The following is a 56,326-nucleotide window of genomic DNA, read 5'->3' as shown; positions in this document are numbered from 1 at the left end:
CTCGTCGAGAAGGTCTGAGCGCATGGCCGACTTCAGCCACTTCACGGCACTGCGCGTCGAGGAACGTGAGGACCGCGTCCACGCGCGCATGGACCGCCCGGGCGTGCGCAACGCGATCGACCAGACCATGGTCGACGAGTTCCACGAGCTCTGCGCCCATCTCGAACGCGAGCCGAAGATCCTGATCATCTCGGGCACGCAGGTGGAGTCGAAGCGCGAGCCGGGGAGGTTCTCCGGCATCTTCGCCTCCGGCGCGGACATCGGACAGCTGCGCGAGCGCCGCCGCGACGACGCCCTGCGCGGCGTGAACTCGCAGGCCTTCGACCGCATCCACCGGCTGCCCATGCCCGTGATCGCGGCGATCGACGGCTTCGCCCTCGGCGGCGGCGCGGAACTGGCCTACGCGGCCGACTTCCGCATCGCCACCCCGGCGCTGAAGATGGGCCAGCCCGAGACGAGCCTGGGGATCACCGCTGCTGCGGGCGCCCAGTGGCGGCTCAAGGAGCTGGTGGGTGAGCCGGTGGCCCTCGAGCTGCTGCTCGCCGGACGGATCCTGGACGCGCAGGAGGCCCTCGAGCTCAAGCTCGTCACCGAGCTGCACGAGCCGGACGCCCTCCTCGACGCCGCCGACGCCCTCGCCGACCGCATCGCGCAGCAGGACCCGCTGGCGGTGCGGCTGTCCAAGCGCGTCTTCCACCTCCCTCGCGAGGCCCACCCCCACGTGGACGAGATCGCGCAGGCCATCCTGTTCGAGTCCGAGGCCAAGTTCGAGCGCATGCAGGCGTTCCTGGACCGCAAGAAGAAGTGAGGACTGACATGACCGATCAGAAGAACACCCCTGATACCGAGCCGTCCTCCGTGCCCGCCGTCGTCGGCGTCCTCGGCGGCGGCCGGATGGGCGGCGGCATCGCCCACGCGTTCCTCGTCTCCGGCTCGTCCGAGGTGGTCGTCGTCGAGCGCGACCCGCAGTCGGCCCAGGCCGCCGAGGAGCGCATCGAGGCCGACCTGGCCGCCTCCCTCGAGCGCGGCAAGATCGACGGCGACCTGGACGTGTGGGCGCAGCGCCTGACCGTCTCCGTGGACCGCGCCGACTTCGCCCGCTGCGACCTCGTGGTCGAGGCCGTGTTCGAGGACATGCAGGTGAAGATCGAGGCGCTCACCGACGTCGAGGCCCACCTGCGCGAGGACGCCTGGCTGGCCAGCAACACCTCCTCCCTGTCCATCGACGAGATCGCCACGCACCTGCAGCGCCCCGAGCGGTTCTGCGGCCTGCACTACTTCAACCCGGTGCCGGCGTCGAAGCTCGTGGAGGTCGTGATCGGCGAGCAGACCGGTGCGGAGCTCCAGGCCCTGTCCACCCAGTGGGTCCGCGGGCTCGGCAAGACCCCCGTCGTCGTCAAGGACGCCCCGGGCTTCGCCTCGTCGCGCCTGGGCGTGGCGATCGCGCTCGAGGCCATCCGCATGGTCGAGGAGGGCGTGGCCTCCCCCGAGGACATCGACGCCGCCATGGTGCTGGGCTACAAGTTCCCGGTCGGCCCACTGGCCCTGACCGACATCGTGGGCCTGGACGTGCGCCTGGGCATCGCGGAGTACCTCGAGTCCCAGCTGGGTGAGCGTTTCGCCCCGCCGCAGCTCATGCGGGACATGGTGGCCCGCGGCGAGCTCGGCCGGAAGTCCGGCAAGGGCTTCTTCGACTACCGCTGATCCCCCGGGGCGAGCGCTTTCGAACGTGAGATAGGACCTATCTCCCGTTCGAAAGCGCCCATTCCCCCGATATCACGTTCGAAAGTGCGGGGCCGGCGCGGCTAACGTGACGGGCATGGACGAGCCCACGCTGCTGCGCGTCGCCCGCGACCGCGCCCTCGAGCTGCCGGGCAGCGCCGCGTCGCACCCCTTCGGCCCGGACACCGAGGTCGTGAAGGTGCAGGGGAAGCTGTTCGTGGTGTTCATCGACCACGACGGGCGCCGCCTCGTGAACGTGAAGGCCCGCCCGGAGGACGGCGCCCAGCTGCGCGCGGCCCTTCCCGCGGCGATCACGCCCGGCTATCACATGGACAAGCGGCACTGGCTCAGCCTGGCCGCGCACCCGGACCTCGACGAGCAGCTCGTCCGGGACCTCGTCACGGAGTCGTACCTGCTGGTCGTCGCGAAGCTCCCCCGCACCCGGCGCCCCGTGGACCCCGAGACCTTCGGCCGGGCCTGATGTCGGCCGACCGCCCCTTCCGCTTCACCCACCGCTGGGCCGTCCCCGCGGACGCCCGGTCCGTGCTGGCCCTGCTCGCCGACCCGGCCGGCTACCCACGCTGGTGGCCGGCCGTCCCGCGCGTCCGTCACCTGGGCCCCGATCGCGCCGCCGTCCGGCTGCGCGGGTTCGTGCCGGTGCGTCTGACGATGGAGCGTCTCATCGACGACCGCGCCCGCGGCCTTCTGGTCGCGCACCTGAGCGGGGACCTGACGGGCACCGTGCGGGTCACCGTGCACGACGACGGCGCCCCGGCCGGACGCGCGCCGCACTGCATCGTGGTGTGGGAGCAGGAGGTGGTGCTGACCTCGTCGTGGATGCGCGCCGTGGCCCGCGTGCCGGGCGCCCGCGCCGCGATGGGCCTCAGCCACGCGGTCGCGATGCGCTCCGCGCGTCGGGCGCTCGGGGCGAAGGCCATGCCGACCGCTGACCCCGCTCCAACAACTCGTCCATGACGGCCCGGCGCCCCGGCCGGCTCAGAGCTCGGCCTGGGCCTCGTTCCACTCGCGGGACAGCGGCGGGCGGGAGAGGCCGTCGAGCAGGCCGTCGGCGGGGTCGACGCCGAGCTCCACGATCCTGTTGTCCGCGTCCACGTGGACGACCTTGGGCTGGAAGTTGCGAGCCTCGTCGTCGTCCATCTGCCCGTAGGCGATGAGGATGACGATGTCCCCCGGATGCACGAGGTGGGCGGCGGCGCCGTTGATGCCGAGCACGCCGGAGCCCCGCTCGCCCGCGATGGTGTAGGTCTCCAGTCGCGCGCCGTTCGTGACGTCCACGATGGACACGAGCTCGCCGGGCAGGATGTCCGCGGCGTCCAGCAGGTCCTGGTCCACGGTCACGGAGCCCACGTAGTGCAGGTCCGCCTGGGTCACGGTGGCCCGGTGGATCTTGGCGTGGAACATGGTGCGCAGCATGCGGCAGAACTCTCCGGATGAGGGGGGGCGGGGCGGGTCCGAGGGGACCGGTGCTCGATTCTACGCCGGTCCGGAGACGAGGGGCAGGGGGGGTCGACGCCGGCCCGAGGGCCCGAGGCTCCCGCCCCTCTCGTCGAGGCCCGCAGACACGCCGCCACCGCCAGGACGTAGCGGCGCGTCTGCGGGCCTGGGCGGGTCAGATCCACGACGGCGGCACTCGGCCCGGCGGCGTCCGCGCGGCCACCAGGCCGCGCAGCTGACGCACGAACAGCTCCCAGTGCCCCGGCCGGAACACGTCGGCGGTCACCCGGATCACCTCCCACCCCTCCGCGCGCAGGGCCGCGTCCCGCTCGCGGTCCTCACGCCACTGCCGGCGATCCGTGCGGTGCTGATCGCCGTCGTACTCGACGGCCACCTTGGCCTCCGCCCACACCAGATCCACGCGGAGCCGCTGTCCCGTGGCGAGGCGGATGCACGGGTTCACTGCGGGCTCGGGGACGCCGTCCAGGACGAGCCGCGCCCGCAGTCGGCTCTCCTGCGGCGAGTCGGCCCCGGGGCGGACGAGCTCCAGCGCCTCCCGGGCCGCGCGGATCCCGCGCACCCGTCCGCGTTCCTCGACGGCGGCGCGCAGCTCGGCCACGTCCGTCACCCCGGGAGGCAGCCGACGGCGTCGGGCCTCCGTCGGGGCGGTCCGCACCATGCTGTCCCCCAGCGCGACGAGATGCTCGAGCGGCCCGGCGTGCGCGGCGAGGTCCACGAAGGTCCACCCCGGTGCGGTCACACGCACCCCGTCCACGATCCGCACCGGTGCGTCGACGTGGAGGCGGTGTGAGCGGATCCCGGCCCGGCTCGACGCGGTGCCGTGGCCGCGCGGGGTCGCGATGTGCACGGACCGGTCGGCGGCGAGCGGCCCGGTCAGCCACAGGCCGAGCACCCGGGCGGCCGTCACGTGGCTGAACACGCCCTCGGGGTGCAGATCCTGCAGCGCCCGCACATGGTCCAGGGGGTCCGGTTCGACGCCGCGCCGGCCCCAGAGCCCCCACCCGAGGGAGACCACGTCCCCGCGCCGCAGCCGGGCCGCGCTCACCCCCGCCTCGCGCGCGGCCGGGGTCGAGAACACGGTCGGAGCGCGGAGGCGGCCGTCCAGTCCGCAGCGCATCGGAGGCAGGGGCGCGGGCGAGCGGGGCATGGGCCGAGCGTGCCCGATCCGGGCGGGCCGCCGTCGTCGTCCGCCGGGATCTGTGGACGACGCCCCACCGAGGCCCGCAGACACGCCGCTACGTCCTGGCGGTAGCGGCGTGTCTGCGGGCTTCGGCGCCACGGCTTGCCCCGCCAAGCCCTCCCCACGACGACGACGTCACCCGCCCGGCTCCCCCTCCCGCGTGATCCACGTCTCGGCTAGGGTGAGGACCAATAACCGACCGATCGGTCGGGACTCGTCCGTGCCCCCGACACCAGGAGACCTCGTGACCGTCACCGCCCCCTCCCTCCCGGAGATCCTCCCCAGCTACGTCGCCGGCAGCTGGTGGACGCCGTCGCACCCGTCCAAGGTCACCGACGTGACGGACGCGAACACCGGCGCGCGCCTCACCGGCGTCTCCACCGACGGCCTCGACACGGCCGCCGCCATCGAGCACGCGCGCACCGTCGGCCAGCAGGCCCTGGGCGAGCTGACCATCCACGAGCGCGCCCTCAAGCTCAAGGAGCTCGCGCTCTACCTGAACTCCCGCGTCCAGGAGCTCTACGACGTCTCCTTCGCCACCGGCGCCACGCAGCGCGACCACGCCTTCGACGTCGACGGCGGCATCGGCACCCTCTTCACGTTCTCCGGGAAGGGCCGCCGCGAGCTGCCGAACTCCAACGTGATCATCGACGGCGACGTGGAGCCCCTCTCCCGCGACGGCTCCTTCATCGGCGAGCACATCTACCAGCGCATCCCAGGCGTGGCCGTGCAGATCAACGCCTTCAACTTCCCCGTGTGGGGCATGTTGGAGAAGTTCGCCCCGGCCTTCGTCGCCGGCGTGCCCACCGTGGTCAAGCCGGCCACCCCCACCGGCTACGTCACGCAGAAGTGCGTCGAGCTGATGCTCGAGTCCGGCGTGCTGCCCGAGGGCTCGATCCAGCTGATCTCCGGTTCCGCCCGCGACCTGCTGGACCACCTGGACTACCGCGACCACGTCGCGTTCACCGGCTCCGCCGCCACTGCGGCCACCCTGAAGAAGCACCCGAACGTGCAGGAGGGCGGCGTCCGCTTCACCGCGGAGACCGACTCCCTCAACGCCGCCGTCCTCGGCCCCGACGCCGCCCCCGGCACCCCCGAGTTCGAGGCGTTCGTGAAGGTCGTCTTCCAGGAGATGACGGTCAAGGCCGGCCAGAAGTGCACCGCCATCCGCCGGGTGATCGTCCCGCAGGAGCACGTGGACGCCGTCGTCGAGGCCCTCTCCGCCCGGCTGGGCAAGGTCGTCCTGGGCGACCCGCGCGTCGAGGGCACCACCATGGGCGCCCTGGCCTCGAAGGAGCAGCAGAGCGAGGTCCGCGGCGCGGTGCAGCGCCTGGTCGACGCCGGCGGTCAGGTCCGCCTCGGCGGCCCCGAGGGCTCGACCGGCGACGCCGACGCCGAGTCCGGCGCGTTCTTCGCCCCCACGGTGCTCACCTTCGAGGACGCACGCACCCCCGAGGTGCACAGCGTCGAGGCGTTCGGTCCGGTCACCTCGGTGATCGGCTACACGGACGTGGCCGACGCCGTGGCCCTGGCCGCCCTGGGTTCGGGATCGCTCGTGGCCACGGTCGCCACGAACGACGGTGAGATCGCCCGCGCGTTCGCCGCCGGGATCGGCGCCCACCACGGCCGCGTGCACGTCCTGAACCGCCAGACCGCCACGACCACCACCGGTCACGGGGCCCCCGTGCCGGGGCTGATCCACGGCGGCCCCGGCCGCGCCGGCGGCGGCGAGGAGCTCGGCGGGGTCCGCGCCGTGAAGCACTACATGCAGCGCACGGCGATCCAGGGCTCCCCGGACATGCTCACGGCCATCACCGGCGTGTGGCATCAGGGCGCCGCGGCCCACACGGTGACCCGCGAGGACGTGGAGGCCGGCACCGCCGTGCACCCGTTCTACAAGTCCCTGGCCGAGCTGACGGTGGGCGACCAGTTCGCCTCCGGCCTGCGCACCGTCACCCTGGAGGACATCACCGCCTTCGCGGAGGAGACCGGGGACAGGTTCTACGCCCACACGGACGAGGAGGCCGCCATGGCCAACCCGTTCTTCCCGCGCCGGGTGGCCCACGGCTACCTGCTGGTCTCGTGGGCCGCGGGGCTGTTCGTGGCCCCGGATCCGGGCCCGGTGCTGGCCAACTACGGCCTGGAGAACCTGCGCTTCATCACGCCCGTCACCTACGACGACGCCATCCGCGTGACCCTGACCGCCAAGCGCATCACCCCGCGCGTGAGCGACGAGTACGGCGAGGTGGCCTGGGACTGCCGGATCCACAACCAGAAGGACGAGCTCTGCGCCCAGTACGACGTGCTGACGCTCGTGGCCAAGACCTGGCCGATGGCCCCGTCCGAGGCATCCCAGGGCTGAGCCTCCCCGCCCCGACGGGCCGTCCCGTGCGCCGGCTGCGCACCGGGCGGCCCGTCGTCGTCCCCGGGAACAGGGAGCGCGCCTGGGGCGTTCACCTGGGCGTCCCATTCGGACCGCGAGAGAAGAAGGTCGACACACATGTCCGAGTTCACCCGTTTCGACCAGGTCACCGTGCTGGGCACCGGTGTGCTGGGTTCGCAGATCATCCTGCAGGCGGCGTACCACGGCAAGAAGGTGATGGCCTACGACGCCGTCCCCGCCGCCCTCGAGGGGATCGAGCGCCGCTGGGCGTGGATCCGCCAGGGCTACGAAGCAGACCTCGGGGAGGGCTACGACCCGCAGCGCTTCGACGAGGCCCTCGCCCGGATCACGCCGACCTCGGACCTCGGCGAGGCCCTGGCGGATGCGGACATCGTGATCGAGGCCGTCCCGGAGAACCTGGAGCTCAAGCGCAAGGTGTGGGCCCAGGTGGGCGAGCTCGCCCCCGCCACGACCCTGTTCGCCACGAACACCTCCTCCCTGCTGCCCTCGGACTTCGCCGACGCCAGCGGCCATCCGGAGCGCTTCCTGGCCCTGCACTACGCCAACCGCATCTGGGCGCAGAACACCGCCGAGGTCATGGGCACCGCCGCGACCTCGCCGGAGGCCGTCGCGGGAGCCCTGCAGTTCGCCGAGGAGACCGGCATGGTCCCCGTGCACGTGCGCAAGGAGATCCCGGGCTACTTCCTCAACTCCCTGCTCATCCCGTGGTTGCAGGCCGGCTCCAAGCTGTACATGCACGGAGTGGGCAACCCGGCGGACATCGACCGCACCTGGCGGGTGGCCACCGGCAACGAGCGCGGCCCGTTCCAGACCTACGACATCGTGGGCTTCCACGTGGCCGCCAACGTCTCCCGCAACACGGGCGTCGACTGGCAGCGCGGCTTCGCTGAGCTGCTCGAGAAGAGCATCGCCGAGGGCCACAGCGGTGTGGCTGACGGCCAGGGCTTCTACCGCTACGGACCGGACGGGGAGAACCTCGGCCCGGTGGAGGACTGGAACCTGGGCGACAAGGACACCCCGCTCGGCTGACCTCCTCGGCTGACGGATCAGGGGCCGTCCGGTGCGCACCCCGCATCGGGCGACCCCGACGCATGCCCCCGCCGCTTCCTTGTGGCATCCGTCACAGCGCACGTAGAGTCGAACCATGATGCCCTCCCGGCTCCCCCTGCTCGGCGTCCTCGCCGTGGGCGCGCTCGCCCTCGCCGGGTGCGCGGGCGGCGGCGCAGAGCCCTCCTCCCCCGCCCCCTCGTCTGCGTCGTCCACGACGACGGCGGCCTCGTCAGCGTCCACGTCGCCCGCGGCCAGCAGCTCCACGGCCCCCACGTCACCCGCGGCCAGCGCCACCACGGCGAGCACGGGCGGCGCCTCCGCCTCGGGCAGCCTGTCCCTCGAGATGCCCCCCGCGCTGGACGGGCAGCGGACCCTGGCGGTGCAGGCCGCCGTGCAGCGGGCCGCGGGGCCGGGGTCCGAGGTGGGGCTGAGCGCCGCCTCTCCGCTGGAGCGGCAGACGGAGCTGCGCCAGCGGGCCGACGGCCTGGAGCAGGCGGTCGACGCCGGCGCGAGCCCGGCGCCCACCCGCAACGCGGAACAGCAGGCCTGCCTGGACGCCACCCGCTCCGCCCTGGAGCGGGACGCCGAGGCCGGGGCCGCGGACCTGGGGCTCACGGCCCAGCCGGAGACGGCCGCCACCACCGGCGGCGGGCCCACCACGACGCCGGCGCCCTCCTTCACGGCGTCCCCCGACGCCGAGGTCACTCCGCTCGGCGTGCGCGTCACTGTGTACCCCACGGAGGAGGCCGCCCGCGCCGCCCTGGAGGACGCCCGAGCGGCGGCGCAGGCCTGCACCGGGGTGGACCTGGCCGGGCTCGACGTGGAGAGCGTGACGCGGACCGAGCACGAGGGCGGCACCGCGTACACGGCGCTCCCGGCCCCCGGGGGGTCCGTCTACTCGCATCTGACGGCCGTGCAGGACGGCGCCCGCACCGTGGCCGTGGCCCAGGCCGACGCGGATGGCGGGGTGCCCGCAGACGCCGAGGTCCGTGCGGCCTCGATCGTGGCCGAGGTGCTCGCCGCGCTCGACGGCGAGGGCTGAGGACAGCGGCCCGTCAGCCCCGCAGACCCCCGAGCACCACGCCCGTGACGGCGTCGATCATCTGGCCCGGTCCCTGCTGCCCGGGGACGCCGCGATCCGGCCGGTACCAGTCGACGATCGAGTTGATCATGCCGAGCGCCAGACGGGCGAGGTTGCGGGGGGTCACATCGGAGCGCACCGCACCCGCGGCCTGGGCTGCCTCGAGCAGGTCGCCCAGACGCCGGGTGATCTCGCGCCGGCGCTCGACGGCGGCCACCTCGACCGCCGAGTTCCCGCGCAGGCGCAGCAGCAGGGTCACCTCGGGCTGCTTCTCCGCCAGCACCCCGAGCGTGCCGCGGATGGCCGCCTCGACCTGCGCGCCGGCGTCGGCCCCGCTGGCCACCACATCGTCCAGGCACGCCTCGAGGGCGTCGAGCGCCTCCGTCACCGCGTGGTCGAGGATCGCCTCCTTGGACTCCACGTGGTGGTAGATCGCGGACTTGGAGATGCCCAGGTGGGTGGCGAGCATGCCCATGGACGTCGCCTCGTAGCCGTGCCGGTTGAAGAGCTCGACGCACTCGGCCAGCAGCGTCTGCCGGTCATAGCCGGGCCGGCCGCGGCGCGGGGTGGGGCTGCTCTGGGGCACGGGGCTCCTTCGGGGGCGGGCGGACGCCGACGACGGCGCACCGGTCCACTCTACCGGGCACGCCGACGTCGGGATCGGCCGCGGGGACGGGATCAGGCCGGGTCGCGCAGGTCGTAGATCCGCTTGAGCTTGCCGGAGGAGCGGGCCAGGGTCTCCGGCTCCACCACGTTGATCACGCACGAGGAGCCGATCTTCGTCTTGATCTCCATGCGCAGGTGCGCGGCGCAGGCCTGGGCCTCCTCGAGGGTCGCATGATCGCGGCGCTCGATGTTCACGGCCATCTGGTCCATGCGGTCCGGGCGGGTGATCTCGAGGGTGAAGTGCGGCGACAGGGCCGGCTCCTTGAGGGCCAGCTCCTCGATCTGCGACGGGAACAGGTTCACGCCGCGCAGGATGATCATGTCGTCCGAGCGGCCGGTGATGCGGCCCATGCGGCGGTGGCCCGGGTGCGTGGTGCCCGGCAGCAGGCGGGTGAGGTCGTGGGTGCGGTACCGGATGATCGGCAGCGCCTGCTTGGTGAGCGAGGTGAAGACGAGCTCGCCGGGGCGGCCGGTCTCGAGGACCTCGTCCGTGAGCGGGTCGATGATCTCGGGGCGGAAGTGGTCCTCCCAGATGTGGGAGCCGTCCTTGGTGGCCGCAGACTCGCCGGCCACGCCCGGGCCCATGACCTCGGAGAGGCCGTAGATGTCCAGGGCATCGAGGTCGAAGGTCTGCTCGATCTCGCGGCGCATCTCCTCGGTCCACGGCTCGGCGCCGAGGATCGCGACCTCGAGGGAGGACTCGCGGGGATCCAGGCCGAGCTTCTTGAAGCCGTCCGCGATGGTCAGCAGGTAGGTGGGCGTGGCGAGGATGGCGCGCGGCTGGAAGTCGGTGATCAGCTGCACCTGCTTCTCCGTCTGCCCGCCGGACATCGGGATCACGGCCGCCCCGATGCGCTCGGCGCCGTAGTGGGCGCCGAGGCCGCCGGTGAACAGGCCGTAGCCGTACGCGTTGTGCACGCGGTCACCGGGGCGGATGCCGCCGGCGCGGAAGCAGCGGGCGACGAGGGTGGCCCACGTGGCCAGGTCGTCGTCGGTGTAGCCGACCACGGTGGGCTGGCCGGTGGTGCCGGAGGAGGCGTGGATGCGGCGCAGCTCGGGGCCCGTGGCGGCGAATGCGCCGAACGGGTAGCTCTTCCGCAGGAACTCCTTGTCCGTGTACGGGAACTTGGCGAGGTCCCCGAGCTCCGTGAAGTCCGAGGGGTGGACGCCGTGCGCGTCGAAGTGCTCCCGATACGCGGGCACGTTCTCGTAGGCGTGGTGCAGGGTCCAGCGGAGGCGCTCGAACTGGAGCGCCTCGATCTGGTCCCGGCTCATCGTCTCCTCGGGGTCCGGCGCCCCGCGCTCGGCGGGGGCGGGCAGAGGTGCCGGCGTGTACGGGTTGGGGATCGAGGCATCGAGCATGGCGTCCTCCTGGGGATGCGGGGTCGGGCGGCGGTCGACGACGGCGGCGCACCGGCGGGTGCGCCCGTCGGTCAGCGTCCGGGGGCGGGGATGGTCCGGGAGCGGCCGCGGAAGGCGGCCACCGGGGTGCCGTCGTCGGTGGTGACGGTGATGTCGTAGACGGCCGAGCGGCCGGCGGCGGCGACCAGGCGGCCCTCCGCGACGAGGGTCTGCCCGGCGCGGGTGGCCGCGAGGAAGTTGACGTCCGCGCCGGAGGCCACGGTGAGGGTGGAGCCGTCCGAGGCGGGGTCGTTGCAGGTCAGCGCGAAGCACGTGTCCGCGAACGCGAAGACGGCGCCGCCGTGGGCCAGGCCGAAGCCGTTGTGCTGGTCCTCGGTGAGCGTCATCCGGATGCGCGCGTGGTCCTTCTCGGCGGCCTCGAGGGTGACGCCGAGCCACCGCGCCACGCGGTCCTCGGCGAGCATGGGGTGGTGGGCGGTCTCGGTCATGGGCGGGCCTCCCTGCGGGCACGTGCGCGCCGGCGCGGCGGCGCAGAGAATTACTGAACGATCATTAGGTAACTCTCTGGATGTGACCCACGTCAAGTCCGGTCCGGTGTGTGACGCGCACTGCCCCGCCCTGCCGCTGCCGGGGCGAGGCGCACCGGGATCCCGTGCGCGGGCCCTGCCCATCGTGTCCGCGGCTCCTGTCTAGGGTGACCGCATGGTGACCTTCGCGCCGGACCGCGCCTCCTTCATGCTCAGCCCCTCGGACATCACCGCCGCCGCGACGTGCACGTACGGGTGGCTGCGCGGGACGGTGGACCCCGCGCTCGGGCGCGCCCCGCGGATCGACGTGGCGGACGCGTTCCTGGAGCGGGTCTCCCGCCTCGGGGACGAGCACGAGTCCCGCGTGCTCGCGCGCCTCGAGGCGGAGCACGGCGCAGACCAGGTGGTCCGGCTCGCCCGCCCGGAGCGCTACACGCCCGAGGGCGTGCGGGCCGCCGGGGAGCGCACCGCGGCGGCGTTGGCCGCGCGTCCCGCCGTTGTGTTCCAGGGGATGCTGCACGACGGCGCGTTCGGCGGCCTGGCCGACTTCCTCGTGCTCCGCACGGACGAGGAGCACCCCGAGGGTGCGTACGAGGTGGTGGACACGAAGCTGGCCCGGCATGCGCGGGTGACGGCGCTGCTGCAGATCGCCGCGTACGCGGACCTGCTGGACGGCATGGGCGTGCCGCGGGCGCGGCAGGGCAGCCTGTGGCTCGGGGGCGGTTCCCGGCACGTCGCGGACCTGGACGAGGTGATCCCGGTGTACCGGCACCAGCGCTCCCGGCTGGAGGCGCTGCTGCAGGATCACGTGGCCGCCGGGGAGCCCGCCCGCTGGGGTGACGACCGCCTGAGCGTCTGCGGCGCATGCGAGGCGTGCGAGGAGGCCGTCGCCGAGCACCGGGACGTGCTGCTCACGGCGGGGGCCACGCGGTTGCAGCGCACCCGGCTGCGCGAGGCCGGCATCACGACCATCGAGCAGCTCGCGGCGTCCGTCGCACCGACGGAGGGCCTGGCCCGCCGCACGTGGGAGGCGCTGCGGGAACAGGCGGCGATCCAGCTGGAGCCGGCCGGGGCGGGCGGGTTGCCGCCGCATCGGATCGTGGACCCGCGCGCCGTGGCGGGGCTTCCCGTGCCGGATGCAGGAGACGTCTTCTTCGACTTCGAGGGGGACCCGCTGTGGGTCTCCGCGGACGGGAGCATGGAGGGCCTCGAGTACCTGTGGGGATGGGTCGAGGCGCCGGGCGGGGACACCGCGCGCACCGCCTCGGCCGACTTCCGGTTCACGGGTCTGTGGGCGAACACCCGTGCCGCGGAGCGGGCGGCGCTCGAGGAGTTCGTGGCGTTCGTGGAGGCGCGGCGCGCGGCCCACCCGGGGATGCGGATCTACCACTACGCCGCGTACGAGGTCACCGCGCTGAAGCGCCTGACCGTGCGCCACGGCGTGGGCGAGCGCGAGCTGGACGACTGGCTGCGCGCGGGGCTGTTCGTCGACCTCTACTCCACGGTCCGCGCCGCCCTGCGGGCCGGTGTGCCGAGCTACTCCATCAAGAAACTGGAGCCCCTCTACATGGGGGCGGAGCACCGGGCGGAGGACGGCGTCACGACGGCGGCGGACTCGGTGACGGAGTACCACGCATACGTCGAGGCGCGGGAAGCGAAGCGAGACGACGAGGCGGTGAAGATCCGGAAGGACATCGAGGAATACAACCGTTACGACTGCGTCTCCACCGCCCGGCTGCGCGACTGGCTGCTGGAGCAGGTGGGGCGCACCGCCGAGCACGGTGCCACGGCACCCCGGCCCGACGACGATGAGCACCTCGTCGAGCCCGCCCCCGCCTTGGAGGGCGAGGACGCGCGCCTGGAGGCGGACCTCCTGGGCCTCCTGCCCACCGCGGAGGACGCGGACGCCGTCCTGGACGACGAGCAGCGCGGCGTGGCCCTGCTCGCCGCCGGGCTGGGCTTCTACCAGCGCGAGGACAAACCCGTGTGGTGGGCCTTCTTCGACCGTGGCATCTCCCCGCCGGATGAGTGGCAGGACGCCCGCGCCAACGTCGTGGCGGACCGCGTGGACGTGGCCGAGGACTGGCACCGACCCAAGGGCGCTCGGACCTTCCAGCGGGTGCTGCGGATGACCGGCACCCTGGAGCCGGGGAGCTCGCTGCAGCCCGGAGCCGAGGCCATCACGGTGTACGAGGACGTCCCGGCGGACCGCCGCGACCTCCTCCAGCCCAACGCGGTGCGCTGGGTCGGTGCCAAGGCCGTCGTGGAGGACGTCGAGGACCGCCCGGACGGCAGCTCCGTGGTGCTGCTGCGGGAGAAGATCCCCACGCAGGACGTGGAGCAGCATTCGGAGCTGCCCATGGCGGCGTTCGCCCACACGGTGGTGAACACGGACAAGCTCAAGGAGCGCCTGCGCGAGCGCGCCCGGACCGCGGTGCAGGCCGGCGGTCTGCCGGGATCGGGAGGCGACGCCGCCGCCCCGTCCACGGCCGCCTTCGACATCCTGGCGCGCCGCCCCCCGGCGACCGCCGGCCGCCCCCTGGCGGCCATCTCCACCGAGCTGCGCGAGGGAGACTCCGCGCCCGCTCCCGCCCGCCAGGGCTGGGAGGCGCTCGTGGAGGCGCTCGAGTCCGCGCGGGGCTCCTACGTCGCCGTCCAGGGCCCTCCCGGGACGGGCAAGACCCACGTGGGGAGCCACGCCGTGAAGGCACTGCTCGAACGCGGGTGGAGCGTGGGCGTCACGGCCCAGTCCCACGCCGTGGTGGAGAACTTCCTGGGCAAGCTCGTGTCCATCGGGGTGCCGAAGAAACAGGTGCTCAAGGCGGAGAAGCGCGGCAAGGACGCGCCCGAGCGCCCCTGGGCCACGGTGTCGGACGCCAAGCCGTACATCGGCCTCCCCGGCCACGTCGTCGGCGGCACCGCCTGGACCTTCGCGCACGAGGACGTGCAGGAGTTCGACCTCCTGGTGATCGACGAGGCCGGGCAGTTCTCCCTGGCGCACACCCTCGCCGCGGCGGCCATGGCCCGCACTGTGCTCCTGCTCGGCGACCCCCAGCAGCTGCCGCAGGTCACCAAGGGGACCCACCCCCAGCCGATTGGCGAGGCCGCGCTGAGCTGGCTGGCCGCCGACGAGCCGGTGCTGCGCGCAGACCGCGGCTTCTTCCTGGACACCTCCTGGCGTATGCACTCCGCGCTGACGGAGGCCGTCTCCACGCTCTCCTACGCCGGCGAGCTCGGCGCGCGGGAGGAGGTCACGGACGCCCGCCACCTCGACGGCGTCGAGCCGGGGCTGCACCCCGTGCCGGTGCCGCACGCGGGCAACGCGGTGTCCTCGCCGGAGGAGGCGGAGGCCGTCGTCGCGATCATCCGGGACCTGCTGGGACGCACGTGGCGCGAGCGCCCCGACGCCCCCGGGCGCCCGCTCGAGGCGTCGGACGTCATCGTGGTGGCGCCCTACAACGCGCAGGTGGCGACCGTCGAGGAGTCGCTGGAGGCCGCGGGCCTGGAGGGGACCACCGTCGGCACGGTGGACCGCTTCCAGGGGCGCGAGGCCGCCGTCGCGATCCTGACGATGGCGGCGTCCTCACCGCAGGAGGTGCCGCGCGGGCTGGACTTCCTGCTGAACCGGAACCGGCTCAACGTGTCGATCTCGCGCGGGCAGTGGGCCGCCTACCTCGTCCACTCCCCCGCCCTCGCGGACGCGCTGCCCACCCGCCCCGAGGACCTGCCGATGATCGGTGCGTTCCTGCGGCTCGTGCACCGCTGAGTCAGCCGGCGGCGCCCTGGCGCAGCAGGAACCGCTGCAGCTTGCCGGAGGGGGTCTTGGGCAGCCGATCCACGAAGTGCACCCGGCGCGGGTAGGCGTGCTTGGAGTACTCGTCGCGGACCTTCGCCTGCAGCTCGGCCGCCAGGGTGTCCGGGTCCGCGACGGCTCCGGCGGGCACCACGAACGCCACGACCTCCTCGCCCCGCACCCCCTCCGGGTCCGGCAGGCCGACGACGGCGACCTCCTGCACCCGCGGGTGGTCGATGAGCACGGACTCCACGTCGAACGGGCCGATCCGGTACCCGGCGGCGAGGATCACGTCGTCGTCCCGCGAGGAGAAGAAGAACCAGCCGTCGTCGTCCTGCCGGGCGGTGTCCCCGGTCAGGTACCAGCGGCCGTCCGGGGTGAAGCGCTCCGCGGTCTTCTCCGGCTCCCCGAGGTAGCCGGGGAACCAGAACAGGGGCGAGGCCGCGTCGATCGCGATCTGCCCGTCCCGGATCTCCGCGGCGATCCCCGGCAGGGGCACACCCATCGAACCCGGGCGGGGCGGCGCGGCCAGCTCGGGGTGCGCGGGGGTGCAGATGACCATGCCCAGCTCGGTCTGGCCGTAGTGGTCGCGGATCTCCGTGCCGAGGGCCGACCGGCCCCATTCGAGCACGGACGGCGGCAGCGGCTCCCCCGCCGTGGACACGCGCCGCAGCCGCAGCGGGGCGTCCTCGGTGACCTCCCCGGCCTTGGCCAGCGCGCGGAACATCGTGGGGGCGCCGGCGAGGTTCGTGACGCCCTGCGAGCGGATCACCTCGACCATGGTCGCCGGGGAGAAGGCGCCGCGATACTGCACCGAGGTCGCCCCGAGCACCAGCGTGCCGACGATCCCGTAGTACAGCCCGTACGCCCAGCCGTGGTCGGCCGCGTTCCAGAACAGGTCCTCGGGGCGCAGGTCCACCGCGCACGTGAGGTAGACGGCGAACGCGGCGGCCGCGCGCAGCGGCACGGGCACCCCCTTGGGGCGGCCGGTGGTGCCGGAGGTGAACAGCAGGGCGATCGGCCCGTCCCCGCCGACGGCGACGTCCTCGGCCAGCGGGGCGGAGTCCGCGAGTGCGTCCCACTCGGGCCCGGTGCGGATGATCTCGATGCCCGGGATGTCCGTGAGCTTCTCGGCCTGACGGGGTTCGGCGACGACGAGCCGCGCCGCCGCGCCCTCGATGCGCATCCGTGCGGCGCCCGCGGCGAACGCGGTGAACAGCGGCACGTGCACGGCACCGAGCCGCCACAGGGCCAGCAGGGTGATGACGAGCTCCTCCCGTTTGGACATCATCACGGGAACGCGGTCGCCGCGCGTGACGCCGCGGGCGGCGAGGCCGGTGGCGAGGCGGCGGGAGCGGTCGGCCAGCTCGCCGAAGGTGAGGTCGACGGCGGACATGTCCTCCGCCACGAACCGGAACGCCACGGCGTCGGCCGGCCATCGGTCGCAGAGCAGGTGGGCGGCGCAGGCGTCCGGGGTCTCGACGTCGGCGACCCACCCGGCCATCAGCCGGTCGATCGTCCCGGCCTCGCTGGCCTGCCCGGTCCGTTCCGTCATCTCGGTCTCCTCATCCCTCTCGGCACGCCGACGCCGGGCGACGGCGACGTCAGCCACGGTAGGTCCGCCGCGCCCCGGGCCACCGGGCGCGTCCGCATGTTGCACTCGCCACCCCGTCGCGGCTGAGGGCAGGATGGCGCCATGACCGAGCTCGATCCCGCCACCCCTCGCCCCTCCGGGACGCGCGCGGACGCCCCGCCCCGGACCGACGTCGCGCTGCGCCCGGTGGCCGCCGACGACGCCGACTTCCTGTGGACCTGGATCCACGGCGCCGAGGACCCCGAGTGGAAGCGGTGGGACGCCCCGTACTTCCACGCCGCGGACACGGCCGCCCCGCCGAGCCGCGCGGACTTCGACGCCGACCACGCGCGCCGGCGCGTCGGCGACCCTGACGTCCGGGTCGTCACGGTGGACGGCGCCCCCGTCGGTCTCGTGACCCGCACGGAGCAGCATCCGGCGGGCTCGGGCTGGTGGGAGCTCGGCATCCTACTGTTCGACCCGACCACGTGGGGCCGCGGCGTCGGGCGGGCGGCGCTCACGCTGTGGTCGGACGCGTCGTTCGCGGAGACGGACGCGCACCTGCTGAGCCTGGTCACGTGGTCCGGCAACGCGCGGATGATCGCGTCGGCGGTCCGCGTCGGGTACACCGAGGTCGCCCGCATCCCCGAGGCCCGCCCCTGGGAGGGCCGGCGATGGGACTCGGTGCAGCTCGCGGTGCTGCGGCGAGACTGGTGGCCGGCGTCGACGGACGGCTGAGGACGGACCCGGTCGTCGCCTTCGTCGGGCGTCCGCGGCGCCTGCCAGAATGGGGGCCATGACCTCGCAGCCCGCGCCCGCGTCCACCGCCCACCGCCGTTCCCTCGCCGAGGCCGGCATCGCCCTCGGCCCCCTGGACGGTCGCTACCGTGCGGCGGTGGAGCCGCTCGTGGAGCACCTGTCCGAGGCGGCGCTGAACCGCAACCGCATCCACGTGGAGGTCGAGTGGTTCATCCACCTGGCCGAGCACCGCGTGCTGCCGGGTCTGGAGCCGCTCACGGCCGAGCAGCAGGCGGGCCTGCGGGCGATCGTCACGGACTTCGACGCGGAGTCCGTGTCCGAGTTGGCGGCCACGGAGAAGGTCACGGTGCACGACGTGAAGGCCGTCGAGTACTTCATCGCCGACCGCCTCGAGGGGCTGGGCCTGGGCCGGCTGAAGCCGCTCGTGCACTTCGCGTGCACCTCCGAGGACATCAACAACCTCGCCTACGCGGTGGGTGTGCGCGACGCCGTCGAGCAGGTCTGGCTGCCGGCCGCCCGCGCCGCCGTGGCCACCGTCGCCGCGATGGCCGCCGAGGCCGCCGAGACCCCCATGCTCTCCCGCACGCACGGGCAGCCGGCCACGCCCACCACGCTGGGCAAGGAGATGGCCGTGTTCGTGCACCGTCTGAGCCGTCAGACCCGGCGCATCGCCGGCCAGGAGTACCTGGGCAAGATCAACGGCGCCACCGGCACCTACGCCGCCCACCTCGCCGCCGCCCCGGACGCGGACTGGCCGGCCCTCTCCCGGTCCTTCGTGGAGCACCTCGGCCTCACCTGGAACCCGCTGACCACCCAGATCGAGTCCCACGACTGGCAGGCGGAGCTGTACGCCGACGTCGCGCGCTTCAACCGGATCCTCCACGGCTTCTGCGTGGACGTGTGGAGCTACATCTCCATCGGCTACTTCACGCAGATCCCCGTGGCCGGCGCCACCGGCTCCTCCACGATGCCGCACAAGGTGAACCCGATCCGCTTCGAGAACGCCGAGGCCAACCTCGAGCTCTCCTGCGCCCTGCTCGACTCGCTGGGCGCCACCCTCGTGGAGTCCCGTTGGCAGCGTGACCTCACGGACTCGACGTCGCAGCGCAACATCGGCGTGGCCCTGGGCCACTCGGTGCTCGCCCTGACCAACGTCACCAAGGGCATGGGCCAGCTCCAGGTGGCCGAGCCCGCGCTGGCCGAGGACCTCGACACGAACTGGGAGGTGCTCGGCGAGGCCGTCCAGACCGTGATGCGCGCCGAGGCGATCGCCGGCGTCGAGGGCATGGACAACCCCTACGAGCGCCTCAAGGAGCTGACCCGCGGCCACCGCGTGGACGGGGCGCGCATGCGCGAGTTCGTGCAGGGCCTCGGCCTGTCGGAGGCGGCCCAGGCGCGCCTGCTGGAGCTGACCCCGGCCGGGTACACCGGCGTGGCGGCGAAGCTGGCCAAGGAGTTCGGACCGGCGCAGGGCTGACCCGGGCCGCCTGACGGGGGACGATGGGCGGGTGCTGCTTCCGCCTCTCCCCGTGTGGCTGCTGTCCGCCACCCCCAAGGACCCCGCCGAACTCGAACGGGACGTGCCCGAGCCGATCGACGCGCACGGCGAGCTCGCCGACGCGATCACCGCGGCGATCACCGCCGTGGACCTCGTGGGCGTGTTCTTCTTCGCGATCTCGGGCGCGGTGCTCGCCGTGCGCAAGGGCTACGACATCGTCGGCTCCCTGCTGCTGGCCCTCATGGTGGGCACGGGCGGCGGCGTCGTCCGTGACCTCGTGGTCGGCCGAGACGTGCCCGCGGCCTTCGACAACCCCTGGTACCTGATCCTGCCGGCGGTCGCGTCCCTGGCGGTGTTCCTCCGGATCTTCGACGGCGAGCGCGGCCACCACGCCGTCATGGCCTTCGACGCCATCGGCCTGGCCGTGTACTGCGTGGTGGGCACACGCATCGCCCTGCTCGCCGGCCTGAGCCCGGTCGCCGCCGCGGTGCTGGGCCTGGTGACCGCCGTCGGCGGCGGCATCCTGCGCGACGTCGTCGCCGGGGAACCGCCCGCCGTGTTCGGCGGGCGCGGCTGGTACGCGCTGCCGGCCATCCTCGGCGCGGGCACGACGGCGGCCCTCGGCCAGGCGGAGGTCCTGAACCCGCTGACCTCGGCGGCGGTGATGGTGCTCGTGCTCGTGCTGCGCGTGGTGTCGCTGCGCAGGGAGTGGCTCGCCCCGGGGGCCGAGATCTCGGGGGAGACCCAGCGCCAGCGCCTGGATCCGCACGACGAGCCGCCCGTGCCGGACATCCGCGACCGCAAGGGCCGGGACGGGCCGCCCGCCGACCCCGGCGAGGACGGCCCCCCGGCGAACGAGGAGACGCCCGGCGCCGACGAGGACGGCCCGCCCCCGGGGACACCCGGGTGAACAAACGAGCCACCGCGCGGGCCGCACGGGACAATGGCCGGTGACCCCCCCGGACCCGACGGAAGGAGCCGCCGTGGACGTGCAGCAGTTCTTCGCCACCCTCACCGACGTCCCGTGGCTGCTCACGACCCTGGACCTGATCGGGATCTTCTTCTTCGCCACCTCGGGGGCGCTGCTGGCGGCGCGCAAGCAGTTCGACCTGGTGGGCTCGATGGCGCTGTCCCTCCTGGCGGGCCTGGGCGGCGGTTTCACGCGGGACATCCTGCTGGACCGCGGTCTGCCCGCGTCCCTGGAGAACCCGGTCTACCTGGCCCCGCCCGTGCTGGTGTCCCTGCTCGTGTACGTCAAGCTGATCCACCCGAATCGGCTGAACCTGACCATCACCCTGTTCGACGCCGCCGGGCTCGCCCTGTTCACGGTGTCCGGCGTGCTGCTGGCGCACTCGATGGGCGTGCACCCGGTGTCCACGGTGGTGATCGCGATGGTCACGGCGCTCGGCGGCGGCGTGCTGCGGGACATCGTCGCCAACGAGGTGCCCTCCATCTTCGACCCCCGCGGCGTCTACGTGCTCCCCACGTTCCTGGGCGCGGTGCTGGCGACCGTGGTGGCGATGAACGGCGCGCTCAACGGGTTCACCGGCTTCCTCATCGCGTTCCTGATCTTCGCGGTGCGGATGATCGCCTACCGCTACCAGTGGCGGTTCTTCGGCGCGGAGATCTCCCAGGACAAGGAGTCCCTCGAACGTCTGCGGCGCCTGGCCACGCAGGCGCAGGAGGCGGCCGCGCGCCGGGTGGAGCGCACCCTCGAGCGCCGGCTGCGCTCCCCCGGCGCCCCCGCCTTCCCCGACGACGACACGCACGGGTCCTACGGACCGCGGCAGGAGTACGAGGACCAGGTGCGCGTGGACGACTACGACCCGCAGACCCAGACAATCACCGTCGTCGACCCCGCCTCACACCAGCAGGTGCGCCTGGACCGCGGCACCGGCGTCATGGACGTCACCGACCTGCGCACCGGGCGCACGCGCAGCTTCGACGACCCCGAGCACGATTGGATCGCGGACGACCCGGAGGACCCGAGGGGCTGAGGGATGCGGTGGGCCCGACGCCGGGCCGCGCACGCGCACCCCGCGGACAGGTCTATGCTGAGAGTCCATGACCGGCACGCATGAGACCGCCCGCCCCGCCAGCACCACTACGGAGGCCGCGGCCTCCGGCCCCCTCCACCGCGTCGGATTCGACCGCGCGAAGTACATCGAGCTCCAGTCCCAGCACATCCAGGAACGCCGCCGCCAGATCGGCGGGAAGCTGTACCTGGAGATGGGCGGCAAGCTCTTCGACGACCTGCACGCCTCCCGCGTCCTGCCCGGCTTCACCCCGGACAACAAGATCGCGATGCTGGACCGCATCAAGGACGAGACCGAGATCCTGGTGTGCTTCAACGCCAAGGACCTCGAGCGGAACAAGGTCCGCGCGGACCTGGGCATCACGTACGAGGACGACGTCCTGCGCCTCGTGGACGTGTTCCGGGAGCGCGGGTTCCTGGTGGAGCACGTGGTGGTCACGCAGCTGGAGGACGCCAACCACCGCGCGCTGGCGTTCCTCGAGAAGCTCGAGCGGCTCGGCCTGAAGGTGGCCCGCCACCGCGTGATCCCCGGCTACCCCCACGCCATGTCCACGATCGTCTCGGAGCAGGGCTTCGGCGCCAACGAGTGGTCCGAGACCACGCGGGACCTCGTCGTCGTGACGGCCCCCGGCCCGGGCTCCGGCAAGCTGGCGACGTGCCTGAGCCAGGTGTACAACGACCGGCAGCGGGGCATCCCGGCCGGCTACGCGAAGTTCGAGACGTTCCCCATCTGGAACCTGCCGCTCGAGCACCCGGTGAACGCCGCCTACGAGGCCGCCACCGTGGACCTGGACGACATCAACCTGATCGACCCGTTCCACCTGGCCGAGTACGGCGAGCGGGTGACCAGCTACAACCGCGACGTCGAGGTGTTCCCGCTGCTGTCCGCGCTGCTGGAGAAGGTCACGGGCACCACCCCGTACAAGTCCCCCACGGACATGGGCGTGAACATGGCCGGCGCGGCGATCGTGGACGACGAGGTGTGCCAGGAGGCCGCGAAGCAGGAGATCATCCGGCGCTACTACAAGGCTCAGGTCAACGAGGCCCTGGAGGGCGCGGACGACACCGAATCCGAGCGCGTGGCCCTGGTGATGTCCAAGCTCGGTCTGAGCTCGGAGGACCGCCCGGTGGTGGGTGCCGCGCAGCTGGTGGCCGAGCGCACCGGCGAGCCCGGCGCGGCCATGCAGCTGGCGGACGGCACCCTGGTGACCGGCAAGACCTCGGAGCTGCTGGGCTGCTCCGCCGCGGTGCTGCTCAACGCCCTCAAGGTGCTGGCCGGCATCGAGGACGATGTGCACCTGCTCTCCCCCGCCTCGATCGAGCCGATCCAGACGCTCAAGACCGTGCACCTGGGCTCCAAGAACCCGCGGCTGCACACGGACGAGGTGCTGATCGCGCTGTCCGTGTCCGCGGCGACCGACGAGAACGCGAGGGCGGCCGTCGAGCAGCTGGCCAGCCTCGAGGGCTGCGACGTGCACACCACGACGATCCTCGGCTCCGTGGACGAGGGCATCTTCCGGTCCCTGGGGATGCTCGTGACGAGCGAGCCGAAGTTCCAGAAGAAGGGGCTGTACCGGAAGCGGTGAGGCGAGGCGGTTCTTGCGACGAGCCTTGCGATATGGCCCCTTCCGGGGCGTTATAGGGGCCATATCGCAGGGCTCATCGTCCCGTGAAGGCAGACCACGACGCCGGCGCGCGCCGCCGCCTCACTCCCCCGGCAGTCCCGGCGGCAGCACCGCGCCGCGACGGGTGGCCTGGCGACGCATGAGGCGGGACAGGTCCCCGACGAAGCGGGGCCAGCCACCGCGTGTGAAGACCTCGCCCGCGACCCAGGTGACGGCCCAGTCGTCGGCTTCGAGACCGCGCCTGCGCGCCCGATCCCGCTGCCACTGAGCCCGATCCGTACGGTGCTGGTCGCCGTCGAACTCGAGGCACAGCCGCAGTTCTTCCCAGGCCAGGTCCACGCGGACCGTCTCCCCGGAGCTCAAGCGGATCGGGGGATTCACTTGAGGCTCGGGGAATCCCGCCTCGTGGAGCCGATGCCGCAGCCGCGACTCCGGCGGAGAGTCCGCGCCCGTGCGCAACAGGTCCAGCACGGTGCGGGCCCGCACGATGCCGCGGACGTTCTTCCGGGCGTGCGCGAGACGCCGCATCTCGTCCACCGTGGTGGCCCGGGCAGGCAGGCGACCGAGACGGCGTGCCTCCGCCCCGTGCGGTGACGGCAGCAGGCTGTCCCCAGCGACCACGAGGTCCTCGACAGAGAGGTGATGGGCGAGGTCCACCCAGGTCCAGGCGGGGGCGGTCAGACGCAGACCCCGGTACTCGATCACGGGTGCGTCCGGCTGGAGCTGGTGGGTGAGCAGGCCCGGCCGACTCGTCCGTCCTCCGCGGCCGCGCTCCTTCGCGAGATGGACTCGCGGATCCTCGAGCAGCCGGCCCGGGATCCACATCCCCCAGATCCGCGCGGCCGTGGCGTGGGAGAACACCCCCGAGGGGTTCAGCGACTGAACGGCGCGCAGATAGTCCGTCCACGTGGCCTCCACATCCCGGCTCATGCGCAGGCCGTGGCCGATCGCGACCAGGTCCGGTGCGCGGAGCCGGGCGCGGCTCAGACCGGCCTCTCGTCCCTCCGGGACGGTCAAAATCGTAGGAAGCGACGTGGCGAGAGGAGCGAGGGGTCGCGGCATGCGACCAGGCTGGTGCTCCGCGCTCTCACTGGGAGCGCGCGGAGTCCGACCTGTGGACCACGGCCCGGCCGCACGCACCTGTGCAGGAGACCGTCCAGCACCGCCCCACCCACCCCCCTCGGTGACGAGCCCTGCGATATGGCCCCTACTCGCGGGTTTTAGGGGCCATATCGCAGGGCTCGTCACTCAGCAGGGGGTCTTCGCGGAGCCGGTCTGAGTCAGCCCACCCGCGTCACGCCAATGGTGTGGTCGGTGGTGAACTCCTCCAGGGCCCACTCGCCGTTGAACCGCCCCAGACCGGAGTTCCGCGCGCCGCCGAAGGCCACGTGCGCCTCGTCCTGCACGGTCATCTCGTTGATGAAGCTCATGCCCGCCGCCAGTCCGTCCGCGAAGCGCAGCCCGCGGTCCAGATCCTGCGTGAAGACGGCCGAGGAGAGGCCGTACTCGTGGTCGTTGGCCAGCTCGAGCGCATGGGCCTCGTCATGGGCCTTGAGCACCACCGTCATGGGGCCGAAGATCTCCTCACGCGCGATGTCCATGTCGGCCGTGGCGTCCACCCAGACGAAAGGCGGCACCACTCGACCCTGGATCTCGCCGCCCACGAGCGCCCGGGCACCGTCCGCCTCCGCCGACGCGATCTTCTTCCTGAGGCTCTCGACCTGGGAGTCATTGATGATCGGTCCCACCAGGACGCCCTCCTCAGCAGGGTCGCCGACCTTGAGCGCCTTCACCGCGCCCTCGTACTTGGGGAGGAACTCGTCGTAGACCTTCTCGTCCACGATCACGCGCTGCACGGACATGCAGATCTGGCCGGAGTGGAGGTAGCCGCCCTGCACGGCCTGGTCGACGGCTGCGTCGAGGTCGGCGTCGTCGAGCACCACGAGCGGCGCGTTCCCGCCGAGCTCGAGCGCCACCTTCTTGATGGTGTCCCCGGTGACGGCGTTCGCGGCCACCTGTTTGCCCACGGCGGTGGAGCCGGTGAAGGAGATCAGGCGCGGCACGGGGTGGGTGACGAAGGCGTCACCGATCTCGGAGCCGGAGCCCACCACGACGGACAGCACGCCGGCGGGCAGTCCGGCCTCCTCGAAGACGCGGGCGATCAGGGTGCCGCCCGTGACCGCGGTGTCCGACGCGGGCTTGAGGACCACCGCGTTGCCCAGCGCGAGCGCGGGAGCCACGGAGCGCTGGGACAGATGCAGCGGGAAGTTCCACGGTGAGATGACCCCGACGACGCCGACCGGCTTGCGGTACACGCGCGTCTCGCGGTTCGGCGTGTTGGAATCGAAGATCTTCCCGTGCACGCGGGTGGGGAAGCTCGCAGCCTCCTGGGTGATGGCAATCGCGAGGTTGACCTCGGTGTCCGCCTTGATGCGGGTGGAGCCGGCCTCCTTCACGAGCCAGTCGATGACCTCGTCGCGGCGCTCTTCGAGGATCTCGGCCGCACGACGAAGGACGGCGGCGCGGTCCTTCGGCGGCGCGGCAGCCCACTCCTCCTGGGCCGCGGCGGCGGCGCGGTAGGCCTCGTCGAGGTCCTCCGCGGTGGCGAGGACGAACTCGGCGACGACGTCGTCGGTGTAGGGGTTGATGTCCGACGCGCGGTCACCGGAGGCGCCGTCACGCCACTGGCCGGCGATGAACTGCTGGTCCACACGGTTGTCGTGGAACGTGGCGGGGGTGGAGGTCGTGGGGGTCATGAGGTGCTCCTCTCTCAACGGGGAGTTCGGGAATGGAACACCCAGTTCACCCGCATGGGTGGGGGGCTTGGCGAGACCTTGGGGCCACTGACGAGAGAGGGGACAAGCTCGAGCCCCCGGGTGCGGTTACCGAAACGGGTTCTCCCCGGCGCATCATCGTCGCCGCCATGGTTGCTCCCCGTCCCCGGCACGTCACAGCCCGCGGATCATCCTCACGGCCGAGCCGCGTCAGGCGACGTCGGCGACGGTGGCCTCCCGGAAGCGCTCGTATGCCCACGCGAGATTCTCACGAGACGGGCGGTCCGCCCGCCGCGTGGGCAGCTTCATGAGTTTTCGCCCGTGGAGGTCCTGAAGTCCGTGCCGCAGCATCGGCCCATCTACCTCGTCCAAGAGATCTTGTCGGATCTCCACGGTGAAGTCAGGTGTGATGCCCAAGAAGTGATTGTCGAAAGCACCGTGGTGAATCCTGCACATGGCAAGGCCATTGACCACGGTCGGCAGACCATGCACCTCACGATCCGGCACAATGTGAGCAGCATCCAGCAATTCCGGATGCGCAAAATTGCAGACCGCACAGTGGTTGTCGTAGGCGGCCAACACGGTGGACCGGAAATGCGGCTGGTGAACGCGGATCTTGACCTCCCGCCTCAGGTACCGCTTGAGAGACGCCTCCAGAACAGACTCATGCATGAGTTCCGGCGAATAGTCCTCCGGCTCCATCGGCGCGAAGACGATTTGGTGTCGCTCATCCTCGCGTCCTACAACATAGACCGGAGCCACCACTTGAAACCGTGCCGGACTCATGCCCACGCCGACGAACCAGATCAGCGGGAGGCCGCGCTCGTGTGCCCGGAAGAGCCCCCGGTTGACCGGGAGACGGGGATTCGTGCCCTGCCACTTGTAGCGCATGAGGCCGTCGTCGCCGATTTCATCCTCGTAGGGACGGGCATGACCCTTTGGGCGATACACCGTGTAAAAGGAAAGCGCGGCATCAAACCCTGCCGGCTTGCGGATTCCGTTCTGCGTGGAGATCAGCGGGAACGGCTCCCCGTTCCACCGGAAGTCACCGATATCCTCCCGGGTGAGCGGTACCTGGCCATCGAGCGAACGCATCTTCAGCCACTCGATGGCAGCTTCACGCAGCCCTATCGGTTCACTCATGGGGGTCCTTGCTCGGGAGCGCCTCAGACGCGGACGCAATCTATGTCGCACCGTACCAAGCGCGGCCCCGCGGTGGGCTTAGCTACATCGGGCCAAGCCCACCCCTCACCCCACCTCCGCCAGCGGGATTCCGCGCGCCTCTCCCCACGCCTGCCAGTCCCGCGCCGAGCGCGACCGCAGCGCGGCACTCAAGGCCGCGGCGACGTCGTCGCCGGTTCCTTCCGGCAGGTCCAGCTCGGCCCGCAGCGCTTCGGCAAAGTGCGGCTCGAGCGCGCCGACTGCGACGTGCCCCTCGGCCGCCGGGTACACGGCGTAGTAGGGGGTCACGCCGCCGAGGATCGCGTCGGGCTCGAGCAGGCCGTGCCGGGTCGGCAGCCCGACCGCGGCGGCCGCATCCGCCAGCGCCACCTGGGCGCGCCCACCGACCGCGTCGTCGCCTCCGCGGCCGCGCGCCAGCAGCAGCCCCAACGCGGCGCTCACCGCCTGCTCGGCCCCGTGCATGTCCGCCACGAGGGCGCGCGGGAGGACGGGAGTCCCGGCGTCGTCCACCGGCAGGAGGCCGGACTCGGCCTGGTAGGTGAGGTCGTGCCCGGGCACGTCGGCGCGCTCCCCCGCGAACCCGACGATGTCCACCTGGCACACCCGCGGGTGCCGCATCGCCACGGCCGCGGCGTCCAGGCCGAGCCGCCGCAGGGCCCCCGCCCGGTGGGAGGTGATGAACACATCCGCCGCGGCCAGTAGCTCCTCCATCTCGGCGCGGCCGGCATCGGACTTCAGATCCACCGTCACCACCCGCTGCCCCGCGTGCAGCTCGGCATACAGGCTGGGGCTCATGGTGGCCATGGGGTCACCGGCCGGCGGCAGCACCGTCACGACGTCGGCACCCAGCTCTCCGAGGCGGGCCGCGGCGGCGGGGCCGGGCCGGTTCAGGGCGATGGTGAGGACGGAGACGCCGTCCAGCGCAGAGCCGAGGTCCATGTCCCATGGTGGGCACGGGGCGTCGGGCGCCGGACCCATGGGTCTGACTGTGACGTGCATCTCGCTTGGGTCGCAACCCGCCTGCTCGGTCAGGCCGTCGACGACGGCCTGCCCCTTCCGGGAACGCCTGCGGTCGGTATGGGCGCACTTTGCAGGTTCAGAGCGACCGCACCCGTTCCAGGTCCGCTGGCGCTCACCCCGCCGGCCCGACCGCCAGCTCACCCGCCCCCGCACGCGCCGTTTCCCGAACGAAAACGCGGGGTGGGGCGTAGCCTGGCCGCCATGACCACCGTGTTCTACGACGACCAGGGCCGCCCCGAGCCGCCCTTCGCCGCGGGCGAGGCCGCCACCCTGCTGGGCTTCCTCGACTTCCTGCGCGCCACGATCGAGTGGAAGACGGCGGACCTGGACACGGCGGCGCTGCACCGCCGGCTGCCGGGGCACCCGTCCGCAATGACGCTCGGCGGCCTGCTCAAGCACCTCGCGTTCGTCGAGTTCTGGTGGTTCGAGGCCGTCGCCCTCGGCGAGCCCACCTCGGCGCCCTGGGTGGGAGCGGACTTCGACGCCGACCCCGACTGGGACTGGCACAGCGCGGCGCAGGACTCCGCGGCGGACCTGCGCGCCCTCTGGCAGGGCCAGGTGGAGCGGTCCCGGCAGATCGTGGTGGACCTGCTCGCGGCGGACGGCGACGACGGCGCCGCGGCCCTGGCCCGCGCCCACCGGATCCGGGAGGGGCGGGACCCGGTCTCGCTGCGGTGGATCCTCACCCACATGATCGAGGAGTACGGCCGCCACGCCGGACACGCCGACCTGCTGCGCGAGGGGATCGACGGCCAGACCGGCGAGTGAGCCCGCCCCACCCGCAGCCCCGCCTGCGGTCGCACCCGGGTTCATCCCCTCGTCGGATGCCCGGCCCCGCACCGGCTGGGTAGATTCTGTGCCATGACCTCCCCCTCCCCTGCGTCCGCGCACCCGTCCGCCCCCGAGAGCGGGACGGGCCTGGGGTCCACCGGCGCGGCGGGGATCACCGGGCTCACCGCCGCCGAGGTCGCCGAGCGGGAGGCCGCGGGCCTGGTCAACGTCCAGTCGCGGGACACGTCCCGCTCGCTGGGTCAGATCCTGCGCGTGCACGTGTTCACGCTGTTCAATCTGGCGATCGCGCTGTGCGCCGTCGTCGTGATCCTGATGGGCCGCTGGTTGGACCTGCTGTTCTCGCTGGCCGCTGTGGCCAACGTGGTGATCGGCGTGGTCCAGGAGTACTCGGCCAAGCGGAAGCTGGACCGGATCGCGCTGCTGCACCAGGACGACGTCGTCGTCATCCGGGACGGGGCGCGCGTGCCCCTGCCGATGGCGCAGATCGTGCGGGACGACGTCGTGGTGCTGCGCCGCGGCGACCAGGTGCCCGTGGACGGCGAGGTCCTCGTCTCGGACGGCCTGGACATGGACGAGGCGCTGCTCACCGGGGAGAACGACCCCGTGCCCAAGACCCCCGGGGACGCCGTGCTCTCGGGCTCGGCCGTCGTGGCTGGCGCGGGCCTGGTGCGCGCGACGGCGGTGGGCGCGGCCTCGCACGCGGCCCGGCTCAGCGCCGAGGCCCGCCGCTACTCCGCCATCCACTCCGAGCTGCGCGGCGCCCTGGAGAAGGTGGCCCGCTGGCTGACGATCGCCCTGGTGCCGATCATCGCGGTGATCGTGCACGGCCAGATGACGGCGGTCGGCGGCTGGTCCCTCGCCCTCTCCCAGCCGCGCGAGGCGGCCCTGGAGCCCGCACTGATCGCGTCCGTGGCCGCGGTGACCAGCATGATCCCGCAGGGCCTGGCGCTCATGACGACCATCGCGTTCGTCGTGTCCGCGCTCAAGCTGGCCCAGCAGGAGGTCCTCATCCAGGAGCAGCCCGCCGTGGAGGTCCTGGCCCGCGTGGACACCGTCTGCCTGGACAAGACCGGCACCCTCACCGAGGGCGGCGTCCGGTTCGACCGGCTCACCGCACCCGCCTCGGCGGACGCGTCCCCGGACACCCACGACGACGGCGCCCCGGCCGAGGTCGGCGACGGGGCTCGGGCCGTTCTCGCCTGGTTCGGCGCGGACCCGGACGTGAACCCCACCGCGGCGGCCCTGCGCGAGCCCTTCACGGCCGTCCCGGCCATGGACCCCGCGGCCCAGGTGGCGTTCTCCTCCGCGCGCCGGTGGTCGGCGGTCGCGTTCGGCCCGGAGGCCGGGGCCGCAGCCGGCACGTGGCTGCTCGGCGCACCCGAGGCCCTCGTGGACGAGCGGCTCCTCGGCCCCGACGCCGCCGAGGCCGTCCGCGCCCAGGTCCACGCCGACGCGGACGCCGGCCGCCGTGTGCTGCTGCTGGCCCGCACGGACGCGCCCCTGGCCGGGGACGCGCTGCCCGCCGGAGGCGTCCCGGTCGCCGTCGTGACGTTCCGCGAGAACGTGCGCCCGGACGCCGCCGAGACCCTCGACTACTTCCACGCCCAGGGCGTGCGGACCGTGGTGATCTCCGGGGACAGCCCACGCACCGTGGCCGCCGTGGCCCGCGAGGTGGGCCTCGAGGTGGCGGGCCAGGCCTACGACGGGCGCATCCTGCCGGACGATCCCGGAGTGCTCGCCGACGTGATGGCCGAGCACGACGTGTTCGGCCGCGTCAGCCCGGACCAGAAGAAGGCGATGGTGCAGGCGCTGCAGTCGCGCGGGCACGTGGTGGCCATGACCGGCGACGGCGTGAACGACGCCCTGGCCCTGAAGACCGCGGACCTGGGCATCGCCATGGGCAACGCGGCCCCGGCCACCAAGGCGGTGTCCCGGATGGTGCTGCTGGACGGGCGCTTCGACCGCCTGCCGCGCGTGCTCGGCGAGGGCCGCCAGGTGATCGCGAACATGGAGCGGCTCGCCCACATCTACCTGACGAAGACGACGTACGCGCTGCTGTTCGGCGTGGTGTTCTCCCTGTTCGCGTGGCAGTTCCCGCTGCTGCCGCGGCAGGCCTCCACGGTGGACTTCATCATGATCGGCGCGCCCACGTTCTTCCTCGCGCTGCTGCCGAACCCGCGCCGCTACGTGCCCGGCTTCCTGGGGCGGGCGCTGCGGTTCGCGATCCCCTCCGGCGCGGTGATCCTGCTGTCCATGGTGGCCTTGCATGCGTACGTGCGCCTCACCGCCGGCGACGTCGACCTGGCCCGCCAGCAGGCCGCGTTCATGATCACCCTGACCCTGCTGGGCCTGTGGGTGCTCAGCGTGATGTCCCGGCCGCTGAGCGCGCGCGTGGTGCTGCTGATCCTGGCGATGTACGCGGTGCTGGCCGCCGTCGTGCTGGTGCCGGCCTCCCGCTGGTACCACCGGATGGAGGTCCCGCCCACGGACGTGCTCGTGGCCGCGCTGGTGGTCGCGGTCGTCGGGTGCGGGCTGATCGAGGTCATCCACCAGGTGCACCGCCGCCATGTGGCGCGGGTGCTGGCCGCCGCGGGGGCCTGAGATCCCTCAGCGGCGGGCGCGACGCACGGCGGCCCGGTATTCGCGCCACTCCGACACCAGCACGACGACGGCGAGCAACAGGTACGCGACGTTCCACGCGCTGAGCCGTTCCCCGGCCACCACGCCTGGGAGACGGGTGGCCAGGATGAGCAGCACGAACGCGGTGACCGCCCAGGCCCGCCGGCGGGGCGCGGCGACCCGGTCCTTCCGGAAGCCCGCGGCGTACGACTCCGGGGAGCCGAGCCCCTCGGCCAGCGGGCGCCCGGACGCGGCCCCGCGAGCCCGCGCGTCACGGACGATCTCGGCCACCCGCGCGTCGGGCAGGCCCTTGCGCAGCCGCAGGACGCCGGCGAGGCGGCGGGCCCAGGCGTCGTCGTCGAGGGCGGCGGGGGGCTCCCCCACGGGCCGACGGGCCGCCGGGAGCAGCCGGTGCGCGAGCCAGGCGAGGCCCGCGCAGACCGGGGCGACGGCGAGCAGCCAGAACGTGCTCCCGGTGAACAGGTGCGTCTGCGCGTTCACCTCGACGAGCCACCAGGCGAGCACCAGCACGAAGGCCAGGAGGGCGCCGCCGGCCACCAGCGTGGCGGCCAGCCGCGGGACGCGGGCGAGGAGCCGCTCCCAGAGGACCATCACCGCCACCCCGGCCACACCCATGAGCATCGGGGCCAGCAGCAACCCCCACGTGTAGTCGGTGGTGAGCCCGTCGCGGAGCAGCCAGACCAGGCAGAACAGGACGGCGATGCCGGCGGCGACCGTGAAGCCGAGCACCGGCACATCGCGCCAGGTGGCGTCGGGTGCGGCGGGGTCGGGGTGGGCGCGGTTGGTCATCGGTCGGGTCCTTCCTGTGTGCTCCGTTGCGGATCCCTTCCGGCGACCCTACGGCCCGGTCGAGCACGTCTCCGCATCGGGCGCCCTCCCTCGTGCCGGCGTCGGCGTCGCTCTACCGTGGGGGCATGGACTCCATGCCCCTCACCCGCGCGGCCGAGCGCGCCGCCCACGACGACGTCAACTTCCGCACCCGCAAGTGGGTCAAGCCGGAGGACCTCAACGCGAACAACACCCTCTTCGGCGGCTCGCTGCTGCGCTGGGTCGACGAGGAGGCGGCCATCTACGCGACCCTGCAGCTGGGCAACCCGCGGTGCGTGACGAAGCTGATCTCGGAGATCAACTTCCTGGCCTCGGCGAAGCAGGGCGACATGATCGAGATGGGCCTGCGCGCCACCGAGTTCGGGCGCACGTCCCTGACCATGCGGGCGAAGGTGCGGAACATCGTGACCGGCGAGATGATCCTGACCATCGACAAGATCGTGTTCGTGTCCCTGGGCGAGGACGGCAAGCCCGTGCCCCACGGCTTCACCGAGATCACCTACGACCGCGACCGCCTGCCCCTGGACAACCCCCTCTGAACCGGCCCGCCACCCCACGCGGCGCGGGGGCGGGCGGCTCTAGTCGATGCCGCGGGCGGCCAGGGCGTCCCCGACGTCGTCGGCGTGCTTGAAGCTGAGCACCAGCAGCGGCAGCGCCCAGGCCCACGGCGCCATCCGCACCCCGCGCGCGGCCTGCGCATGCCGGATCTGCTCAGCCAGGGCGCGCAGGTGGCCGATCGAGGAGAGCACCAGGCCCATCGCCAGGCCCACGCGGTCGGCGCGGAACCCCGCCCGCGCCAGGCGTGGCCCCGCCCACGGGATCCGCTCGACCGGCCGCAGCACCGCCTCGGCCACCCCGGTCATGTCCGCGATCCGAGTGGTGCGCGTCAACACCTGCGCGGTGAGCACGAGCCCGAGCACGCGCGCCACCATGAGTCCGGCGGCGAACGCGTCGGTGAAGATCCACTGCGCCACGAACAGGACCACGTAGAACAGCCACAGAGCGCGCAGGTCGGAGGCGATCATCGCCGCCCCGCGCCGCAGCCCGAAGCCCACGAGATACGCGGTCACGGCGCCCACGACGGCGGCGCCCGCCGTCCACAGGGACAGCGGCAGCAGGGTCAGGGCCAGCACCCACACCGCGAACAGACCCGTCTTGAGGCCGGCGCGGGCGTGGTGCAGGGGCGAGTCGCCGTGGATGTACAGGGAGAGCATCAGCGCAGCTCCGCCGCCACGGCGTGGTCCAGGAAGCGCTCGTACGCCTCGACCACCTCCTCGGCCGGGCCGGTCCGCTCCACACGGCCGCCGTGGATCCACACGGCCTCGTCGCACGCACGGGCCAGCTCGAGGTCGTGCGTCACCAGCAGCAGCTGGAACCCGTCCGGGACCGAGGGGTCGGCGGCCAGCAGCCGGTCGGCCACGATCCGCCGGTGCCGGCCGTCCAGCAGGGAGGTCGGCTCGTCGGCGATCACCAGGGACGGCCCGGCGGTCATCACCGAGCACATCGCCAGCCGCTGCGCCTGTCCCGAGGACAGGGACAGGCACGCCCGGTCCGCGAGCGCGGTGAGCCGGTGCTCCTCAAGCGCCGCGGCCACGCGCGCGGCGACGTCGTCCTTGGTCAGGCGGCGGCCGGCGTCGTCCCTGAGCGACTTCACGGTCAGCTCCACGTCCTCCCGGACGGTGGGCATGACCATCTGTGCGGCCGGGTTCGCGAACACGAAGCCGACGGTGCGGCGCAGCGCCTTCACGTCCCGGACGGCGTCCACCCCGTGCACGGTCACCTCCCCGGCGACGACGTCGGCCAGGCCGGCGATCGCGCGGGCCAGCGTGGACTTGCCGGAGCCGTTCTCCCCGATCACCGCCACGCGCGGGGCGGTGAGGGTGAGGTCCACGCCGTCGAGGAGCACGACGACGCCCTCGGGGCCGTCGGCCTCGACGCGGACGCCCGTGAGGGTGACGGAACGGTCCGGGCTCATCGGAAGGCGCGGGGGTAGGCCTTCCACAGGCCGACGATGAGGATGACGGCCACGACGAGCTTGATCAGGTCACCGGGCACGAACGGGGCCATGGAGAGGACGGCGGCGCCGAACTCCATCCCGGCCATCCCCACGAAGCCGAGCACGCCGAAGAAGTAGACCATCACGACGCCGCCGATCAGCCCGGCGACGGCCGCACCGAGCGCGACCCGTCCGGCACCGAGACCGGGACGGGCCCGGGAGGTGAGGGCCCAGAAGATCAGGCCGACGATCAGCGCGGACGGGATCCAGCCGAGGATGAAGCCGGCCGTCGGGCCGGCGAACACGCCCAGGCCGCCGCGGCCGCCGCTGAGCAGCGGCAGGCCGAGGGCCACGAGGCCGGCGAACAGCGCCATCGAGGCGGCCCCGCGCCACGGGCCGAGGATCACACCGGCCAGGATCACGGCGATGTTCTGCAGCACGATCGGGGCGGGCACACCGGCGACGGCGATCGGCGGCACCAGACCGAGGACGGCCATCAGCGCGGTCATGACGGCGATGCGCGCGAGGCTGCCGCCGGCGGAACCGCGACGGGGGCGGCGGCCGGTGTCGGCGGGGCGGTCCGCCGTCGTGGTGGCCGCGGGGCGGACGTGGCCGTCATGGGACGAGGGCACGGAAGTGCTCATGGAGGGACTCCTGGTGCGGAAGCGAGTGCGATGGGGCGCTCAGCCGAGGCGCTGGGCGCATGGCGAGTGACCGACGAGTTGAACAGTGTTCAGGAGTCTACTGCAGGGGCGAGGTGGGGGCGGCCGGGCAGTCTGGTGTCGAGATGCAGCGAAGAGTTCCAAAACGCTGTCGAGATGCAACGAAGATTTCAGAAACGCGCCAATTTGATTCATACGCCGATCAGGCCCTGAAGGGTTGACACCGGCTCCTCCTGCCCCTCGCCTGACCAGCGCACGTGTCGAGATGCAACGAAGATTTCAGAAACGCGCCAATTTGATTCATACGCCGGTCAGGGTCTGAAGGGTTGACGCCGGCTCCTCCTGCCCCTCGCTTGACCAGCGCACGAGATCACGGTCGCTACGCTCGATCCATGCCCGTCCGTCTGCGCCCTGCCGTCCTCGACGACGCCGAGGCCCTCGCCGCCCTGGCACGGAGCCAACGCGAGCACTTGGCCCCGTGGGAGCCGGAGCGCCCCACCCACTGGTTCACCGAAGCCGGCCAGCGCGAAGCCCTTGAACAGGCGGAGCACGACCGTGCAGCGGACCGCTCCTACGCGTTCCTCATCACCGACGCGGCGGGCTCGATCTTCGGCCGTCTCACCCTGGCCAGCGTGGTCCGCGGGGCCGGGCAGTTCTGCTCGATCGGTTATTGGGTCGCCCGCGAGGCGGCCGGCCGCGGCGTGGCGACCGCCGCCGTCGGGCAGGCCCTGCAGATCGCCTTCGGCGAGCTCGGACTGCACCGGGTGCAGGCTGAGATCCTGCCCCACAACCATGCGTCGCGTCGGATGCTGCAGCGCCACGGGTTCGAGCGTTACGGCCTGGCCCCGCAGTACCTGAAGATCGCCGGTCGCTGGCAGGATCACGAGCTCTGGCAGGTCCTCGCGCCGGCGGAGGAACAGCGGTGACCCCTGACGACGCCGCCCGGGAAGGACTTCTCACCAGCCGGGCCGCCTATGGCGCCCGCGCGGCCGAGTACACGGAGCTGCTGGGGACCATGGCCTCCGTGGCCGAGGACGACAGGCTGCTGGTCGAAGCCTGGGCCGGCCGGGTGGATGGGGTTCTGGCCGACGTCGGCTGCGGGCCGGCCCATTGGACCGCGCACCTGGCCTCGCTGGGCCATGACGTAACGGGCATTGAGCCGGTCGAAGAGTTCGTGACCCACGCACACCGAACTCACCCTGAGGTACGCGTGGAGCCGGGCTCGTTCCAGACCCTGCCCGTAGCCGCCGTCGACGGGATCCTGGGCTGGTACTCAATCATCCACACGCCGCCGGTGGAGATGCCTCTCCTCCTGGAGCGCGCACACCAGGCACTGCGCCCTGGCGGGTCACTGCTGCTGGGCTTCTTCGCGTCAGACCAGGTGGAGGCCTTCGATCATGCCGTCACCACGGCGTGGTACTGGCCGGTCGATGAGCTCGCGGGCGTGCTGGCCGCGGCGGGGTTCACCGTGGTCGGCCGCGGCACACGGCAGGACACGGGGGCCCGCCGGCACGGGTGGATCGAGGCTGTCAGGGAATGAATCGTCTGGCGCTTTCCGCCCCAAATTTTCCAGGGAACCGTCCTTCGCGATTCGCGTTCGATCTTCACCGCGTCTGGACAGTCAGCGAGCGCTCCCCTTGGGCGCCGCGAACCGTCGTTTGTGGCCGGCGTTCCGGCCCTCCTGCCGCGGGCCGCCCCGACTCCACGCGTCCTGCACCGCCACCTTCCCAATGCCGACAACGACACCCCGACCCGCACGGTGAAGCGGTCCCCTGCCGCGAGGTAAGACCCCCGTAGCATGTTCGCGCTCTCCGGACGACCGGAGCTCCAGGACCACGCCTACTCAAGACGGCAGAAGCCCCATACGGCGGGTGCCTCGAGACCTCTGGACAGGGTGGCGGGGGTAACCGACGGGCTCGCAGCAGGAAGCAGACGCCTCGACTCCCGGCAAGCTCCAGGAGAGGGGTGGCCATGACAGACAAAATACGAACACAAGTCCTCGAACCAGCCCCCGGGCAGGCCAGTGCCCACACCCGCAACCGTCAACGAGTAGGGGATGGGCACCATTGCGGCCGTGCAGGCTCAGTACCGGGTCACCTTAAGGGTGGCGTTCGCGCAGGACGCGGCCTTCTTCACCAGAAACGCCTTCTCCGTGGCATCAGCCTTCAACCCCCAGCGGATCTTCACCGCCGTCCAGTCCGCGATGTACTGGCACTGGTTCTTCGGCGGCAGCCACTGCTCCGGACCGCGGGCCTGCTTGGCCGAGTTCAACGCCGAGGTCTGCGCGTTCAGCGACCGGGCATCCCCCAAGTCGTTGTAGAACGCCACCCGCTTGGCCTTGGTCCAGTACCGAGCGCCCGAGCCCCACGCCTCATGCACGGGCACCATGTGATCGATCTGCACCGTCGAAGCAGACGTGTGCGTACGCAGATCCCAGCTGCTCACCCACTTGCCCGTGGCCACCGTGCACTTACGGGCCGTCGTGAACTTCGGGGTGGTCTTGGACTCTGCGATCAACACCTCTGCCCGCGTGTTCTGGCAGTCCCTGTTCGCATCCTTCCAGTCCCCGAACTGGGCGGCCCGGTCATAGCCGGCATTGTTCTCCGCCGCGACCGGCAACGACGCCACAGCCGTGCGCAGCGGGGCCGAATACGTGGTGCCGGCCGCCGCCGGGCCCGCACCCCCGAGGACAGCGGTGGCGACGAAAACAGCAGCAGCGGCCAGAGAAGCCAGAGAGCGTCGTGACATGGGCGAGTTCCTTGCTCGAGCGGATGACGCGATGCGAAGTCGCATCGCAGCTGATCCTAAGCTCACGTGGAACCCATGCTCGGCACGAGATCCCCGGTCCCTAGGATGGGCAGGATTAGCGCGGACAGCGCCCCATGCCACTTGGCCCAGAGAAAGAACACCCGTGTCTCGACTGACTGACCTGCTCGCCCAGGCCCGCAAGACCGACCCACAGCTGGCCGCAGACCTGGAAGCTGAGTTCCGCCAGCTCACCCAGCGCAGCCAGTTCGGTCTCGTGTTTGAGCGTCACCAGCCCGAAGCTGTGGAGCTGCCCGGCCGCCCCGTGCGCCGCGGAGACACCGTCCGCGTACTCCCCCCACGCGGGAGCCTCACCATCGGGGACACCCGCCAGTGGGTCGTCACCGACCTCGAACGCACCCAAGACGGCAAGCAAGCCCACCTGACCGAGGCAGACGTCGACCCCGAGGTCCGCGAGCCGGCCACCTCAACAGCAGCACTCGAGGACCTGGTGGTCGTCGCCCGCTTCGAGGACCCGATCTACCCGGGCCTGGTCGAGACAGGCCGCGTCGAGAACGGCGGGCCGGACAAGCCGTTCCACACGGTCATCAATGCCGAGAACTTCCACGCCCTCGAGATGCTCACCTACACCCACCGCCACGCGGTGGACTGCATCTACATCGACCCGCCCTACAATACCGGCGCCAAGGACTGGAAGTACAACAACGACTACGTCGAGGCCGACGACGACTACCGCCACTCGAAGTGGTTGTCCTTCATGGAGCGTCGCCTCCAGGTCGCCCGCGAACTTCTCAATCCCGATGGCTCCGTCTTGATCGTCACTATCGACGAGAAAGAGTATTTGCGGCTGGGGATGCTTCTCGAGCAGACTTTCCCCGAGGCACGTATTCAGATGGTAAGCGCGATTATCAACCCCAAGGGCTCCTCTCGACGTGACCAGTTTTCTCGGTTTGATGAATATATCTTCTTTGTGATGAATGGTTCGGCGCGCCCGGCCGCAGTTGCTGGCGATATGACAATGCGACAGGCGAGGTCAAAGGAAAAGGTTCGCTGGGCAGGGCTTATGCGCCAAGGGGCGAATGGGCGGCGCTCGGCTCGGCCAAACCTTTTTTATCCCATCTTCGTCGCGAATGAGACAGGTCGCGTCCACTCGGTGGGCGATTCCCTCCCCCTGGATGTCCCAAGATCAGAGGTCTCACCTCCGCCTGGTACGACCGCGATCTGGCCTCTGTCTAAGGCTGGGGGCGAATCGACCTGGGGTCGCGACCCAGAAAGCCTCCGAAAGGCGCTCTCTGCGGGGTATGTGAAGATAGGCCGATTTACGCCAGGATCGGAGAGGTGTGGATTTACCCACTTGCAATCTGGGCAGATAAAGGCCATCGAGGAAGGGGCGCTCGTCGTCACTGGTCGCGACTCAGATGGCTCGCTTCAGGTTGAGTTCGCCGAAGGCGGTCAGACTGCCATGCCGGGTACTGCCTGGCATCGTCCGGCCCACAGTGCGAGCGAGCATGGAAGCACGCTTCTGAATGCAATACTTCCCGATCGCAAGTTCCCCTTCCCGAAGAGCCTCTATGCGGTTGAAGATGCTGTGAGATTTTTCGTTCACGGGAAGCCGGATGCTGTCGTACTCGACTTCTTCTCGGGGTCAGGTACAACTGCTCACGCGGTAATGCGCCTGAACCGGCAGGATGGCGGCCGTCGACAGTGCATCTCGGTGACGAACAACGAGGTCTCCGCGGACGAGCAGAGAGGTCTGCGCAGGAAGGGTCTGCGACCGGGTGACCCGGAGTGGGAGCGGTGGGGCATCTGCGACTACATCACCAAGCCGCGCATCACTGCCGCCATCACGGGCAAGACCCCGGCCGGGGACCCGATCAAGGGGAACTACAAGTTCACTGACGAGTTCCCCATGGCGGACGGGTTCGAGGAGAACGCGGCGTTCTTCACCCTGACCTATGAGGCGCCCCGGCAGGTGCGTCGCAACCGTGCCTTCGCCCGGGTCGCGCCGATGCTCTGGTTCAAGGCCGGCTCGCGCGGTCGCATCATCTCTAGCCTTCCGGAACGGGGCTGGGATGTGGCTCAGGCCTACGGTGTGCTCGAGGACATGGACCACGCCCCCGAGTTCTTGGCCGCCCTAGAGGCTGACCCCCAGGTAGGGATGGCGTTCATCGTGACCGACTCCGAGGTGGCCTTCCAGTCCGTGGCCCGACAGCTGCCCGAACACACCACCGCGGTGCGCCTGTACGAGTCCTACCTGCACAACTTCCAGATCAACCGGAGGGCCTGACCCCCATGCGTTACACCCTCAAGGACTACCAGGCCCAGGCCGTCGAGCAAGTCCTGAACCGGCTGCATCGGGCCAGGAAGAACTACCAGGACGACGGCGTCCTGTCCCAGTTCTCCCTGGCCGCGGCCACCGGAGCCGGCAAGACCGTGATGGCCGCAGCCATCATCGAAGCCCTGTTCTTCGGCTCCGACCAGTACACCGAGGACATCGCCCCCGACCCCGGGGCCACCGTGCTCTGGTTCTCCGACGACCCGGACCTGAACGATCAGTCCCGCGCCCGGATCCATGCCGCATCCTCCGAGCTCGACGGTCGGCTGCGCACCGTGGAGAACTCCTTCGCCGAGACCACCTTCGCCCCCGGCCAGGTGTACTTCCTCAACGCCCAGAAACTGCGCGAAGGAGCCCGCCTGGTGCGCGGGGCCCAGGACCCCACCAACGCCGCCACCCCGGTGATGGCCGCCCCCGACATGGCACAACGCACCATCTACGACGTCATCGCCAACACCGTGGCCACCCCCGGACGAACCCTGTACTTCATCCTGGACGAGGCCCACCGGGGCATGAAGACCACCAAGAAGAACGACCAGGAACGGGCCACCATCGTCCAGCGCCTGATCAACGGCACCGCCCTGGCCCCGGCCATGCCGATCGTGCTCGGGATCTCCGCCACCGTGGAACGCTTCACCCAGGCCATGGCCCACGCCACCGACCGGGACGCGCTCTCCCCCGTGCAGGTCGACCCCGCGCTCGTGCAGGCCTCCGGGCTGCTCAAGGACGATGTTGTCCTCACCATCCCCGAGGAAGCCGGCGCCTTCGACACCACGCTGTTGCGCGAGGCCGTGGCCCGCACGAAGGCTTCCACCAGGGCTTGGGCCGCCTATGCCGCCGAGCAGGGCGAACCGAACCCGGTGGTGCCGCTACTGGTCGTGCAGGTCGCCGACAAACCCAGCGACGAGCACCTCTCGCGAATCCTGGATGTCATCCACCAGGAGTGGCCCGAGCTACGGCCCCAGGACATCGCCCACGTCTTTGGCACCCACACCGACCGGCACCTGCCCGGCCAGATCGTCAACTACATCGCCCCACAGCGAGTGCAGGAAACCACGCACATCCGGGTGCTGCTGGCCATGGAGGCGATCTCCACCGGCTGGGACTGCCCCCGGGCGGAGGTGCTGATGTCCTTCCGCACCTACAAGGACGCCACCTACGTCCACCAGCTGCTGGGCCGGATGGTCCGCACCCCCCTGGCCCGACGCATCCCGGGCAACGAGGTGCTCAACTCCATCGACTGCTTCTTGCCCCACTTCGACAAGACCACCTCCACCGCCATCGCCCAGACCTTGATGCGCGGACAGTCCGACATGGACGACACCACCTCCGACCCCGGCAAGCAGGCCGCCCGGCGGGTGCTGTTCGACCCGGTCACCCTGACACCGAACCCGGCGGTGGGAGAAGACGTGTGGGCGGTGTTCGACGCCCTGCCCTCGATGAACATCCCCCAGGGCGCCACCAAACCGCTCAAGCGCCTGGACATCCTGGCCAATGCCCTCTCCCACGACGAGCTGCTGCCCGGGGCGGTCAAGACCGCCGCGCACACAATGTGCAAGCTCCTGGACGGATGCAGGGCGCAGTACCCCGAGCAGATCGCCGCGGCCCGCCAGGATGTGCTCACCCTGTCGGCCCAGCGGCTGACCGGCCGGCTGGGAACCACAACCCTGAGCACCACCAGCCTGGAGCTGCTGGCCGATGACCGGGCCATCGAGGAGGCCGCGGCCGCGGCGGCCCGCACCCTCACCGGCTGGATCGCCGGGGCCTACATCGATCACATCGTCCCCGAGGACGAAGAGGATCTCGACCTGCGCGAAGGAGACATCATCATCGCCTCCCTGGCCCGCACCTCCGAGGTCGTCGCCGATCTGGAGGCCAAGGCCGACAAGCTCGTGCAGGACTGGCTGAGCCAGTACCGCGTGCAGATCAACGGCCTGACCGATGAGCGCCAGGCAGTGTATGACCGGGTGCGGGAGATGGCCCGTCGGCCTGAACGTGTGGACCTGACCCGCCCGAAGTTGGCTCAGGCGGACCAGCAGGAGCGCCTCCCTGATGGCAGCGAGCGTCCTCTGCCGACCCGCACTCTGCATTTGATGGCCGCCGAGGACGGCACCGCACCTGTGGATCTGAACGCCTGGGAGCGGCAGGTGCTGGACTCCGAAGCCGCCGAGCCCTCCTTCCGGGGCTGGTACCGCAACCCCTCCCGGGCCTCCAAGCAGTCTTTGGCGATCCCATTCCAGGACGGCTCCGGCCAGTGGCAGGCGCTACGACCGGACTTCCTCTTCTTCCACGCCAACCAGGACGGCACGATCCGCGCGGACATCGTGGACCCCCACGGCACGCACCTGGCCGACGCCTTGCCCAAGCTGCGGGGCCTGGCCGAGTACGCCCAGGCCCACGGGGATGCCTTCGGCCGGATCGAGGCCGTCGCTGAGATCGACGGCCAGCTGCGGGTGCTGGACATGAAGAACGACGTCGTCCAGGCCGGCGTCCACGCAGCCCAAAACGCTGAATCCCTGTACAAGGCCGCGCCCGCGTACTGAAGCAGAAACTCAAGGGACGCCGGCGGCCGAGGATGGGGTTCAGTCTGAGGCTTGCCGGCGCAACGAGGTGTACAGGGTCTGCCGGCTCACCCCGAACGTGCGCGCCACTTCGGCCTTCGGGATCCCCATCTGAATCATCACGCGCGCCTGCTCCACGTCGATGTCCGAGAGCTTCGGGGCCTGCACGTACTTGCCGCGGGCCTTGGCCAACGCGATGCCCTCAACCTGACGCTCCTTGATCCGCCGGCGCTCGAACTTAGCGAACGCCGCTAGGATGCCCAGCATGAGCCCGTCCACCGGGGAGGTGCCGGACTTGTCCACGGTGATCCGTTCGGAGATGAACTGAATCGCCTCGGGTCCGATGGAGGCTCTGATCCAACGGAAGGATGCAGAGCATGCCAGCACCACGGAAGAGTACCCCGGCGAGCTCCGCGAACGTGCTACGAGGATGACCCTCGAAGCCCGCCAAGACCCCGCCACGAGGTCTGGAGCGTTCCGCCGAGTCGGTGAGCAGCTGGTTAGGTCACGTTGACGCGTTGTTCAGTGCGGGCCGTCTAGCTCAGTGGGTGGCTGCATACCAAAGAACCGCGATTCCAACGGCGAGGAACCCGCCGTAGAAGGGGAAGATCGACCACGAGAACCAGACTCTAGGATCAAAGAAGAACCAGCCACGGAAGGCTGTCCACAAATTCTTCCAGAATCCTGGATCTTTGTCGTCTTTGTCCTGCGGTGATGGATCGCCATCCGCGTCTGGGATATTTCGGTCGATATTATGCGGGTCGAGCGAGAGTTCGGGAACCTTTTTTCCCGCAACGACGGCATTGTAAAGCCGCCTGTACGCCCTCTCTTGCCGCAGGTAACTCGCATCCATGTAGCCGAAGAGCAGAACGGCTGCGATTCCTAGCATTGCCACAGTTCCCGACCGTTGGGTAAGCGCGTATCCGAACGTCGCGGTGACTACAGGTAGGAGCCAGCTTTTCGCCTGCGTCGAGGAGTGGGCCATTCGGGACACGACGCTTTGAACGTAGTCGAGGTGCTTTAGCCTAACGGTTTCACTCGTGGCCCTGGCCTTCGGTCCGTCCCGCTCCGTCATAGCCGAAGCCCTCTGCAAGCGTCGCGGAGCGCGTCCCAGGTTTCATCTTTCGCGTGTTCGGAGTAGTGAGTCTCCGGAGGCCAGATGCGTCCGATGGCGTCGCCCTTCCATCTCGGGACGAGGTGGACGTGAACGTGGTTGACACTCTGCGTGGCGACTTCGCCGTTCGACTGAATAACGTTAAGCCCTTCGGCCCCGATGGTTTCCACGATTACCCGCGACATGCGCGAGATTAGTAGACCGATGTGCTCGGCATCGTCGTCGCGCAACTCCCAAATAAGTGGGACATGCGCGCGCGGGACGATCATGGTGTGGCCCAGTACGGCTGGTTCCGTGGGAAAGAAGGCGACCGCCTGATCGTCCCGATACACCTCGCGCACATCAGGATCATTCCGTTGCACAATTGTGCAAAACGGGCAACTGGGTTCAGCAGTCACAGACGAGTCTTGCCCTGCGTTGCCCATGTCGTCAGGTGATCCTTCAGGTAGTTGTAGGTGGCTTTGGAATCGATCTTCCCTGTCCAGTCGGTCTGTGTCGGATCAAAGATCGGCACTCCTGAGACGCTTGAGACTTTGTCAAAGGGGTTGGGTCCCGATGAATCGACGCTCCCCATTGAGGACAGGCCATGGATCCGAATACCGAGAAGCGGCTTCTTATCATCCCAGGCCTTCTGAATCTCATAATGGACCCATTCACGAGACGCAGTTTCTTTGCCAATAAGGACGATGACGGCTGACTTCCACTTCATCTTTTCAGAGATCCACTCTTTGATGGCCTTGTCGCCACCGCTCTTGACCGTCTCCCATTCTTGATGATTGAGGATGGGCTGCCCTTCGAGTGCTCCCATCTGTTCGATGAGTTGCACGCGATGAACATCTCGGTCGTAGTGGAAAGAGTAAAAAACAGCCATGTCTTTCTCCTTTGAACTCGTTCTCGGAGAGACGTTCGCTCTCCTCTGTTGAGCATACCCGAGCCCCAGGGCCCACACCCTCGATTCTGGGCGCGTGCCTGCTGTCGAGCTGCGCCGGTCTACAGGCCCTGTGTCGGCCCGTCGCGGCGCGGACTACTGCGGTGCTGGTCGTGCTCGAACGGCTCGCTGATCTGCCGCTCCCGCTCCGCCACTTGCCGTCGCTGTTGGTCTAGATCGGCACGTTTGGCCTCGATCAGGCGTGCGGCGTCGTTTACTGGGAGGTTACGGAGTTGGTCGGCCCCGGCGCGGAGCACGGCGGCGTGACTACGACTGTCACCCATGCGTGCACCAGTCCCGGTCCACGCGGTCTGTCAGGGCCCTCGTCAGACCCTCGAAGCATTCTCAGACACGTCCTAGATTCTTCCCCCTAAGGTAACCCTATGAGCCCACGAAAGCTCCGCCCCTACGCGGTTACAGGAGGATTGACCTACCAGAGGCCCGCCGTAAGCGAACTTGCCCGCACCGCAATCCTTCACGAGGGCATCAACCTCCTCGAGCACGCTGCCACCGTAACAATCCGGCACGACGACAGCCCTATGTATGGGGAGTTCGCCGTTCGCGTGGCTGGTGAGCTCGTGGGCTACCTCGACAGCTCCACCCGGGGCTACCTGGAGCCGGACCCGCGCTTCCGGCACCCTGCCCGCTATCAGGTAATGGTGGTGCGAGAGGGGGACGTCCTAACCATCGGACCCGCTTACGCGTGGATCGGCAAGGATGAGCCCGCGTGGATCTATACCGACGATCCCGCCACTCATCCCGAGAAGCGCAGCGGAAAGAAGTTTGCCCCGGCAACCGTGGAGGCGTCAAAGGTTAAAGGCGCGTTCCCCGTCGCCGGCACAAACACATCACGCGCGGACTCCATGCTCAAGGTCGTGAAGCGGCTAAAGCTCACCGAGGGGGAAACCGTCGAGATACCCGCCGTCATCGAGCGGAGACCTCACGAGTTCGGGCAGAACGAGGCAATCGGCGTCCGGGTAGGAGACGATCTCATTGGCAAACTCTGGGGCATTCACGCGCCCGCTTTTGGCGACCTCAGAGGCGACCGCACCGTTCCCGTCGTCCTCCGCCTTGAAGTCCGCAACCTCTGGGACAACGGCGTGCGCGTCGTTGGGGCCATCTGGTCCGGTGGCGGAACAACCAACTGGGCCAACATCGCCAGCTGATCACAGCATTCGACCCATCACTTCGTGCCGAAGATCCTCGGTATACGAGCTTTCCTTGCCACGCGCTCGTAAAGAGCAAGCCCATCTATCGGGTTAAATCGGTCATTTGGGCCGCGCGTGGAGTGACTACGGAGAGACGCGGCGCAGCGAGGCATACAGCGTCTGCCGGCTCACCCCGAACGTGCGCGCCACCTCCGCCTTTGGGATCCCCATGGAGATCATCACGCGCGCGTGCTCCACGTCGAGGTCCGACATCTTCGGGGCCTGCACATACTTGCCCCTCGCCTTGGCCAACGCGATGCCCTCAGCCTGGCGCTCCTTGATCCTTCGACGCTCGAACTCAGCGAACGCCGCCAGGATCCCCAACATCAGCCCATCTACTGGGGAGGTGCCAGACTTGTCCACGGTGATCCGCTCGGAAACGAACTGCACCGCGCACCCCTTGCCGGTGAGCTCGTCCACGATCGCGTACAGGTCCCGGGTGTCCCGTCCCAGCCGATCCATCGAGGCAACCTTCACCAGATCCCCCTCGCGGACGTACCGCATCAGCTCGGCCAGCCCGGTGCGCTTAGCTCGGGAACTGCCGGAGATCTTGTCTTGAAAGATGCGGTCGCACTCCCCCACCGCCTCGAGTTGGCGGTCCAGGTTCTGCTCGGCCGAGCTGACTCGCACGTACCCCACAGTCTGTCCAACCACGTTTAAGACCCTCCGTCAGTTATGTCCAACGCCCCGGTTTGGGACCGTCTCTGACGTGATGCTCTCGTTGGCGGACGGGGCGTGTAAAGGGGTATACCCGGCTTGACGCCGGGATGGGGCAATGAACACCCAGCTGGATTGTGAGGCATCCCTCTGTCGGAGCGTTGACGTTTACTTTACTAACCTGTTAGTATAGTTTCGTTGATGCGACTACAGGCAGAGGACGGGGGTACAACAGTGAACGACGTTGGATCATCGCCGCGGCGGTGGTGGCTGCTCATGACCGTGGGGGCCGGCCTGCTACTCATCACCCTCGACAATTCGATCCTCTACACCGCCTTGCCTACGTTGACCGCAGACCTCGGCGCGTCCGGATCCTCGACACTGTGGATCATCAACGCCTACCCCCTGGTCATGGCTGGCCTCCTCTTGGGAGCAGGCACACTGGGCGATCGCATCGGCCACCGCCGAATGTTCGTCGTCGGCCTGTGGATCTTCGGTGCCGCATCACTGGCAGCGGCATTCTCGCCCAACCCTGCCTTCCTGATCGGCGCCAGGGCACTCCTCGCTGTGGGGGCCGCAGCGATGATGCCCGCCACGCTTGCTCTGATCCGCCTCGCGTTCGACGATCCTCGTGAGCGCAACATCGCCATCGCCATCTGGGGGAGCCTGTCGATCGCGGGGGCAGCGCTCGGACCCATTCTCGGCGGCGCCCTTCTCGAACGGTTCTGGTGGGGATCTGTTTTCCTCATCAATGTCCCCGTTGTTGCCATCGCACTTGTGGCGACCGCAATCATCGCGCCGCACAACCATCCCGATCCGTCGAAGAAGTGGGATCTCGTCTCATCCCTCTATGCGATGGTCGGGCTGGTGGGCACCGTGCTCGTCATCAAGGAACTGGCCCATATTCCACAGAACTGGGTTCTGATCGCAGGGGCGCTGGCGTCAGCAGTCATCGGGTTCGTCCTCTTCGTGCGACGCCAGGGCCGATTGGAAGAACCACTCATCGAGTTCTCCATCTTCCGCAACCGCGCCTTCGCTGGCGGCTCTCTGGCAGCCTTCTTCGCGATGTTCACCATCGCTGGCGCCCAGCTCGCGACCACACAGCGCTTCCAGCTCGTCGAGGGCTTCACCCCCCTGCAAGCAGGCCTGCTAGTCGCAGCCATCGCGCTTGGCGCCCTGCCCTCAGGTGTCCTAGGGGCCGCGATCCTGCACATCGTGGGCCTGCGGATCATTATCTCCGGCAGCCTCGCCATCGCCGCCCTAGGACTAGCTCTCGCCGTGCTGGCCTCTGCGAACGGATCACTACCCCTGCTGGTCGTCAGCTTCATCGTGACCGGCTTCGGCCTGGGCGGCACCTTCGCCGTCGCTTCCGCCGCCATTATGGGCAACGCGCCTCCGCGAAAGGCCGGCATGGCGGCCTCGATCGAAGAAGTCTCCTATGAGATGGGCTCCCTCTCGGCTGTAGCACTCCTCGGGAGCCTCCTGACCTTCGTCTACGCCACAGTCGTCCGACTCCCGGATGGCACTCCCGCCGCAGCGGGGGAGAGCATTGCCGATGCCCTCGGGATCGCCGACGGAGATCTCGACGTGATCGCAGCCGCCACCTCCGCCTACGACACGGCCTATTTGGTCACGATGATCGTCCTCGCTGTCATGCTGGCTAGTGGAGCCGCTCTGACCAATCGGCTGCTCCGCGCTTACGGGCGCGGCAGCGAGGCAATGGAGTACGCCGAAAACCACTGAACCAATCGGAGGGGCGCATGATGGTGCGTGAGAGCAAGAAGACCATGATCCTCGACGCCGCGATCCAAGTGATCGAGGAAGACGGGATCACAGCAGTCACGTTTGACTCTGTCGCGGCCGCTGCAGGGATCACCAGGGCCGGGATCATCTACCACTTCCCGTCACGAGACGACTTGATCGCTGCGATCCACCAGAGACTCGCTGATCGCTGGGAGCGGCAGTTAGAGATCGCCTGTGGAAAGCCGACCGCTGAGGCAACGCCGATGGAGCGCCTGACCGCCTACATACTCACTTGTTCGACAGCCGCCTCCCGCGCCGAGTTCCAGATGATTCTCGACAGCCAGGACACCCAGCACAAGGCGATCTGGGAAGACCTCATCGACCGATGGACCGGACGTAGCGAACGAGACGAAGCTGAGCGCGACCAGATGACCTCGCTCGCCCTGCTCGCTGCTGACGGGCTCTGGGTCAACGACCTGATCGGAAGCAGGCCCATCTCACAGGACCACCGGAGTGAAACCGCAAAGCAGATCATCGCGCTACTCCAGAATGACGTCCATGAATCCGAGGCCAAGCCCAACGGGTAAGCGAGCCAGCGCGGTTGGAGAAGGCCGGATCGACGAATCCGTCGAGCGCGATGATGGGCAACCCTGTCAAGCAAGATCGCACCCTGGCACCTCTGTCCAGCAGCACCCAACTGGCTCTGACACATGCGCCTAGTGGGTATACCCTACTGGACGGTTTCTCAGGCACACCCTAGGCGTGGACATTGCCTCCGCTGGCCTCGAGCTGGTCACGGTCATGCAGCGCACGGACGGCGTCGGGTTGACGCGTGAGCAGCGTGTGGACTGGTTCTGGACCTGCAAAGAGTGGATGGGGGAGCCGCGGATCTGCGAGCCGGAGAAGACCTCCGATCTGAGATGGTTCCCGCTCACCGACCTGCCCGATCTTGTGCCGACCTATGAACGGATCGTCCTTGCAGGCCTTCGCGACCGCTCGCTCCCGATGGACACGGCTTACGGGTTCACGAACTGAACCGGCCGGTGACGGGCGCACCGCTGCACGCCCATGCCACCGAAGGGTGCAGGATGACCCCTATGAAAACGCCCTGGGCCACGGACGTCGCTCTGAACCTGAGCCGACTCATGGAGAAGACCTGGTATCCCTCACGCGGGGGTCTCGACGCCATCTTCGGCAAGCTGACCATCGACTCGCCTGAGACTGACCGCCAGGGATCCCGCATCAACAAGGTCAAACGCCTTCGAGTGGCCTTCGACCAGGCGGATGCTCACGGTGAACGGGCGGTGGTCAACTTGGTGAAAGAGGTCATCGAAGAGATGCGGTTCAAGGGGGTCTTCTCCTCGAACGACGAGCAAACCCAGGAGTTAGTCACCGCGTTGCGGGCATCTCTAGCCCAGGCAGGAGCCTGCCTCACCGAGGACGGTCGCTTGGAGCCCCTCACTCTTGGTCCTGCCATCGAGGCAGGCGGCAGGGAGACCGTGGATCGCCTACAGGGCCGGTTGCGCAATCTCCTTCTCGATCCCGGAGCCATCCTGGGGACATCGAAAGACCTCCTGGAGGCAACGGCAAAGCATCTGCTGAAGGAGTACAGCCCTGACGTCCCGGCAGGGGACATGCCAGGAGTGGTGGGTCAGGCCATGCGCGCTGCTGGCCTGTCGACGATCCCCAGCGAGATCGGCAGCGCCAATGCCAAAGCCGTCGCTGTGTTGCGGCAACAAGTCATCAAGACTGCCGAAGCAGTCACCAGCACCAGGAACACCGGCGGCGACGGCCATGGACATCTCGAACCAACAGACGTCTCCCCGGAGCTGGCCGACTACATACGCCACCTCACACTCGCAGCCGTCGCCTACCTCCTGGCTGAGGTCCAGCACACGCCCCCTCGACAGTGACTGCTGTACGGACCGGGGGACGTCGGTGACACCGCCCGCGGCCGAGGGCTACTTTTCGCGGGCCACACTGACTGACCTGCTCTGCGAAAAGTTCACCGCGTGTCGTGTGAAATCTTCACTGCATCTCGACAGCACGGGATCACGGTCGCTACGCTCGATCCATGCCCGTCCGTCTGCGCCCTACCGTCCTCGACGACGCCGAGGCCCTCGCCGCCCTGGCACGGAGCCAACGCGAGCACCTGGGCCCGTGGGAGCCTGTCGAGATGCAGTGAAGATTGCACAAACGCGCGAATATGCCGCATACCGCGACACGCCGTAGAGCGCTTGACACCCATGGCGGTTGTCGAGATGCAGCGAAGATCGCACAAACGCATACCTATGCTGCATACGAGAATGAGCACCTGACCCTTGACTCCCTGCAGCCCGGGTCTCTTCGGCAGGCTCCCGGAACTCGAGACCCCCACATCATCGACGACCCCACCATCCCGACCCCGGTACCCCCTCCTGAAACCAAGCTTCGCCCCACCTGCGCCGAGGACGCCGCCGACCTCGCCGCCGCCATGGCCGCCCGAGGCGGCACGCCGGCAGACCACGCGCCCGCCGCCCGCCGACTCCTCGACCGAGCCCCCGTTCTACTGCTCGCGGAGCGGGCCGGCTCGAACAGCCCCCGGGTCGTGGGACGGTCTGGCACCACTCTTGCCGCCCTGCACCCCGGGGCCCAGCCCCGGTGGCTCACCGCCGGGCTGACGGTGACCCCCGAGGCCCGGCGCACCGGCGTCGGCCGACGCCTGCTGCACGCGGTGATCGGGGCGGTCGCAGATCGCGGCGGCGGGGACCTCCACAGCGTCGTGAACGCCGGCAACGCCCCCTCACTCGCCCTGCACGCGTCCCTGGGCTTCGAGATCGCCGAGACCGGGCCGCGCTTCCCCGGGATCGAGTTCGCCGGCGGCGCCGGCGTCCTACTGTCCCGCCCGACGTGCCCCGAGAGTGCCCCCGCCTGCGCATAGAGTCATCGGATGGAACGCCCCGCGCCCACCGCCGAGATCTGCCCCGTCATGCCGGAAGACACGGACGCCGTCGTCGCCCTGTGGGAACGCGCCCTGCCCGAGTACGGCGACCCCACGCGGCCGCAGCGGGCGCCGCGACCGAGCATCCGCCGCAAGCTGGACTGGGGCGACGGCCTGTTCTGGCTCGCTGTGTCGGACGAGGAGGTGGTCGGCACGGTCATGGCCGGCTACGACGGCCACCGCGGCTGGATCTACTCGCTGGCCGTCCACCCTGACCATCGGCGCGGAGGCCTCGGCACCGCCCTCGTGGCCCACGCGGAGCAGGAGCTGGCCCGCCTCGGATGCCCGAAGGTCAACCTCCAGGTGCTGGCGACGAACGCCGACGGCGCCGAGTTCTGGGCGGCCACCGGGTACCAGCCGGACCCCGTGCTCGGCCTCGGGAAGCGACTCGGGGGATGACGACGCGGGAGCCGCGCAACGGCCGCGGGTCAGACGTCGGGGTGGACGAACGCGGCCTCATTCCACTTGCCGAACGCGACAGGGCCGTGGAGCCGACCCACCGATTGAGCAGTTCACCGCGTGTCGTGTGAACTCTCCCCGGCATCTCGACACCCTCCCTCGCCTACCCTGCCACCACGACCATCACCTTCACGCCCGCGGATCCGACCGGAAATGATCGCGCGGCGCTCATCGCTCTGCTCACGCAGAATGCCTGGCCCTTCCACATGCGGCCGCACCCGACCGCGCACGACGTGCAGGACGCCATCGACGCTGGCGCCTGGAACGACGAGGACAACACCACGTTCTGGATCGACCACGCCGAGCACGGCCGCGTCGGCATGGTCCGCTTGAAGGACCTCACCGACCCCACCCCCCTGTTCGACCTGCGCGTGGCCGAGCGGTTCCGCGGCCGCGGGCTCGGCGCGCAGATCCTCGCCGCGCTCACTCGACATGTGTTCGAGACGATGCCCGCGGTCGACCGGTTCGAAGGGCAGACCCGTGAGGACAACATCCCCATGCTTCGCGCCTTCCGCCGGGCCGGCTGGGTCAAGGAGGCGCACTACCGCCGCGGCTGGCCGGTCGAGGGCGGCGAGCCGCTAGCGTCCGTGGCGTACGCAGTCCTGCGCCAGGACTGGGAGACCGGCAGGACGACGCCGGTGCCCGCCGACGTCGATGTCCCGTCCCGGAGGAAGCGCGATGTGGGAGCCGAATCGAACGGCCACATCCCCGACTGGCCGATGCGCACCGAGCGCCTCACGCTGCGCCCGCACCGGGAGGACGACCTCGGCTGGCTCCAGGAGATGTATGCCCAGCCCGAGGTGGTGCGTCACCTGCTGGACGAGCCGTGGGACGAGCCGACCGCCCGGCAGAGGCTGGTCAGACGAATCGAGTGGAACGACCTCGCCGGCCCGTCCGGGGCGGCGTCTCTCGTCATCGAGCACGCCGGTGTCCCCGTGGGGGACGTGATCCTGTGGCTGACGAACCGCGAGCGGGGCGTCGCGGAGATCGGCTGGGCCCTGGATCCGCGGCACGCAGGCCAGGGCTTCGCGAGGGAGGCTGCGGCGGCGATGCTGGCTCTTGGCTTCGAGGTCCATGGCCTGCATCGGGTGGTGGCGCAGATGGACGCCCGCAACACCGCGTCCGCCCGGCTGGCAGAAGCCATCGGCCTGCGTCGGGAAGCCCACCACCGGCAGGACTGGTGGAGCAAGGGCGAGTGGACGGACACGCTGGTCTACGCGACGCTCTCGAGCGACCGAGACTGAGGAGCCGCAAGGCGCTCATTCGCCTCCCTTCAGTGTCGAGGTGCATATTCGGTCATTTGTGGCGCTTCTAGATCACGCCACATTCATGGACACAAGTTAGAGGCATGTTCGGGGTAGCCACCCGCTACTTCACTTCGACCAGCACCGACGAGCTGGTTGACATCTCTGAACCACCGGGCTCTGCTTGCCCCTATGACCGAACGGATTGGCCTGCGACCACTGTCCCCCGATGACGCACCCGAGATGGCCAAGGTCCTAGCCGACCCGGCCCTCTACCAGTACACCGGGGGCACACCGCCGACCGTGGAAGGGCTGGGACTGCCCCCACTTTGGTTGACACGTAGGGGTTGGGGTGTTCAGGCCGCTGCTGCGGTCGTGTAGATCATCTCAAACTCGACGGGCGTGAGCTTGCCCAGGGCGCGCTGGCGACGTCGGCGGTTGTACTTGGTTTCGATCCAGGTGACCATCGCGAGGCGGAGGTCTTCGCGGGTGTCCCAGCGTCGGGTGTTGAGCACGTTCTTTTGCAGCAGTGCGAAGAAGCTCTCCATGCTGGCGTTGTCGCCGGCGCCGTAGGAGCGGCCCATCGATCCGACGAGATCGTTGTTCGCGAGCAGCCGTTGGGTCTTCTTGGCGCGAAATTGGCCGCCCCTGTCCGAGTGGCACACGGTGTCGACTGGTGAGCGCAGCGCGATGGCGTTGCGCATCGCGGCCCGGGCGAGCGAAGACTTCATCCGGGAGTCGATGGAGTAGCCGACGATCTTGTTCGACCAGACGTCCTTGATCGCGCAGATGTAGATCTTCCCTTCCCGCGTGGGGTGCTCCGAGATGTCCCACAGCCAGACTTTGTTCGGGCCGTTGGCGACGAACTCGTGTCGGACGATGCCGTGCTCGTCGACCACCGCGAGGAGGTCGTCGTGCGGCGCCGGACCGGTGGAGCCCGCCTTGCTGCGCTTCTTGTGGTGTGACGCGGTGATGCCGGCGATCCGACAGAGCCGGTGGACGCGGTTCTCGCCGACCCTGATGCCGTGCTCGAGGTCGAGCTCGTCGCTGAGGAACCTGTAGCCGAGCGTGGCGTCGTCCTCATGGATGTCGTAGAGGACGTCGATGAGGTGTGCGTCATCCCAGTCGCGCTGACAGACCGGGTCTTTGAGCCACTTGTAGTACCCCTGGGTCGACAAGCCCAGGACCCTGCACGCCACCGCGACCGGCACCCTGATCGGGGCGCCGGTCTCGGCCATCTCACGGACGAGCGGGAAGACTATTTTCCCGGCAGGTTCGCCTGCGACAGGTAGGCAGCGGCCCGGCGTAGGACCTCGTTCTCCTGCTCGAGGAGTCGAATCCTCTTGTTTGCCTCACGCAGCTGCTTGCGCTCGTCTTCAGTCAGGCCGGGACGGCGGCCGTCCTCGATGTCGGCCTGTTTCATCCAGTTCGCCAGCGAGCCTTCGGAGATGCCGAAGTCCTTCGCGATCTGCGACAAGGGCGCCCGGCCCTGGCGGGCCACGGCCACGACGTCGTCACGGAACTCTTTGGGGTAGGGCTTTGCCACGGGGACATCCTTCCGCCTGAGGCCGAAACCTCAGAGGTCAGGTGTCAACCGAACTCGGGGCAGTCCCCTACGCGGCCAAGACGCGCCCTCCTTCAGTGCGCAGCCTGCGCGATGAGCAGGTGCTCGTGGAAATCCGGCGGGTGCATGAGGCCAACTACGGGGTCTACGGGGCCCGGAAGGTCCACGCGCAACTGCGGAGGGAGGGCCTGCAGGTGGCCAGGTGCACGGTGGAGCGGCTCATGCGAGCCGCAGGCCTGCGCGGGATCAGCCGCGCGAAGGGACCGAGGACCACGGTCCCAGGCCGCGGCCCGGATGAGCGTCAAGACCTGGTCCAGCGAGACTTCACCGCGGCGGCTCCGAACCAGCTGTGGGTCGCTGACATCACCTACTGCCGCACTTTCAGTGGATGGGTGTACGCCGCGTTCATCATCGACGTGTTCTCCCGACGGGTCCTCGGGTGGCAGCTGTCGACGTCGTTGCGTACGGACTTGGCGTTGGACGCCTTGGAGATGGCGTTCTGGACGCGTCAGCGCGCAGGCCAAGACGTGGCCGGGCTACGGCACCACAGCGATAAAGGAGTCCAATACGTCGCCGTGCGATACACCCAGCGGCTCGCCCAGGCCGGCGCAGTCGCCTCAGTCGGCTCGACGGGGGACTCGTATGACAATGCCCTCGCGGAGGCGTTCAACTCGCTGTTCAAGGCGGAGCTGATCCGGAACAAGGGGCCATTGAAGTCCATCGAGGACCTGGAGATCGCGGTCGCGGAGTACATCGACTGGTTCAACCATCGTCGTGTGCACGGCGAGATCAGGCTGGTCCCTCCGGTCGAGTTCGAGGACGTCTACCATCATGAGAACCCCGTGTCGGCGCCCGCCGGGACGGCACTTACGAGCCTCTAACAAACCCGGGGCGATTCAGGCGCCCTGGTAGCCCTTGTCGGCCAGGGTCGGCATCCCGGCCGCCGCGACCGGGTACAGGGCACCCAGGCAGTGCTCCCGCGCGGCCGTGATGTCGTGGGTCGAGCCCGGTTCCACCGGGGAGGTCCAGAGCGGGAAACCGGTGGGATCGGCGAGGACCTGGATGTTGCCACCGAAGTGCTTGTGCTTGCCCGACTACCAGGCGTGGTTGCCCTTCCCCGTCCGTTCGGCCACCCGGTCGCTGGGGATCAGCGTCCCGTCCAGGGTCAGATAGGGCAGGCGATCGGACTGCGCCTTCGCCAGGGTCTCGTGCAGGTCAGGGGCTTGGGCGGCGAGTACGTCGATGCCCTCGTGCAGATACCGGTAGGCCGTGGCCTGCGACAGCCCGTGATCGCGCTCCAGGTTAATCACGCGCGTGTTGTCGCGGAACCAGCGCAGCACCAGTTTCGCCTGCGTCCGGGCCGTGCCAGCCCGCTGAAACGGGCGCAGATCATGGGTCCGGCGGTGACGGTGCAGCAGGCCGGTGAGGTAGTCCAGGGTTTCGATCGGCACGTCGCAGATGGCAGAGTAGGTGAACACGTAGGGTCCTTGCAGCGGATGGTCTTTTGCCGATTTCCATCCTGCTCGAGGGCCCTACGCCATGCCAGTCAGGCTTCGCCGGGCGCCATCATCACCGCTACGTTCGCCACCCTGGTGAGAAAACCTCAATAATAGTTCGGTCTTGTGGGCCTGATCTGAGGCTCAGATCTACTGATTCAGGTCTCGCCCTGCGCCCGGTTGCGGGAGGTGACGTCCAGGAAGTCCCGTACGTGACGCGGCGGAGTCGTCCCGGCCCAGATGGCGGTGAGCGGGCGGGTGATCTGGAGATTGTTGATCCGTACTCGCACGAGTCGACCGGCGAGGGTGTCCTCGGACATAGCCAGGGAGCTCAGAGCGCCGGGGGCGACGCCGGCCATAATCGCGCTGCGAACGCCGAGCGTGGTCGACAGCACAGCCGCGGGCTCGGCTGCGAGAGGAAAGCCCGCATCGGCGAGGGCGTTCTCGAACGCCTGTCGGGTGCCACTTCCGGTCTCGCGGAGCACCAAGCCACTGCCCGCTAGTTCACGAACGGACACTCGGCCCGTCTTCGGTCAAGTCCCTGGAAGTGGTGTAACCGTCTTCGAGGCATGAGAATCAGGCCAGGGCCGGCATCACCTCCGTGCCCATCACGGTGCCCGGTTCTT

53 protein-coding genes and 1 pseudogene (1 of these 54 cut by a window edge) are annotated in these 56,326 nt (G+C 69.9%); 30 read left to right on the top strand and 24 right to left on the bottom strand.

The features are described from left to right. From ACUXPL_RS00270 to ACUXPL_RS00250, 5 genes are all read left to right on the top strand, one after another. Window positions 1–18, top strand: partial view of a thiolase family protein gene (locus tag ACUXPL_RS00270; RefSeq protein ID WP_454181094.1) — the end only. 1,200 nt of this gene lie to the left of the window's left edge; 18 of the gene's 1,218 nt are visible here — the last part of the coding sequence; its start codon lies beyond the left edge, outside the window; it ends in the stop codon at window positions 16–18. Window positions 19–22: 4 nt separating this feature from the next. After that, window positions 23–808 carry an enoyl-CoA hydratase/isomerase family protein gene (locus ACUXPL_RS00265; RefSeq protein ID WP_454181093.1) on the top strand — a complete coding sequence of 262 codons (786 nt, stop codon included), beginning with the start codon at window positions 23–25 and terminating at the stop codon, window positions 806–808. A gap of 8 nt (window positions 809–816) precedes the next feature. Then, window positions 817–1,704 carry a 3-hydroxyacyl-CoA dehydrogenase family protein gene (locus tag ACUXPL_RS00260; RefSeq protein ID WP_180536215.1) on the top strand — a complete coding sequence of 296 codons (888 nt, stop codon included), beginning with the start codon at window positions 817–819 and terminating at the stop codon, window positions 1,702–1,704. Window positions 1,705–1,819: 115 nt separating this feature from the next. Continuing rightward, window positions 1,820–2,203 (top strand): MmcQ/YjbR family DNA-binding protein, encoded by a 384-nt coding sequence (locus ACUXPL_RS00255; protein WP_098470863.1) that lies wholly within the window; start codon window positions 1,820–1,822, stop codon window positions 2,201–2,203. Then, a complete protein-coding gene (locus ACUXPL_RS00250; RefSeq protein WP_180536216.1) occupies window positions 2,203–2,697 on the top strand; it encodes an SRPBCC family protein in 495 nt (164 codons plus the stop codon). The genes ACUXPL_RS00255 and ACUXPL_RS00250 overlap by 1 nt, the downstream gene beginning before the upstream one ends. A gap of 21 nt (window positions 2,698–2,718) precedes the next feature. On the opposite strand, the gene panD is transcribed toward ACUXPL_RS00250, so the two are convergent. Next, a complete protein-coding gene (panD, locus tag ACUXPL_RS00245) occupies window positions 2,719–3,156 on the bottom strand; it encodes an aspartate 1-decarboxylase (protein ID WP_036318106.1) in 438 nt (145 codons plus the stop codon). Window positions 3,157–3,352: 196 nt separating this feature from the next. Beyond that, entirely contained in the window at window positions 3,353–4,345 is a 993-nt protein-coding gene (locus ACUXPL_RS00240) for a DUF559 domain-containing protein (RefSeq protein ID WP_454181090.1), read from the bottom strand. Window positions 4,346–4,622: 277 nt separating this feature from the next. Here ACUXPL_RS00240 and paaZ point away from each other — a divergent pair, with 277 nt between their 5' ends. The 3 genes from paaZ to ACUXPL_RS00225 all read left to right on the top strand — a co-directional run bounded on the left by paaZ (window position 4,623) and on the right by ACUXPL_RS00225 (window position 8,874). Further along, window positions 4,623–6,740 carry a phenylacetic acid degradation bifunctional protein PaaZ gene (paaZ, locus tag ACUXPL_RS00235; protein WP_454181088.1) on the top strand — a complete coding sequence of 706 codons (2,118 nt, stop codon included), beginning with the start codon at window positions 4,623–4,625 and terminating at the stop codon, window positions 6,738–6,740. 138 nt (window positions 6,741–6,878) lie between these two features. After that, window positions 6,879–7,811: a 3-hydroxyacyl-CoA dehydrogenase gene (locus tag ACUXPL_RS00230; RefSeq protein WP_454181086.1), complete on the top strand. Its 933-nt coding sequence runs from the start codon at window positions 6,879–6,881 to the stop codon at window positions 7,809–7,811. 115 nt (window positions 7,812–7,926) lie between these two features. After that, on the top strand, window positions 7,927–8,874 hold the full coding sequence (locus ACUXPL_RS00225; protein ID WP_454181084.1) for a hypothetical protein: 948 nt from the start codon (window positions 7,927–7,929) through the stop codon (window positions 8,872–8,874). Window positions 8,875–8,887: 13 nt separating this feature from the next. On the opposite strand, the gene ACUXPL_RS00220 is transcribed toward ACUXPL_RS00225, so the two are convergent. From ACUXPL_RS00220 to ACUXPL_RS00210, 3 genes are all read right to left on the bottom strand, one after another. Continuing rightward, complete coding sequence (locus tag ACUXPL_RS00220; RefSeq protein ID WP_248103068.1) at window positions 8,888–9,499, bottom strand: TetR/AcrR family transcriptional regulator; 612 nt, start codon at window positions 9,497–9,499, stop codon at window positions 8,888–8,890. Between the two features lie 92 nt (window positions 9,500–9,591). Then, window positions 9,592–10,941 (bottom strand): phenylacetate--CoA ligase family protein, encoded by a 1,350-nt coding sequence (locus ACUXPL_RS00215; RefSeq protein ID WP_454181082.1) that lies wholly within the window; start codon window positions 10,939–10,941, stop codon window positions 9,592–9,594. A 71-nt stretch (window positions 10,942–11,012) separates the two neighbouring features. Next, window positions 11,013–11,429, bottom strand: a complete 417-nt coding sequence (locus ACUXPL_RS00210; RefSeq protein ID WP_454181080.1) for a PaaI family thioesterase — start codon at window positions 11,427–11,429, stop codon at window positions 11,013–11,015. A gap of 214 nt (window positions 11,430–11,643) precedes the next feature. Here ACUXPL_RS00210 and ACUXPL_RS00205 point away from each other — a divergent pair, with 214 nt between their 5' ends. Continuing rightward, window positions 11,644–15,234 carry a TM0106 family RecB-like putative nuclease gene (locus ACUXPL_RS00205; protein WP_454181078.1) on the top strand — a complete coding sequence of 1,197 codons (3,591 nt, stop codon included), beginning with the start codon at window positions 11,644–11,646 and terminating at the stop codon, window positions 15,232–15,234. Between the two features lies 1 nt (window position 15,235). On the opposite strand, the gene ACUXPL_RS00200 is transcribed toward ACUXPL_RS00205, so the two are convergent. Further along, window positions 15,236–16,816 (bottom strand): AMP-binding protein, encoded by a 1,581-nt coding sequence (locus ACUXPL_RS00200; protein ID WP_454181076.1) that lies wholly within the window; start codon window positions 16,814–16,816, stop codon window positions 15,236–15,238. Between the two features lie 141 nt (window positions 16,817–16,957). Here ACUXPL_RS00200 and ACUXPL_RS00195 point away from each other — a divergent pair, with 141 nt between their 5' ends. From ACUXPL_RS00195 to ACUXPL_RS00175, 5 genes are all read left to right on the top strand, one after another. Further along, entirely contained in the window at window positions 16,958–17,572 is a 615-nt protein-coding gene (locus tag ACUXPL_RS00195) for a GNAT family N-acetyltransferase (protein WP_454181074.1), read from the top strand. 58 nt (window positions 17,573–17,630) lie between these two features. Beyond that, window positions 17,631–19,070, top strand: coding sequence for an adenylosuccinate lyase (gene purB / locus ACUXPL_RS00190; RefSeq protein ID WP_454181072.1), 1,440 nt, complete (start codon window positions 17,631–17,633; stop codon window positions 19,068–19,070). 31 nt (window positions 19,071–19,101) lie between these two features. Continuing rightward, window positions 19,102–20,001, top strand: a complete 900-nt coding sequence (locus ACUXPL_RS00185) for a trimeric intracellular cation channel family protein (RefSeq protein WP_454181070.1) — start codon at window positions 19,102–19,104, stop codon at window positions 19,999–20,001. 73 nt (window positions 20,002–20,074) lie between these two features. Continuing rightward, the gene (locus ACUXPL_RS00180; RefSeq protein WP_454181068.1) at window positions 20,075–21,088 is read left to right on the top strand and encodes a trimeric intracellular cation channel family protein; all 1,014 of its coding nucleotides are present in this window, start codon (window positions 20,075–20,077) and stop codon (window positions 21,086–21,088) included. Window positions 21,089–21,155: 67 nt separating this feature from the next. Continuing rightward, a complete protein-coding gene (locus ACUXPL_RS00175) occupies window positions 21,156–22,712 on the top strand; it encodes a DUF1846 domain-containing protein (protein ID WP_454181066.1) in 1,557 nt (518 codons plus the stop codon). Between the two features lie 120 nt (window positions 22,713–22,832). Here ACUXPL_RS00175 and ACUXPL_RS00170 read toward each other — a convergent pair whose 3' ends face one another. From ACUXPL_RS00170 to ACUXPL_RS00155, 4 genes are all read right to left on the bottom strand, one after another. Beyond that, window positions 22,833–23,768: a hypothetical protein gene (locus ACUXPL_RS00170; protein WP_185194518.1), complete on the bottom strand. Its 936-nt coding sequence runs from the start codon at window positions 23,766–23,768 to the stop codon at window positions 22,833–22,835. Window positions 23,769–24,031: 263 nt separating this feature from the next. Next, entirely contained in the window at window positions 24,032–25,507 is a 1,476-nt protein-coding gene (locus ACUXPL_RS00165) for an aldehyde dehydrogenase family protein (RefSeq protein ID WP_454181063.1), read from the bottom strand. Between the two features lie 228 nt (window positions 25,508–25,735). After that, window positions 25,736–26,668: an HNH endonuclease gene (locus tag ACUXPL_RS00160; RefSeq protein WP_454181061.1), complete on the bottom strand. Its 933-nt coding sequence runs from the start codon at window positions 26,666–26,668 to the stop codon at window positions 25,736–25,738. A gap of 105 nt (window positions 26,669–26,773) precedes the next feature. Continuing rightward, entirely contained in the window at window positions 26,774–27,646 is an 873-nt protein-coding gene (locus ACUXPL_RS00155; RefSeq protein ID WP_454181059.1) for a CoA transferase, read from the bottom strand. A gap of 282 nt (window positions 27,647–27,928) precedes the next feature. Here ACUXPL_RS00155 and ACUXPL_RS00150 point away from each other — a divergent pair, with 282 nt between their 5' ends. Together ACUXPL_RS00150 and ACUXPL_RS00145 are read left to right on the top strand one after the other, a co-directional pair. Further along, the gene (locus tag ACUXPL_RS00150) at window positions 27,929–28,495 is read left to right on the top strand and encodes a DinB family protein (protein WP_010080071.1); all 567 of its coding nucleotides are present in this window, start codon (window positions 27,929–27,931) and stop codon (window positions 28,493–28,495) included. Between the two features lie 93 nt (window positions 28,496–28,588). Continuing rightward, the gene (locus ACUXPL_RS00145; RefSeq protein ID WP_454181057.1) at window positions 28,589–31,120 is read left to right on the top strand and encodes an HAD-IC family P-type ATPase; all 2,532 of its coding nucleotides are present in this window, start codon (window positions 28,589–28,591) and stop codon (window positions 31,118–31,120) included. A gap of 6 nt (window positions 31,121–31,126) precedes the next feature. Here ACUXPL_RS00145 and ACUXPL_RS00140 read toward each other — a convergent pair whose 3' ends face one another. Continuing rightward, the gene (locus ACUXPL_RS00140) at window positions 31,127–31,948 is read right to left on the bottom strand and encodes a hypothetical protein (RefSeq protein WP_454181055.1); all 822 of its coding nucleotides are present in this window, start codon (window positions 31,946–31,948) and stop codon (window positions 31,127–31,129) included. 125 nt (window positions 31,949–32,073) lie between these two features. On the opposite strand from ACUXPL_RS00140, the gene ACUXPL_RS00135 reads away from it, so the two are divergent. Further along, window positions 32,074–32,526 carry an acyl-CoA thioesterase gene (locus tag ACUXPL_RS00135; protein WP_454181053.1) on the top strand — a complete coding sequence of 151 codons (453 nt, stop codon included), beginning with the start codon at window positions 32,074–32,076 and terminating at the stop codon, window positions 32,524–32,526. A 39-nt stretch (window positions 32,527–32,565) separates the two neighbouring features. Here the strand turns inward: ACUXPL_RS00135 and ACUXPL_RS00130 are convergent, their stop codons facing one another. From ACUXPL_RS00130 to ACUXPL_RS00120, 3 genes are read right to left on the bottom strand one after another with little or no spacing between them, the layout of a single operon-like run. Beyond that, entirely contained in the window at window positions 32,566–33,201 is a 636-nt protein-coding gene (locus tag ACUXPL_RS00130) for an energy-coupling factor transporter transmembrane component T family protein (RefSeq protein ID WP_087114677.1), read from the bottom strand. Next, complete coding sequence (locus ACUXPL_RS00125; protein WP_454181051.1) at window positions 33,201–33,962, bottom strand: energy-coupling factor ABC transporter ATP-binding protein; 762 nt, start codon at window positions 33,960–33,962, stop codon at window positions 33,201–33,203. Before ACUXPL_RS00125 ends, ACUXPL_RS00130 begins: the two co-directional genes overlap by 1 nt. Next, window positions 33,959–34,627: a biotin transporter BioY gene (locus tag ACUXPL_RS00120; RefSeq protein WP_371485096.1), complete on the bottom strand. Its 669-nt coding sequence runs from the start codon at window positions 34,625–34,627 to the stop codon at window positions 33,959–33,961. The genes ACUXPL_RS00125 and ACUXPL_RS00120 overlap by 4 nt, the downstream gene beginning before the upstream one ends. 410 nt (window positions 34,628–35,037) lie before the next feature. Between ACUXPL_RS00120 and ACUXPL_RS00115 the strand changes: the two genes are divergently transcribed. Next, on the top strand, window positions 35,038–35,571 hold the full coding sequence (locus ACUXPL_RS00115; protein WP_073557464.1) for a GNAT family N-acetyltransferase: 534 nt from the start codon (window positions 35,038–35,040) through the stop codon (window positions 35,569–35,571). Beyond that, a complete protein-coding gene (locus ACUXPL_RS00110; RefSeq protein ID WP_454181048.1) occupies window positions 35,568–36,185 on the top strand; it encodes a class I SAM-dependent methyltransferase in 618 nt (205 codons plus the stop codon). Before ACUXPL_RS00115 ends, ACUXPL_RS00110 begins: the two co-directional genes overlap by 4 nt. A gap of 542 nt (window positions 36,186–36,727) precedes the next feature. Here ACUXPL_RS00110 and ACUXPL_RS00105 read toward each other — a convergent pair. Then, complete coding sequence (locus tag ACUXPL_RS00105) at window positions 36,728–37,393, bottom strand: HNH endonuclease family protein (RefSeq protein WP_454181046.1); 666 nt, start codon at window positions 37,391–37,393, stop codon at window positions 36,728–36,730. Between the two features lie 163 nt (window positions 37,394–37,556). On the opposite strand from ACUXPL_RS00105, the gene ACUXPL_RS00100 reads away from it, so the two are divergent. Further along, window positions 37,557–39,698: a site-specific DNA-methyltransferase gene (locus ACUXPL_RS00100; RefSeq protein ID WP_336265429.1), complete on the top strand. Its 2,142-nt coding sequence runs from the start codon at window positions 37,557–37,559 to the stop codon at window positions 39,696–39,698. A 5-nt stretch (window positions 39,699–39,703) separates the two neighbouring features. Next, window positions 39,704–42,289: a DEAD/DEAH box helicase gene (locus ACUXPL_RS00095; RefSeq protein ID WP_454181043.1), complete on the top strand. Its 2,586-nt coding sequence runs from the start codon at window positions 39,704–39,706 to the stop codon at window positions 42,287–42,289. 39 nt (window positions 42,290–42,328) lie between these two features. Here ACUXPL_RS00095 and ACUXPL_RS00090 read toward each other — a convergent pair whose 3' ends face one another. The 4 genes from ACUXPL_RS00090 to ACUXPL_RS00075 form a co-directional block, all read right to left on the bottom strand. Beyond that, complete coding sequence (locus tag ACUXPL_RS00090; RefSeq protein ID WP_454181041.1) at window positions 42,329–42,694, bottom strand: recombinase family protein; 366 nt, start codon at window positions 42,692–42,694, stop codon at window positions 42,329–42,331. A gap of 154 nt (window positions 42,695–42,848) precedes the next feature. Next, window positions 42,849–43,382 (bottom strand): hypothetical protein, encoded by a 534-nt coding sequence (locus tag ACUXPL_RS00085; protein ID WP_454181039.1) that lies wholly within the window; start codon window positions 43,380–43,382, stop codon window positions 42,849–42,851. Next, window positions 43,379–43,819 carry an HIT family protein gene (locus ACUXPL_RS00080; protein ID WP_454181037.1) on the bottom strand — a complete coding sequence of 147 codons (441 nt, stop codon included), beginning with the start codon at window positions 43,817–43,819 and terminating at the stop codon, window positions 43,379–43,381. The genes ACUXPL_RS00085 and ACUXPL_RS00080 overlap by 4 nt, the downstream gene beginning before the upstream one ends. Further along, window positions 43,816–44,292 carry a TIR domain-containing protein gene (locus tag ACUXPL_RS00075; protein ID WP_454181035.1) on the bottom strand — a complete coding sequence of 159 codons (477 nt, stop codon included), beginning with the start codon at window positions 44,290–44,292 and terminating at the stop codon, window positions 43,816–43,818. Before ACUXPL_RS00075 ends, ACUXPL_RS00080 begins: the two co-directional genes overlap by 4 nt. Window positions 44,293–44,732: 440 nt before the next feature. Here ACUXPL_RS00075 and ACUXPL_RS00070 point away from each other — a divergent pair, with 440 nt between their 5' ends. Beyond that, entirely contained in the window at window positions 44,733–45,515 is a 783-nt protein-coding gene (locus ACUXPL_RS00070) for a hypothetical protein (RefSeq protein WP_454181033.1), read from the top strand. A gap of 126 nt (window positions 45,516–45,641) precedes the next feature. Here the strand turns inward: ACUXPL_RS00070 and ACUXPL_RS00065 are convergent, their stop codons facing one another. Continuing rightward, on the bottom strand, window positions 45,642–46,211 hold the full coding sequence (locus ACUXPL_RS00065) for a recombinase family protein (RefSeq protein WP_454181031.1): 570 nt from the start codon (window positions 46,209–46,211) through the stop codon (window positions 45,642–45,644). A gap of 279 nt (window positions 46,212–46,490) precedes the next feature. Between ACUXPL_RS00065 and ACUXPL_RS00060 the strand changes: the two genes are divergently transcribed. The 7 genes from ACUXPL_RS00060 (at window position 46,491) to ACUXPL_RS00030 (ending at window position 52,640) form a co-directional block, all read left to right on the top strand. After that, on the top strand, window positions 46,491–47,957 hold the full coding sequence (locus tag ACUXPL_RS00060; protein WP_036316244.1) for an MFS transporter: 1,467 nt from the start codon (window positions 46,491–46,493) through the stop codon (window positions 47,955–47,957). Between the two features lie 17 nt (window positions 47,958–47,974). After that, window positions 47,975–48,544 (top strand): TetR/AcrR family transcriptional regulator, encoded by a 570-nt coding sequence (locus ACUXPL_RS00055; protein ID WP_101963410.1) that lies wholly within the window; start codon window positions 47,975–47,977, stop codon window positions 48,542–48,544. A 175-nt stretch (window positions 48,545–48,719) separates the two neighbouring features. After that, window positions 48,720–48,992, top strand: a complete 273-nt coding sequence (locus ACUXPL_RS00050) for an NUDIX domain-containing protein (RefSeq protein ID WP_454181028.1) — start codon at window positions 48,720–48,722, stop codon at window positions 48,990–48,992. A gap of 62 nt (window positions 48,993–49,054) precedes the next feature. Further along, window positions 49,055–49,870, top strand: a complete 816-nt coding sequence (locus ACUXPL_RS00045; protein WP_454181026.1) for an abortive infection family protein — start codon at window positions 49,055–49,057, stop codon at window positions 49,868–49,870. A gap of 674 nt (window positions 49,871–50,544) precedes the next feature. Beyond that, complete coding sequence (locus ACUXPL_RS00040; protein WP_454181024.1) at window positions 50,545–50,877, top strand: N-acetyltransferase family protein; 333 nt, start codon at window positions 50,545–50,547, stop codon at window positions 50,875–50,877. A 9-nt stretch (window positions 50,878–50,886) separates the two neighbouring features. After that, entirely contained in the window at window positions 50,887–51,336 is a 450-nt protein-coding gene (locus tag ACUXPL_RS00035; protein ID WP_129043591.1) for a GNAT family acetyltransferase, read from the top strand. Between the two features lie 143 nt (window positions 51,337–51,479). Then, window positions 51,480–52,640 carry a GNAT family N-acetyltransferase gene (locus tag ACUXPL_RS00030; protein WP_454102747.1) on the top strand — a complete coding sequence of 387 codons (1,161 nt, stop codon included), beginning with the start codon at window positions 51,480–51,482 and terminating at the stop codon, window positions 52,638–52,640. 356 nt (window positions 52,641–52,996) lie between these two features. On the opposite strand, the gene ACUXPL_RS00025 is transcribed toward ACUXPL_RS00030, so the two are convergent. Continuing rightward, window positions 52,997–54,186, bottom strand: a protein-coding gene (locus ACUXPL_RS00025; protein ID WP_231936576.1) for an IS3 family transposase whose coding sequence is annotated in 2 segments (ribosomal slippage) — window positions 52,997–53,905 and window positions 53,908–54,186 — 1,188 coding nt in all. Because the reading frame shifts where the segments join, the coding sequence is not laid out codon by codon here. Between the two features lie 41 nt (window positions 54,187–54,227). On the opposite strand from ACUXPL_RS00025, the gene ACUXPL_RS00020 reads away from it, so the two are divergent. Continuing rightward, window positions 54,228–55,085 (top strand): IS3 family transposase, encoded by an 858-nt coding sequence (locus ACUXPL_RS00020; protein WP_454102745.1) that lies wholly within the window; start codon window positions 54,228–54,230, stop codon window positions 55,083–55,085. Between the two features lie 15 nt (window positions 55,086–55,100). On the opposite strand, the pseudogene ACUXPL_RS00015 reads toward ACUXPL_RS00020, so the two are convergent. From ACUXPL_RS00015 to ACUXPL_RS00005, 3 genes and pseudogenes are all read right to left on the bottom strand, one after another. Beyond that, window positions 55,101–55,286, bottom strand: a pseudogene (locus ACUXPL_RS00015) (transposase family protein); the annotation flags it as partial. 12 nt (window positions 55,287–55,298) lie between these two features. After that, window positions 55,299–55,682, bottom strand: coding sequence for a hypothetical protein (locus ACUXPL_RS00010; protein WP_454102744.1), 384 nt, complete (start codon window positions 55,680–55,682; stop codon window positions 55,299–55,301). A gap of 176 nt (window positions 55,683–55,858) precedes the next feature. Further along, a complete protein-coding gene (locus ACUXPL_RS00005) occupies window positions 55,859–56,218 on the bottom strand; it encodes a LysR substrate-binding domain-containing protein (protein WP_454102743.1) in 360 nt (119 codons plus the stop codon). Window positions 56,219–56,326: the final 108 nt, after the last annotated feature.

This window comes from Micrococcus sp. 140720015-1 (assembly GCF_053627595.1).
This window is presented reverse-complemented; position numbering and strand designations above follow the sequence as displayed.

Bases quoted from the DNA above. Each gene is read 5' to 3' on its own strand.
- ACUXPL_RS00155 (WP_454181059.1), bottom strand. From the start codon at position 27,646: ATGGACCTCGGCTCTGCGCTGGACGGCGTCTCCGTCCTCACCATCGCC.
- ACUXPL_RS00055 (WP_101963410.1), top strand. From the start codon at position 47,975: ATGATGGTGCGTGAGAGCAAGAAGACCATGATCCTCGACGCCGCGATC.
- ACUXPL_RS00255 (WP_098470863.1), top strand. From the start codon at position 1,820: ATGGACGAGCCCACGCTGCTGCGCGTCGCCCGCGACCGCGCCCTCGAG.
- ACUXPL_RS00045 (WP_454181026.1), top strand. From the start codon at position 49,055: ATGAAAACGCCCTGGGCCACGGACGTCGCTCTGAACCTGAGCCGACTC.
- ACUXPL_RS00105 (WP_454181046.1), bottom strand. From the start codon at position 37,393: ATGTCACGACGCTCTCTGGCTTCTCTGGCCGCTGCTGCTGTTTTCGTC.
- ACUXPL_RS00145 (WP_454181057.1), top strand. From the start codon at position 28,589: ATGACCTCCCCCTCCCCTGCGTCCGCGCACCCGTCCGCCCCCGAGAGC.
- ACUXPL_RS00205 (WP_454181078.1), top strand. From the start codon at position 11,644: ATGGTGACCTTCGCGCCGGACCGCGCCTCCTTCATGCTCAGCCCCTCG.
- ACUXPL_RS00210 (WP_454181080.1), bottom strand. From the start codon at position 11,429: ATGACCGAGACCGCCCACCACCCCATGCTCGCCGAGGACCGCGTGGCG.
- panD (WP_036318106.1), bottom strand. From the start codon at position 3,156: ATGCTGCGCACCATGTTCCACGCCAAGATCCACCGGGCCACCGTGACC.
- ACUXPL_RS00035 (WP_129043591.1), top strand. From the start codon at position 50,887: ATGGAACGCCCCGCGCCCACCGCCGAGATCTGCCCCGTCATGCCGGAA.
- ACUXPL_RS00060 (WP_036316244.1), top strand. From the start codon at position 46,491: ATGACCGTGGGGGCCGGCCTGCTACTCATCACCCTCGACAATTCGATC.
- ACUXPL_RS00265 (WP_454181093.1), top strand. From the start codon at position 23: ATGGCCGACTTCAGCCACTTCACGGCACTGCGCGTCGAGGAACGTGAG.
- ACUXPL_RS00225 (WP_454181084.1), top strand. From the start codon at position 7,927: ATGATGCCCTCCCGGCTCCCCCTGCTCGGCGTCCTCGCCGTGGGCGCG.
- ACUXPL_RS00125 (WP_454181051.1), bottom strand. From the start codon at position 33,962: ATGAGCCCGGACCGTTCCGTCACCCTCACGGGCGTCCGCGTCGAGGCC.
- ACUXPL_RS00075 (WP_454181035.1), bottom strand. From the start codon at position 44,292: ATGGCTGTTTTTTACTCTTTCCACTACGACCGAGATGTTCATCGCGTG.
- ACUXPL_RS00115 (WP_073557464.1), top strand. From the start codon at position 35,038: ATGCCCGTCCGTCTGCGCCCTGCCGTCCTCGACGACGCCGAGGCCCTC.
- ACUXPL_RS00140 (WP_454181055.1), bottom strand. From the start codon at position 31,948: ATGACCAACCGCGCCCACCCCGACCCCGCCGCACCCGACGCCACCTGG.
- ACUXPL_RS00160 (WP_454181061.1), bottom strand. From the start codon at position 26,668: ATGAGTGAACCGATAGGGCTGCGTGAAGCTGCCATCGAGTGGCTGAAG.
- purB (WP_454181072.1), top strand. From the start codon at position 17,631: ATGACCTCGCAGCCCGCGCCCGCGTCCACCGCCCACCGCCGTTCCCTC.
- ACUXPL_RS00135 (WP_454181053.1), top strand. From the start codon at position 32,074: ATGGACTCCATGCCCCTCACCCGCGCGGCCGAGCGCGCCGCCCACGAC.
- ACUXPL_RS00195 (WP_454181074.1), top strand. From the start codon at position 16,958: ATGACCGAGCTCGATCCCGCCACCCCTCGCCCCTCCGGGACGCGCGCG.
- ACUXPL_RS00070 (WP_454181033.1), top strand. From the start codon at position 44,733: ATGAGCCCACGAAAGCTCCGCCCCTACGCGGTTACAGGAGGATTGACC.
- ACUXPL_RS00085 (WP_454181039.1), bottom strand. From the start codon at position 43,382: ATGACGGAGCGGGACGGACCGAAGGCCAGGGCCACGAGTGAAACCGTT.
- ACUXPL_RS00165 (WP_454181063.1), bottom strand. From the start codon at position 25,507: ATGACCCCCACGACCTCCACCCCCGCCACGTTCCACGACAACCGTGTG.
- ACUXPL_RS00230 (WP_454181086.1), top strand. From the start codon at position 6,879: ATGTCCGAGTTCACCCGTTTCGACCAGGTCACCGTGCTGGGCACCGGT.
- ACUXPL_RS00120 (WP_371485096.1), bottom strand. From the start codon at position 34,627: ATGAGCACTTCCGTGCCCTCGTCCCATGACGGCCACGTCCGCCCCGCG.
- ACUXPL_RS00215 (WP_454181082.1), bottom strand. From the start codon at position 10,941: ATGCTCGATGCCTCGATCCCCAACCCGTACACGCCGGCACCTCTGCCC.
- ACUXPL_RS00175 (WP_454181066.1), top strand. From the start codon at position 21,156: ATGACCGGCACGCATGAGACCGCCCGCCCCGCCAGCACCACTACGGAG.
- ACUXPL_RS00240 (WP_454181090.1), bottom strand. From the start codon at position 4,345: ATGCCCCGCTCGCCCGCGCCCCTGCCTCCGATGCGCTGCGGACTGGAC.
- ACUXPL_RS00200 (WP_454181076.1), bottom strand. From the start codon at position 16,816: ATGACGGAACGGACCGGGCAGGCCAGCGAGGCCGGGACGATCGACCGG.
- ACUXPL_RS00260 (WP_180536215.1), top strand. From the start codon at position 817: ATGACCGATCAGAAGAACACCCCTGATACCGAGCCGTCCTCCGTGCCC.
- ACUXPL_RS00130 (WP_087114677.1), bottom strand. From the start codon at position 33,201: ATGCTCTCCCTGTACATCCACGGCGACTCGCCCCTGCACCACGCCCGC.
- ACUXPL_RS00095 (WP_454181043.1), top strand. From the start codon at position 39,704: ATGCGTTACACCCTCAAGGACTACCAGGCCCAGGCCGTCGAGCAAGTC.
- ACUXPL_RS00150 (WP_010080071.1), top strand. From the start codon at position 27,929: ATGACCACCGTGTTCTACGACGACCAGGGCCGCCCCGAGCCGCCCTTC.
- ACUXPL_RS00250 (WP_180536216.1), top strand. From the start codon at position 2,203: ATGTCGGCCGACCGCCCCTTCCGCTTCACCCACCGCTGGGCCGTCCCC.